Source organism: Nitrosomonas sp. (assembly GCF_019752095.1).
Classification (GTDB): Bacteria; Pseudomonadota; Gammaproteobacteria; order Burkholderiales; family Nitrosomonadaceae; genus Nitrosomonas.
This window is the reverse complement of sequence record NZ_JAIEMO010000034.1, coordinates 57,672-103,374: the sequence shown is the minus strand read 5'-3', so window position 1 is coordinate 103,374 and position 45,703 is coordinate 57,672. Positions and strand designations below refer to the sequence as shown.

The 45,703-nt window shown below is 42.1% G+C and carries 56 protein-coding genes and 2 pseudogenes (1 of these 58 running past the window's edge); 32 read left to right on the top strand and 26 right to left on the bottom strand.

The features are described from left to right. Positions 1 to 148 precede the first annotated feature (148 nt). From K2Q13_RS10580 to K2Q13_RS10565, 4 genes are all read right to left on the bottom strand, one after another. Positions 149 to 796 (bottom strand): HAD-IA family hydrolase, encoded by a 648-nt coding sequence (locus K2Q13_RS10580; RefSeq protein ID WP_292921049.1) that lies wholly within the window; start codon positions 794 to 796, stop codon positions 149 to 151. Positions 797 to 823: 27 nt separating this feature from the next. Further along, positions 824 to 1,531, bottom strand: a complete 708-nt coding sequence (ubiG, locus tag K2Q13_RS10575; RefSeq protein ID WP_292921048.1) for a bifunctional 2-polyprenyl-6-hydroxyphenol methylase/3-demethylubiquinol 3-O-methyltransferase UbiG — start codon at positions 1,529 to 1,531, stop codon at positions 824 to 826. 10 nt (positions 1,532 to 1,541) lie between these two features. Further along, the gene (locus K2Q13_RS10570) at positions 1,542 to 2,882 is read right to left on the bottom strand and encodes a TRZ/ATZ family hydrolase (RefSeq protein WP_292921047.1); all 1,341 of its coding nucleotides are present in this window, start codon (positions 2,880 to 2,882) and stop codon (positions 1,542 to 1,544) included. Positions 2,883 to 2,963: 81 nt separating this feature from the next. Further along, positions 2,964 to 3,623, bottom strand: a complete 660-nt coding sequence (locus K2Q13_RS10565; protein ID WP_292921046.1) for an OmpA family protein — start codon at positions 3,621 to 3,623, stop codon at positions 2,964 to 2,966. 457 nt (positions 3,624 to 4,080) lie between these two features. Between K2Q13_RS10565 and K2Q13_RS10560 the strand changes: the two genes are divergently transcribed. The 11 genes from K2Q13_RS10560 to K2Q13_RS10510 all read left to right on the top strand — a co-directional run bounded on the left by K2Q13_RS10560 (position 4,081) and on the right by K2Q13_RS10510 (position 13,094). Then, a complete protein-coding gene (locus K2Q13_RS10560) occupies positions 4,081 to 4,812 on the top strand; it encodes an ABC transporter ATP-binding protein (RefSeq protein WP_292921045.1) in 732 nt (243 codons plus the stop codon). 19 nt (positions 4,813 to 4,831) lie between these two features. Further along, a complete protein-coding gene (locus tag K2Q13_RS10555) occupies positions 4,832 to 5,575 on the top strand; it encodes an ABC transporter permease subunit (RefSeq protein WP_292921044.1) in 744 nt (247 codons plus the stop codon). Between the two features lie 19 nt (positions 5,576 to 5,594). Next, positions 5,595 to 6,956, top strand: a complete 1,362-nt coding sequence (locus K2Q13_RS10550; RefSeq protein WP_292921043.1) for a DUF4350 domain-containing protein — start codon at positions 5,595 to 5,597, stop codon at positions 6,954 to 6,956. Next, a complete protein-coding gene (locus K2Q13_RS10545) occupies positions 6,953 to 7,807 on the top strand; it encodes a DUF4340 domain-containing protein (RefSeq protein WP_292921042.1) in 855 nt (284 codons plus the stop codon). Before K2Q13_RS10550 ends, K2Q13_RS10545 begins: the two co-directional genes overlap by 4 nt. Before the next feature lie 17 nt (positions 7,808 to 7,824). Continuing rightward, complete coding sequence (gene mutM / locus K2Q13_RS10540; RefSeq protein WP_292921041.1) at positions 7,825 to 8,655, top strand: bifunctional DNA-formamidopyrimidine glycosylase/DNA-(apurinic or apyrimidinic site) lyase; 831 nt, start codon at positions 7,825 to 7,827, stop codon at positions 8,653 to 8,655. A 106-nt stretch (positions 8,656 to 8,761) separates the two neighbouring features. Next, on the top strand, positions 8,762 to 9,574 hold the full coding sequence (gene proC, locus K2Q13_RS10535) for a pyrroline-5-carboxylate reductase (RefSeq protein ID WP_292921040.1): 813 nt from the start codon (positions 8,762 to 8,764) through the stop codon (positions 9,572 to 9,574). A 44-nt stretch (positions 9,575 to 9,618) separates the two neighbouring features. Then, complete coding sequence (locus K2Q13_RS10530; protein WP_292921039.1) at positions 9,619 to 10,194, top strand: YggT family protein; 576 nt, start codon at positions 9,619 to 9,621, stop codon at positions 10,192 to 10,194. An 11-nt stretch (positions 10,195 to 10,205) separates the two neighbouring features. Beyond that, entirely contained in the window at positions 10,206 to 10,496 is a 291-nt protein-coding gene (locus K2Q13_RS10525; RefSeq protein WP_292921038.1) for a DUF167 family protein, read from the top strand. A 37-nt stretch (positions 10,497 to 10,533) separates the two neighbouring features. Beyond that, entirely contained in the window at positions 10,534 to 10,986 is a 453-nt protein-coding gene (locus K2Q13_RS10520) for a histidine phosphatase family protein (RefSeq protein ID WP_292921051.1), read from the top strand. A 41-nt stretch (positions 10,987 to 11,027) separates the two neighbouring features. Continuing rightward, a complete protein-coding gene (locus tag K2Q13_RS10515; protein ID WP_292921037.1) occupies positions 11,028 to 11,582 on the top strand; it encodes a pseudouridine synthase in 555 nt (184 codons plus the stop codon). A 321-nt stretch (positions 11,583 to 11,903) separates the two neighbouring features. Continuing rightward, positions 11,904 to 13,094 carry a fatty acid desaturase gene (locus K2Q13_RS10510; protein WP_292921036.1) on the top strand — a complete coding sequence of 397 codons (1,191 nt, stop codon included), beginning with the start codon at positions 11,904 to 11,906 and terminating at the stop codon, positions 13,092 to 13,094. Positions 13,095 to 13,173: 79 nt separating this feature from the next. On the opposite strand, the gene rpmG is transcribed toward K2Q13_RS10510, so the two are convergent. The 3 genes from rpmG to radC are packed head-to-tail and all read right to left on the bottom strand — an operon-like array spanning position 13,174 to position 14,332. Then, positions 13,174 to 13,329 carry a 50S ribosomal protein L33 gene (gene rpmG, locus K2Q13_RS10505; protein WP_106707874.1) on the bottom strand — a complete coding sequence of 52 codons (156 nt, stop codon included), beginning with the start codon at positions 13,327 to 13,329 and terminating at the stop codon, positions 13,174 to 13,176. Between the two features lie 33 nt (positions 13,330 to 13,362). Next, positions 13,363 to 13,599: a 50S ribosomal protein L28 gene (gene rpmB / locus K2Q13_RS10500; protein ID WP_292921034.1), complete on the bottom strand. Its 237-nt coding sequence runs from the start codon at positions 13,597 to 13,599 to the stop codon at positions 13,363 to 13,365. Positions 13,600 to 13,657: 58 nt separating this feature from the next. Then, a complete protein-coding gene (radC, locus tag K2Q13_RS10495) occupies positions 13,658 to 14,332 on the bottom strand; it encodes a DNA repair protein RadC (RefSeq protein WP_292921033.1) in 675 nt (224 codons plus the stop codon). Positions 14,333 to 14,554: 222 nt separating this feature from the next. Between radC and coaBC the strand changes: the two genes are divergently transcribed. Together coaBC and dut are read left to right on the top strand one after the other, a co-directional pair. After that, the gene (coaBC, locus tag K2Q13_RS10490; RefSeq protein ID WP_292921032.1) at positions 14,555 to 15,772 is read left to right on the top strand and encodes a bifunctional phosphopantothenoylcysteine decarboxylase/phosphopantothenate--cysteine ligase CoaBC; all 1,218 of its coding nucleotides are present in this window, start codon (positions 14,555 to 14,557) and stop codon (positions 15,770 to 15,772) included. Further along, positions 15,769 to 16,218 carry a dUTP diphosphatase gene (dut, locus tag K2Q13_RS10485; protein WP_292921030.1) on the top strand — a complete coding sequence of 150 codons (450 nt, stop codon included), beginning with the start codon at positions 15,769 to 15,771 and terminating at the stop codon, positions 16,216 to 16,218. Before coaBC ends, dut begins: the two co-directional genes overlap by 4 nt. A gap of 101 nt (positions 16,219 to 16,319) precedes the next feature. On the opposite strand, the gene ffh is transcribed toward dut, so the two are convergent. Next, positions 16,320 to 17,669, bottom strand: a complete 1,350-nt coding sequence (gene ffh / locus K2Q13_RS10480; RefSeq protein WP_292921029.1) for a signal recognition particle protein — start codon at positions 17,667 to 17,669, stop codon at positions 16,320 to 16,322. Positions 17,670 to 17,805: 136 nt separating this feature from the next. Here ffh and ccsA point away from each other — a divergent pair, with 136 nt between their 5' ends. After that, positions 17,806 to 18,648 (top strand): cytochrome c biogenesis protein CcsA, encoded by an 843-nt coding sequence (gene ccsA / locus K2Q13_RS10475; protein ID WP_292921028.1) that lies wholly within the window; start codon positions 17,806 to 17,808, stop codon positions 18,646 to 18,648. Positions 18,649 to 18,908: 260 nt separating this feature from the next. Here the strand turns inward: ccsA and K2Q13_RS10470 are convergent, their stop codons facing one another. The 11 genes from K2Q13_RS10470 to K2Q13_RS10420 all read right to left on the bottom strand — a co-directional run bounded on the left by K2Q13_RS10470 (position 18,909) and on the right by K2Q13_RS10420 (position 25,929). Further along, positions 18,909 to 19,931, bottom strand: coding sequence for a tyrosine-type recombinase/integrase (locus K2Q13_RS10470; protein WP_292921027.1), 1,023 nt, complete (start codon positions 19,929 to 19,931; stop codon positions 18,909 to 18,911). Next, on the bottom strand, positions 19,924 to 20,136 hold the full coding sequence (locus K2Q13_RS10465) for a DUF4224 domain-containing protein (RefSeq protein ID WP_292921026.1): 213 nt from the start codon (positions 20,134 to 20,136) through the stop codon (positions 19,924 to 19,926). Before K2Q13_RS10465 ends, K2Q13_RS10470 begins: the two co-directional genes overlap by 8 nt. 1 nt (position 20,137) lies before the next feature. Beyond that, positions 20,138 to 20,314, bottom strand: a complete 177-nt coding sequence (locus K2Q13_RS10460; RefSeq protein WP_292921025.1) for a hypothetical protein — start codon at positions 20,312 to 20,314, stop codon at positions 20,138 to 20,140. Between the two features lie 57 nt (positions 20,315 to 20,371). After that, the gene (locus K2Q13_RS10455) at positions 20,372 to 20,566 is read right to left on the bottom strand and encodes a hypothetical protein (RefSeq protein ID WP_292921024.1); all 195 of its coding nucleotides are present in this window, start codon (positions 20,564 to 20,566) and stop codon (positions 20,372 to 20,374) included. A gap of 277 nt (positions 20,567 to 20,843) precedes the next feature. Beyond that, the gene (locus K2Q13_RS10450) at positions 20,844 to 22,568 is read right to left on the bottom strand and encodes an AAA family ATPase (protein ID WP_292921022.1); all 1,725 of its coding nucleotides are present in this window, start codon (positions 22,566 to 22,568) and stop codon (positions 20,844 to 20,846) included. 2 nt (positions 22,569 to 22,570) lie between these two features. Further along, positions 22,571 to 23,263 carry a hypothetical protein gene (locus tag K2Q13_RS10445; protein WP_292921020.1) on the bottom strand — a complete coding sequence of 231 codons (693 nt, stop codon included), beginning with the start codon at positions 23,261 to 23,263 and terminating at the stop codon, positions 22,571 to 22,573. Between the two features lie 62 nt (positions 23,264 to 23,325). Next, on the bottom strand, positions 23,326 to 24,393 hold the full coding sequence (locus tag K2Q13_RS10440; protein ID WP_292921019.1) for a hypothetical protein: 1,068 nt from the start codon (positions 24,391 to 24,393) through the stop codon (positions 23,326 to 23,328). Between the two features lie 5 nt (positions 24,394 to 24,398). Next, positions 24,399 to 25,214 (bottom strand): PD-(D/E)XK nuclease family protein, encoded by an 816-nt coding sequence (locus tag K2Q13_RS10435; protein ID WP_292921018.1) that lies wholly within the window; start codon positions 25,212 to 25,214, stop codon positions 24,399 to 24,401. Further along, positions 25,207 to 25,497 carry a hypothetical protein gene (locus tag K2Q13_RS10430; RefSeq protein ID WP_292921017.1) on the bottom strand — a complete coding sequence of 97 codons (291 nt, stop codon included), beginning with the start codon at positions 25,495 to 25,497 and terminating at the stop codon, positions 25,207 to 25,209. Before K2Q13_RS10430 ends, K2Q13_RS10435 begins: the two co-directional genes overlap by 8 nt. Continuing rightward, a complete protein-coding gene (locus K2Q13_RS10425) occupies positions 25,494 to 25,631 on the bottom strand; it encodes a hypothetical protein (RefSeq protein ID WP_292921016.1) in 138 nt (45 codons plus the stop codon). Before K2Q13_RS10425 ends, K2Q13_RS10430 begins: the two co-directional genes overlap by 4 nt. Before the next feature lie 109 nt (positions 25,632 to 25,740). Further along, entirely contained in the window at positions 25,741 to 25,929 is a 189-nt protein-coding gene (locus K2Q13_RS10420) for a hypothetical protein (RefSeq protein WP_292921015.1), read from the bottom strand. A 540-nt stretch (positions 25,930 to 26,469) separates the two neighbouring features. Here K2Q13_RS10420 and K2Q13_RS10415 point away from each other — a divergent pair. After that, positions 26,470 to 27,072 carry an FxDxF family PEP-CTERM protein gene (locus tag K2Q13_RS10415; RefSeq protein WP_292921014.1) on the top strand — a complete coding sequence of 201 codons (603 nt, stop codon included), beginning with the start codon at positions 26,470 to 26,472 and terminating at the stop codon, positions 27,070 to 27,072. 225 nt (positions 27,073 to 27,297) lie between these two features. Here K2Q13_RS10415 and K2Q13_RS10410 read toward each other — a convergent pair whose 3' ends face one another. From K2Q13_RS10410 to K2Q13_RS10385, 7 genes and pseudogenes are all read right to left on the bottom strand, one after another. Beyond that, positions 27,298 to 27,978, bottom strand: coding sequence for an SOS response-associated peptidase (locus tag K2Q13_RS10410; RefSeq protein ID WP_292921013.1), 681 nt, complete (start codon positions 27,976 to 27,978; stop codon positions 27,298 to 27,300). 2 nt (positions 27,979 to 27,980) lie between these two features. Beyond that, positions 27,981 to 28,184 (bottom strand): hypothetical protein, encoded by a 204-nt coding sequence (locus K2Q13_RS10405; RefSeq protein WP_292921011.1) that lies wholly within the window; start codon positions 28,182 to 28,184, stop codon positions 27,981 to 27,983. 517 nt (positions 28,185 to 28,701) lie between these two features. Beyond that, the gene (locus tag K2Q13_RS10400; protein WP_292921010.1) at positions 28,702 to 29,223 is read right to left on the bottom strand and encodes a hypothetical protein; all 522 of its coding nucleotides are present in this window, start codon (positions 29,221 to 29,223) and stop codon (positions 28,702 to 28,704) included. Between the two features lie 1,007 nt (positions 29,224 to 30,230). Continuing rightward, positions 30,231 to 30,317 (bottom strand): annotated as a pseudogene (locus K2Q13_RS13335) (DUF4113 domain-containing protein); the annotation flags it as partial. A gap of 41 nt (positions 30,318 to 30,358) precedes the next feature. Continuing rightward, positions 30,359 to 30,631 carry a TMEM165/GDT1 family protein gene (locus K2Q13_RS10395; protein ID WP_292921009.1) on the bottom strand — a complete coding sequence of 91 codons (273 nt, stop codon included), beginning with the start codon at positions 30,629 to 30,631 and terminating at the stop codon, positions 30,359 to 30,361. Positions 30,632 to 30,924: 293 nt separating this feature from the next. Then, the gene (locus tag K2Q13_RS10390; RefSeq protein WP_292921008.1) at positions 30,925 to 32,055 is read right to left on the bottom strand and encodes a PEP-CTERM sorting domain-containing protein; all 1,131 of its coding nucleotides are present in this window, start codon (positions 32,053 to 32,055) and stop codon (positions 30,925 to 30,927) included. Between the two features lie 261 nt (positions 32,056 to 32,316). Continuing rightward, positions 32,317 to 32,880 (bottom strand): helix-turn-helix transcriptional regulator, encoded by a 564-nt coding sequence (locus K2Q13_RS10385; protein WP_292921007.1) that lies wholly within the window; start codon positions 32,878 to 32,880, stop codon positions 32,317 to 32,319. Here K2Q13_RS10385 and K2Q13_RS13330 point away from each other — a divergent pair. The 17 genes and pseudogenes from K2Q13_RS13330 to K2Q13_RS10310 form a co-directional block, all read left to right on the top strand. Beyond that, entirely contained in the window at positions 32,841 to 33,041 is a 201-nt protein-coding gene (locus K2Q13_RS13330) for a YdaS family helix-turn-helix protein (RefSeq protein ID WP_365725770.1), read from the top strand. The genes K2Q13_RS10385 and K2Q13_RS13330 overlap by 40 nt on opposite strands. Positions 33,042 to 33,172: 131 nt before the next feature. After that, the gene (locus K2Q13_RS10380; RefSeq protein ID WP_292921006.1) at positions 33,173 to 33,379 is read left to right on the top strand and encodes a hypothetical protein; all 207 of its coding nucleotides are present in this window, start codon (positions 33,173 to 33,175) and stop codon (positions 33,377 to 33,379) included. Positions 33,380 to 33,533: 154 nt separating this feature from the next. After that, positions 33,534 to 34,397 carry a helix-turn-helix domain-containing protein gene (locus K2Q13_RS10375; RefSeq protein ID WP_292921005.1) on the top strand — a complete coding sequence of 288 codons (864 nt, stop codon included), beginning with the start codon at positions 33,534 to 33,536 and terminating at the stop codon, positions 34,395 to 34,397. After that, positions 34,369 to 34,971, top strand: a complete 603-nt coding sequence (locus K2Q13_RS10370) for a hypothetical protein (RefSeq protein WP_292921004.1) — start codon at positions 34,369 to 34,371, stop codon at positions 34,969 to 34,971. The genes K2Q13_RS10375 and K2Q13_RS10370 overlap by 29 nt, the downstream gene beginning before the upstream one ends. Continuing rightward, complete coding sequence (locus K2Q13_RS10365; RefSeq protein ID WP_292921003.1) at positions 34,964 to 35,320, top strand: hypothetical protein; 357 nt, start codon at positions 34,964 to 34,966, stop codon at positions 35,318 to 35,320. The genes K2Q13_RS10370 and K2Q13_RS10365 overlap by 8 nt, the downstream gene beginning before the upstream one ends. A gap of 467 nt (positions 35,321 to 35,787) precedes the next feature. Continuing rightward, complete coding sequence (locus tag K2Q13_RS10360; protein ID WP_292921002.1) at positions 35,788 to 36,549, top strand: antA/AntB antirepressor family protein; 762 nt, start codon at positions 35,788 to 35,790, stop codon at positions 36,547 to 36,549. Between the two features lie 8 nt (positions 36,550 to 36,557). Further along, complete coding sequence (locus K2Q13_RS10355; RefSeq protein WP_292921001.1) at positions 36,558 to 37,268, top strand: hypothetical protein; 711 nt, start codon at positions 36,558 to 36,560, stop codon at positions 37,266 to 37,268. Further along, a complete protein-coding gene (locus K2Q13_RS13325) occupies positions 37,265 to 37,453 on the top strand; it encodes a DUF551 domain-containing protein (protein ID WP_365725767.1) in 189 nt (62 codons plus the stop codon). Before K2Q13_RS10355 ends, K2Q13_RS13325 begins: the two co-directional genes overlap by 4 nt. Beyond that, complete coding sequence (locus K2Q13_RS10350) at positions 37,450 to 37,884, top strand: RusA family crossover junction endodeoxyribonuclease (protein WP_292921000.1); 435 nt, start codon at positions 37,450 to 37,452, stop codon at positions 37,882 to 37,884. The genes K2Q13_RS13325 and K2Q13_RS10350 overlap by 4 nt, the downstream gene beginning before the upstream one ends. A gap of 211 nt (positions 37,885 to 38,095) precedes the next feature. Then, positions 38,096 to 38,731 carry a helix-turn-helix transcriptional regulator gene (locus tag K2Q13_RS10345; RefSeq protein WP_292920998.1) on the top strand — a complete coding sequence of 212 codons (636 nt, stop codon included), beginning with the start codon at positions 38,096 to 38,098 and terminating at the stop codon, positions 38,729 to 38,731. Between the two features lie 3 nt (positions 38,732 to 38,734). After that, on the top strand, positions 38,735 to 39,628 hold the full coding sequence (locus K2Q13_RS10340) for a hypothetical protein (RefSeq protein WP_292920997.1): 894 nt from the start codon (positions 38,735 to 38,737) through the stop codon (positions 39,626 to 39,628). Between the two features lies 1 nt (position 39,629). Further along, positions 39,630 to 41,153, top strand: a complete 1,524-nt coding sequence (locus K2Q13_RS10335) for a hypothetical protein (RefSeq protein ID WP_292920996.1) — start codon at positions 39,630 to 39,632, stop codon at positions 41,151 to 41,153. Between the two features lie 259 nt (positions 41,154 to 41,412). Further along, positions 41,413 to 41,805: a small metal-binding protein SmbP gene (smbP, locus tag K2Q13_RS10330; RefSeq protein WP_292920995.1), complete on the top strand. Its 393-nt coding sequence runs from the start codon at positions 41,413 to 41,415 to the stop codon at positions 41,803 to 41,805. A gap of 515 nt (positions 41,806 to 42,320) precedes the next feature. Further along, the gene (locus tag K2Q13_RS10325) at positions 42,321 to 42,695 is read left to right on the top strand and encodes a DUF6394 family protein (RefSeq protein WP_292920994.1); all 375 of its coding nucleotides are present in this window, start codon (positions 42,321 to 42,323) and stop codon (positions 42,693 to 42,695) included. A 54-nt stretch (positions 42,696 to 42,749) separates the two neighbouring features. Next, entirely contained in the window at positions 42,750 to 44,462 is a 1,713-nt protein-coding gene (locus K2Q13_RS10320; RefSeq protein ID WP_292920993.1) for an NAD(P)-binding protein, read from the top strand. Between the two features lie 376 nt (positions 44,463 to 44,838). Continuing rightward, positions 44,839 to 44,996: pseudogene (locus K2Q13_RS10315) on the top strand (DUF3309 domain-containing protein). A gap of 609 nt (positions 44,997 to 45,605) precedes the next feature. Beyond that, positions 45,606 to 45,703, top strand: partial view of a high-potential iron-sulfur protein gene (locus K2Q13_RS10310; RefSeq protein WP_292920992.1) — the 5' portion only. Its footprint extends 184 nt past the window's final position; 98 of the gene's 282 nt are visible here — the first part of the coding sequence; the start codon lies at positions 45,606 to 45,608; its stop codon lies beyond the right edge, outside the window.

The window sequence follows — 45,703 nt, the reverse complement described above, 5'->3', positions numbered from 1 at the left end:
TGATCCTCGGTATGCCCTGCGCTGCTTTGCAACCCACGTCGAAACCAGATCGTCCCCGGTATTCGTTTTGGTAGTGCTTAGGATGGTGATGAAATCTAAAAGTTCAAGTCCTGTGCCGGGTATTCTAACAGAATTAATGAATATTTCTTTACAGGTGAGTCAGCAATTCTTCAGGATGATCGATCAGATGGTGTGCGCCCCAGGTCTCAGGCGGTTGATCATTGCCCAGATAGCCATAGCGTGCAACGATGGGTTGCATGCCAGCTGCCAAGCTGGCTTGGACATCGCGTATGTCGTCACCTAGATAAATGCAGTGAATAGGGGGGACGGTCATTTTGTTGCTGGCTGCTAGGAGCGGTTCAGGGTGTGGTTTGATGTGGGCGGTTTCGTCGCCACATATGACGCAGGCGACTCGTTGCGCTAAACCGAGCATTTGGATAATTGGATGCGCAAAACGCGAAGGCTTATTGGTGACAATGCCCCAGGGTAAATTCATTGTTTCCATTTGATTCAACAGGGCTTCAACGCCTGGAAACAAGCAAGTGTCGTGACACAGTCGCTGGGTGTAAAAATCCAGAAATTCATCGCGCATGGATTCGTAGCCATCGTCGCCGGGCTTGATATTGAAGCCAAGTCCCAGCAAGCCACGCGCACCTGCAGATGCCACTGGGCGGATCTGGGTAATAGGTAATTCGGTTAACCCGCGTGCGATGCGTTGCCGGTTTAAGGCATTACCGAGGTCAGGCGCGGTGTCGGCGAGTGTTCCATCAAAATCAAAGAGAACAGCTTTAATCATTCAGTGCGATTAGCGAGAAAATGTGAGTTAGCTGCGATATGCCATGATGTAGTTGACGTCGGTATCATTTTCCAATGCATATATTTTGGTGAACGGATTATACGTCATGCCGATCAATTTTTCGTCGGTTAGGCCAGCATTACGCGCCATACGCGCAAGTTCGGAAGGCTTGATGAATTTGGCATATTCATGTGTGCCGCGCGGCAATAGATTTAAAATATATTCTGCGCCAATAATGGCGAACAGATAGGATTTCGGATTGCGATTGATGGTTGAGAAAAATACCCAGCCATCTGGTTTGACCAATTGAGTGCACGCGTGAATAACGCTCATTGGGTCGGGCACATGCTCGAGCATTTCCATGCAGGTGACAACATCATAGTGATGCGGTTTTTCTTGCGCCAGAGATTCTACGGTAATTTTGCGATAATCAACGTCATAGCCGCTTTCCAGCAGGTGTAGCTTGGCAACCTTGAGTGCTTTATCGCTCAGGTCAATGCCGGTGACATGCGCGTTCAATGATGCCATGCTTTCGGATAGAATGCCGCCACCGCAACCGACATCCAGCACGGTTTTTCCAGCTAGTCCTTCGGTTAGATCATTGATGTAGTTAAGGCGTAATGGGTTGATATCATGTAATGGTTTAAATTCACTGTTTGGGTCCCACCAGCGGTGAGCAAGCTGGCTGAATTTCTCGAGTTCCATCGGATCAGCGTTAATACCGTCATTTTCCATGTGCATTCCTTTAGTTCGATTGTTTTGACGTTGCCGCAATACATTCTTGCCAGATGGTTGTGCGATATTGCAGTTCGGCTTGGTTAATCGTCGTCAATTGTTTGTCTTCCAGCAGCATTCTACCATTTACCCACACATGGCTCACGTTTTCACGGCCTGCGGCATAGACTAAATGTGAGACGGGGTCATAGCAAGGGGTAAGATTAAGGTGAGAGAAATTGATGGCTGTGATATCGGCTGCTTTCCCAATGGTCAATGAACCCGTCAAATGATCCAATCCTAAAGCAATGGCACCGTTCAAGGTGGCCATTTTTAGTACTTGATGGGCGGGTAGGGTATCAGCTCGGCCACTGGTTGTTTTGGCTAGCAGCGCTGCAAGGCGCATTTCTTCAAACATATCCAAGCGATTATTGCTGGCTGCGCCGTCGGTGCCGAGGCCGACATTAATGCCTTGATTTACTAATGATGAGATTGGTGCAATTCCACTGGCTAATTTCATATTAGATGAAGGACAGTGTGCAATGCTGCAATTATATTGATGTGCCAGTTTAATTTCATGATCGGTCAGATGCACCATATGCACGGCGATCAAATTGGGGCTAAGTAGTCCTAATTGTTGCATGCGCTCTAAGGGTCTTACCCCACTTGATTCCAGGTTGATGCGAATTTCATCCCGGGTTTCATGCAAATGGGTATGAACCGGTGCGTCGAGTTGTTCTGCGTAAGTCAGAATGCTGCTAAAGGTTTTGTCGCTGACGGTATAGGGTGCGTGAGGTGCAAAACAGAAAGATAGCAGTGAATTGTGTTGATACTTGTCGCGTAATTCCAATCCTTTGGCTAAATAATCGTCGGCATCGCTGGCATAAGGTGTCTGGAAATCAATTACAATCATGCCGATAGCAGCGCGTATTCCTGAACTTGTCGCGGCTTGCGCGCAGGATTCCGGAAAAAAATACATGTCATTGAAGCAGGTAATGCCACCTTTGATCATCTCGGCACAAGCGAGCTGAGTACCATCCAGTACGAATCGCGCATTGACATGCTGATTTTCTGTCGGCCAAATGTGTTTGTTGAGCCATTCCATTAGAGGTAGATCGTCAGCAAGTCCTCTCATGAGCGTCATGGCTGCATGAGTGTGCAAATTGATCAATCCCGGAATCAATGCGTGATCACTCAGAGTGAATGTTTGTTGTGGTTTGTAACGTTGATTGGCTTCGGTTATCGGAAGAATATCTTTGATGAACCCTTGATCAATTGCAATGGCATGTTGATTTAGTACAATTCCAGCAGGTTCAACAGGAATAATCCATTTCGCTTCAATTAATGTATTAATTTCTTCTCGATTACTCATTTGCTAAGCAATACGCATAAAAGAAAAAGCCCTGCTGGAATGTGCAGGGCTTTTTTAGCAACAATAACAAACTAATTTGGTTTATCGAGTACCTGCCACTTCAATTTCAACTCGGCGATCAGGCGCTAAACACTCGATCAATGCTTTGGATCTTCTTTCACCAGCACAGTTGCTGCCAGTTACTGGATTGGATTCACCTTTGCCATCAACAAAGATGAGGCTTGGGTCAATGCCTCTAGATACCAGATGTGCTTTTACCGACTCAGCACGACGCAGCGAAAGTGCTTTGTTATATTCATCTGATCCAATGCGGTCAGCATAACCTACAGCAATAATAAGATCATATTTTACGCCCTCTATGCCCGTAACAAATTCATTAAGAGATTGGATGCCATTGGGTTTTAATTTTGAACTATCAAAATCAAATAATGCATCGGCAGAGAATGTGATTTTTTCAGGTGCTGTTTTAACAGGTGCTGGTGCAGGCGCTTCCGCTACTACTTCTGGTTTCTTGACCAGATCCGGGTCACATTCATGAATTGCCATGGCGGGTGTCCAATAGCTGGTACGCCAGCATAACCCAGTTGAGTTTCTTGCAACCTCACCGCGGCCATCAATGCCATAAGCTTGCGGCTTGGTTGATTGATCAGTGTTTGTTTCTTGTGCTAAGACAGCACCAGAAAACATTGCTGGTATAAGAATCATTCCAATAAGAGTATTTTTGGCTGATGTTTTTTTCATGATGTTGTCCTTTTAATGAAAACTATGTTTCTGAGAGTTCTATCGGCAATGCAAATAAATGCCTCACCATTACAATTGAAAGTCTTTGCTATTCTACTACTTCGAGCTAGTTAGTGTTCTATTATCAGTTTGTTTGCATATTATCGCAAATTAAGATGTTGTTTAATTGCAACAGAAACGTGTTGTAAATTGAATTGAACTAAGGGAATTAGTATGTTTAATCGATAAAAATCATGTGGTTCTCATATTAATAATAGAATTCGTGATCTAATGAAAATAGTATACTGCTTTGTTTTATTTGATATTGTAGCAATTGAATCAAAGCAAGCGAATTCCAGAGTAGTTCGAAATATGTACTATTAATTAAATCAGGCAATTTAGATTGCACGATCGCTTGAGATTACGTCACCGATTAAAAATTCTTTATGCGATTATTAAATAATAGGAAGTTTCTTGTATGATCAATGCGTCGGAGTCGGTAACTTTGTCAACACAGAATCTGTGTCGTAATTTTGGACATCATGCTGCGGTACATAATGTTAACCTGCGATTAAGGCGAGGAGAGGTATTGGGACTGCTCGGACCTAATGGTGCAGGTAAAAGCACAACCATGCGCATGCTGACGGGAAATCTTGCGCCAAGTAGTGGCAGCATAGAAATCTGCGGCGTTGATTTGTTGGATAAGTCGCTAGAAGCCAAGGCGCATTTGGGTTTTCTGCCTGATGTTCCACCGCTTTATTTCGATATGACGGTTGATGAATACTTATTATTGGTTGCCAGATTACATCGTGTTGACAAACAAGCCATGCAAACTGTGTTAAAAGATGTGAAGCAACGCTGTGGCTTAGGTCATCAGAGCAAGCATTTGATCGGAGTATTATCTAAGGGTTTTCAGCAACGCGTGGGCATTGCGCAAGCAATTATTCATAACCCAGATGTGATTATTCTTGATGAGCCAACTGTTGGCCTTGATCCCAACCAAATTCGAGAAATAAGACAGTTAATCAGAGAGTTGGGAGCAACGAGTAGTGTTATTTTATCAACCCATATCTTGCCTGAAGTTGAAAATGTTTGTGACAGAGTGCAGATTATGCACAAGGGGACGGTAGTTTTTGACCAAACTATGATCGAGTTGCGACAGCAAGACAGAAATCTGGGAAATATATTTACGCAACTGACACAGTCATGAATAAACAGGAAGATATGCCATGGTTGTGACCATTATCCGTAAGGAATTAAGCATGCTGTTTATTTCTCCTTTGGCTTGGATAATGCTGGCGCTGATTCAGCTCGTGTTCGCAGGTTTTTTTCTAGTGCGATTGGATGCTTTTCTTGAGATACAATCGCAATTACTGCAAGTGATCAATTCCCCGGGAATTACGGAAGTTATTATCTCTCCTGTCTTTGCTTTGGCAGCAATTGTTTTGTTGATGCTAACACCGATATTATCTATGCGCTTATTGGCCGAAGAGCGTCGAAACCGCACTTTGACTTTACTAATTTCCTCGCCAGTTTCTATCATCGATATTGTACTGGGTAAATTTTTAGGCTTAATGATTTTTCTAGCAGTCGTGATTATGTTGATTGTCACATTATCTATTTCATTGCGAATAGGCGGTGTATTGGATTTAGGCTTGTTACTCAGCAACACGCTAGGATTATTTTTAGTGACTGCGTGCTTCTCTGCTCTCGGCCTTTATGTTTCAAGCCTAACGGCACAACCGGTGATCGCTGCGATTGGTTCTTTGGGGATTTTATTAGGACTGTGGATGATTGATCTGGTTGCGAGTGAAACAGATGGTTGGATTCACTATGTTTCTCTGTTGAAGCATTTCAGATATTTTAATCAGGGCTTGATTGATACCTTGAGTATTGCCTATTGTGTATTGTTTATCGTGACTTTCTTAGTGCTGACAATTCGTCGCCTGGATGGTGAGCGCTTATATGGGTAGGCAATTTTGATGAAACGGCATGATACTACTGAATAAAAATTTCCGACGGCATTACCATATACATAATGGCATATTTGTTATTTTGTTATTGTTATTGGTCATAGTGCTTGGTTTTTTTGCAGGGCAATATCGATTTCAATGGGATGTCAGCCAGAATGGACGAAATAGCTTGAGTGAATCCAGTATTGAAATTCTCCAAAAATTGCATGATCCGATTCTAGTGACAGCCTATGCAACTGAGCAGCACGCACAATTAGGTGATGTTCGAAAAATTATTGCCGATTTTGTTGCGCTTTATCAGCGAATAAAACCGGACCTTTCTCTGACATTTATTGATCCGGTTGAACAACCCATACTGACTCAGCAAGCTGATGTGAAGGTCAATGGTGAGTTGGTAATCCAATACAATCAGAGGACTGAGCGTTTAACTACCATCAACGAACAGGCATTTTCTAATGCTTTGATGCGTCTGGCGCGAGCAGAAGATAAATTGATTGTAGCGTTAAGTGGCCATGGAGAACGCAGACTCGAAGGGGATGCCAACTACGATTTAGGCGAATTTGGCAAATATCTTCGCACCAATGGTTTTAATAGCCAGACATTGAATTTTGCGATTGAACAAGATGTTCCCGCAAATGCAAGTGTATTGCTGATTGCTTCACCCCAGGCTGATTTGTTACCAGGAGAAGTGGACAGACTGCTGAATTATATTGATCGAGGGGGTAATTTATTATGGCTGGTCGACCAGGAATCACTACGTGGATTGTTGCCATTGACGGAAAAATTGCGTCTAACGCTTACGCCGGGCGTCGTCATTGACCCTCAAGCCGAACAGCTTAAGGCACCGATTACATTTGCTTTAGGCGCAATTTATGGGCGGCATGTGATAACCAATAATTTTGACTATATTACGGTATTTCCCTTTGCGCGCCAGATTACGATAAATGAAAATGAAGACTGGAGTAGTGTCGCATTGGTTGAAGTGGCTCAGCAGGGTTGGATCGAAACCGGTGATCTGAATGGAAATATTACTTTTGATCAAGCGACGGATGTGCCCGGTCCGGTCAGCATAGCGGTTGCATTGGCGCGTAATATCCGGGATCGCGAACAACGCATTGTCGTTGTCGGTAGTGGACACTTTCTAGCTAATATGTATTTGGGGAATGGTAGCAACCTGGATTTTGGCATTAATCTAATTAATTGGTTGACGGGTGATGAAGAATTAATTGTGATACAGCCACGTGCAACAATAGATAGTAGTCTGATTTTAAGTGAATCTGAGCTTACTTTGATTGCCGTGGGTTTTCTTGTATTACTACCCGCATTCTTCCTGATATGTGGATTTTTTATTTGGTGGCGTCGCAGAAGAATAGCAAAATGACTCATCACTCTCGTTTAAATTTGATTATGTTTGCTACCATCGCAGGTTTGATGGCGTTTCTCTACTTTAGGCCACAATCTGATGCGATTCAGGAATATCCGATTTCTACCACCACGATTGAGTCTGTGCAGAGTGTGCGCATCCTGAATAAGCAGCAAGAAATTGTTTTAGTGCAATCGAATGATCAGTGGCGGATGATAGAACCGATACAAGCAAGAGCAGATGAGAAAAAAATCGGAGAAATTCTGGAAATTTTGAAGGCAAGTAGCTATCAGCGTTTTGCACTGGAAAATCTGGATCGATTTAATCTAGATCGGCCTTATCTCCAGTTTCATGTTGACAATGAGTATTTCGGTTTTGGCGTGTTCTCCCCGACAACTAATCAACAATATGTTGTGACCAATGACTTTGTTTATTTGATTTCACCGCGTTATGCGCTTGCCATGTCGTTAACTGTCAGCGATCTAATTAACTCGGAATTACTGGCACCCGATGAGATTCCTGTCAGATTCGAAATGGATCGGTGGGTAGTGGAATTTCAAAATGACAGCTGGCGCACCATCCAACATTATTCTAGTGATGGATTTGATGATGAAGTGCTCACATGGTGGATTCAATTGTGGCAAACTGCTCGAGCTGGAGCGGTGAAATTGGAGGGAGAGCTTGATTCTGGTTTTGTTGAAAGAGGCGTTATACAAATCAGTATGCGGAATGGAAACATAGTAAAATTCAATATGCTGCAAAATGAATATTCGATAGTGCTACGACGCATGCCGGAAAAAATTGGGTATTACTTTCCGATTGAAGTGGGACAGCAATTAATTGACCCAAGCACAATGTTGCTGAATTAATAAATTTCTGAACACTGATGCCGGAATTACCAGAAGTCGAAACAACGTGTCGTGGTATTGCTCCGCATTTAACCGGCAAGTTGATTGTAAACGTTATTATTCGTAATGCAATGCTGCGTTGGCCAATACCGCAGGATTTGCCTGAGTTATTGTCGGGATCGACGATTCAAGCGGTGGTGCGACGGGCCAAATATCTGTTGTTGGATTGCGGTAGAGGAATACTGATTCTTCATTTGGGAATGTCGGGCAGTTTACGTATTTTACTGCCAAGATTGGCGCAATCGCCAGAATTGCCGCGAAAGCATGATCATTTTGATTTAATTCTTAATGATCAGACCATTCTTAGGTTGCACGACCCGCGCCGCTTCGGTGCGGTACTATGGCATACGGGAAATATTGCGCAGCATCCACTGCTGATGAATTTAGGTCCGGAACCGTTGACAGTAGATTTTAATGCGCAACGTTTATTTGTAAGAACCAGAGGATTGCGTGCGAGTATCAAACAAACTCTGATGAATAATCAGGTAGTAGTGGGTGTTGGTAACATTTACGCGAATGAGGCTTTGTTTCTGGCCGGAATCAATCCCAAAGTAACGGCTGGCAGAATTGGCAAAGAGCGCTATGAAAGATTGGTTCAAGCGATTAAGCATACTTTGCAGTTGGCGATAGAAGCTGGGGGCAGTAGTTTGCGTGATTTTGTGCATAGCGATGGAACCCCGGGTTATTTTCAGCAGCAATATTGGGTTTATGGGCGCAGTGGTAAACAGTGCAAGCAATGTACAACTGTAATTAAGCAGATTAAGCAAGGCCAGCGTTCCAGTTTTTATTGTCCGGGTTGTCAGCATTGACGGAAATTTACAACTTGAGTCGAATTATGAATAATTTTCGCAAATTATTTTAAATGTAGGTTCTTCCGTTTTACTGATGGATCAATCAACTCATTACAAGGTTAATATGAATATTACATTCATTGGTGGCGGCAATATGGCTGCTGCATTAATCAGCGGATTGTTGCAGCAAGGCTTTGCAGCTGAACAGTTGCATGTGGTAGAAATTAATGCAGAAAACCGTGAAAAATTAAAACTTGATTTTGGTATTCTGGCTACGGGTGATCTCGCCGACGGCATAGCAAAGAGTCATGTTGTTTTATTATCCGTGAAACCCCAACAGTTGTATGAATTGACTCAGGATCTTGCGCTTTTATTGAAGGATCAATTAATAATATCGATTGCAGCGGGCATTCGCACATCAGATATTATGCGCTGGTTGGGCGGTTATGAAAGAGTGGTGCGTGCTATGCCAAATACGCCCTCACTTGTGCGTTCAGGTGTTACGGGTCTTTATGCAGCTTCACGCGTGAATGAGCAAGATAAAAGTAATGCCGAGTTGATTCTGGCTGCAGTAGGCACGACACTGTGGGTGGCAGAAGAAGAAATGTTACATGCAGTAACCGCAATTTCCGGTAGTGGACCTGCGTATGTTTTTTATTTTATTGAGTCCATGCAGCGGGCAGGGATAGAATTGGGGTTGACACCTGCTCAAGCCAGGCAGCTCAGTTTGCAGACTTTTGTGGGGGCTAGCAAGCTGGCCAGTTTGAGTGATGAAGATGTGGTTACACTGCGCACTCGGGTAAGTTCTAAAGGTGGCACTACCGAACGGGCAATTCAAGCTATGGAAAAAAGTGATATTAAGTGTAAGATCATAACTGCCATCCATGCTGCAAGTGATCGCTCACATGAGATGAGTGATGAATTCGGTAGAAGATAAAGTTAAAAAAACAACTATCCATTATCGTTTTTTGGGAAATATCTATGTCCAATCAGATCCTTGTTTTTCTTCTTGATACTACTTTGGGACTGTTCTCTTTGGCGTTATTGTTGCGCTTTTACTTTCAGTTGCTGCGAGTCCCTTACCACAATCCGGTATCTCAGTTTTTGATTGCGGTGACTGATTTTATTGTGAGACCTGCACGTCGTATTATCCCCGGTTGGGCAGGTATTGATTTATCTACCCTGATGCTTGCTTGGTTGCTGGAATGTATCGTTGTGAGCATCGTCTATGTGATGCAAGGCTATGACTTTGGATCGAATATTATAGCTGCATCAGGGGCGATCGGGCTGCTGGGTATTGTTGAGATTATTAAAACAACGCTTTATATTGTATTACTGATGATCATTGTACAAGCCGTTTTGTCTTGGGTTAACCCAAACAGTCCATTGGCGCCATTGCTGGATAGTTTTACTCGCCCATTTCTCGCTGTTTTTCGTAAAAATATCCCGCCTATTGCTAATGTAGATTTGTCACCTTTGTTCGTGCTGATTTTAATCCAAGTGTTGTTGATGGTAGTTGCGGGAATACATACGGAAATTGCTGCAATGCTGAGATAGGTGCACTGCAAGTGAGTTGGTATCGATATGATGAAACAAACAATCTCGTTCTTACATTGCATATCCAGACCGGTGCAAAAACTACTGAAGCAGCAGGTTTACATGGTGACGCGCTTAAAATTAAACTCGCAGCTGCACCTGTGGAAGGCAAAGCTAACTTGGTATTGATTAGATTTCTTGCAGCACAATTTGATGTGCCCATTGGGCAAGTGATATTGAAGCAGGGTGACAAGTCACGACATAAAGTAATCATGATTCATCGGCCTATGCATGGTCCGAGTGTGTTATTTAATATATTGTAGGGCTAGTGCCAATGAATGATTCACCTGATAAAACATGATGGATTTGATCTTATGGCGTCACGCAGAAGCTGAGGATGGCTTTCCCGATGCGGCTCGTAAGTTGACCGAAAATGGATTAAATCAGGCAAACCGTATGTCTGGCTGGCTTCGATCTAAATTACCGGAAAATACTAAGGTGATAGTTAGCCCAACGCATCGTACACAGCAGACAGCAATGGCGCTACAATCCGATTTTATAACGGAGTCTGCAATTGGTCCTGGTGCGAATGCTCACGACATTCTTGCTGTAGCTGATTGGCCTAATTATCAAGGTGCAATCGTAATCGTCGGTCATCAACCAACATTGGGAAATGTGGCCAGTCATTTGATTCCAATTATTCCTGCTGGGTTGAGTGTGAAGAAAGGCTCTATCTGGTGGATTCGGTCTCAAAAAAATGAGAATGGATTTGAACCAGTGTTGCATGCGGTGATCTATCCTGAAATGCTATGAATAAATTGAAGTTAAATATCGTGCTTATATGATGTTGTATCATGCCTAGGATAATTTTGTTCAATAAACCCTATGGGGTGATCTGCCAATTTACACCAGTAGATGGACATCAATCATTGCACGATTTTATTCCTTTCCCGGATTTTTATCCGGCAGGAAGATTAGATGCCGATAGCGAAGGATTGGTGTTATTGACCGACAATGGTAAGCTGCAAAATAGAATTTGCAGTCCAAAGTTTAAGCTACCGAAAACTTATTGGGTTCAAGTGGAAGGCAAGCCGGATGATGTTGCACTTAATGCGTTGCGCCGTGGTGTGGTTCTTAATGATTTTAAGACACAACCTGCGCAGGTAAGCTTGATGGATGAGCCCAGCTTTCTCTGGCAAAGAAAACCACCGATTCGATTTCGCAAGAATATTCCGACTGCTTGGTTGTCATTGGTTCTCAAGGAAGGCAAGAATCGCCAAGTAAGGCGGATGACAGCGGCGGTATTTTTTCCAACGTTGCGATTAATCCGTTATGCAATTGGTTTGTATACATTGCAAGATATCGTGCCAGGAGAATGGCGCATGCTTGCAGATTCTGATATAAACTAGGATAAATAAAAATTGCTGGATCTTTCTCTGAGGTTTTTATGAAAAATGGTTTCCTAGTTAATAGTTAAGAATCATAGTGTTTTGTTAGGTGAGATTTACTTTGTAAATAGTAATCTGAAAAGATTAATATTTCCTTTCAGATAAGTGATAGTGTAATATTTTAAATTAAAGAGTAATTAACGCAGAATAAAATAGCTAGGTATTTATATAGTGGTTTCTGATCTGAATAGACCAATTGATTCAATTGGATAGGTTTTTTTGGGTTTTTTATTGAATAGGTCTGTGTTATGAAGTATGGGCCTTTAACGGGATGGTAATTATATGATTTATGAATTTCTGAATTTAATTTCAGGTGTGATTGATATGCCATGGTGGGGGTATATTGTTATTACCCTGATTTTTACACATATTACAATTGCTGCTATTACAATCTATTTGCATCGTCATTCGGCACACAGAGCTTTGGAGTTGCATGCAATACCGAGTCATTTTTTTCGCTTCTGGCTATGGTTAACAACCGGAATGGTTACGAAAGAATGGACGGCAATTCATCGTAAGCATCATGCGAAATGTGAATCCAAAGATGACCCGCATAGCCCCGTTATTTTTGGTATCAAGAAAGTACTGGCGGAAGGTTCCGAACTTTACCGAGCAGAAGCTAAAAACGAAGATACTCTGAAAAGATATGGTTATGGTACTCCTGATGACTGGATGGAACGCAATGTTTATAGCAAACATAGTGCCAAAGGGGTTGCGCTTATGTTGATTATTAACGTGATTTTATTCGGTCCGATTGGAATTACTATTTGGGCGATTCAAATGTTGTGGGCTCCTATTTTTGCTGCAGGTATTGTTAATGGCGTTGGTCATTACTGGGGGTATCGCAATTTTCAAGCAGAGGATGCCAGCAGAAATATTGTTCCGTGGGGTATTTTGATTGGTGGGGAAGAGTTGCATAATAATCATCATGCATATGCGACATCTGCGCGCTTGTCTAATAAGTGGTATGAGTTCGATATTGGTTGGATGTATATTCGAATTTTGGAAACGTTGGGACTTGCAAAAGTCAAAAAAATTGCGCCCAAGCTGCGCATTGATCAGGCTAAAACTCAATGTGATTCAGATACGCTGCAAGCTGTTATTTCTCACCGCTATGAAGTTCTTGCGAAGTATACAAAATCATTAAAAGCAACTTTTGCAAAAGAAATGATTCACTTAAAAGAAGCAACCGCACAGTATGGAGTGGATAGCTCTACCTTGAAGCGCTGGATCCTGGCCGATTCTAAAACTTTGCAAGATCATGAACGTGAAAAATTAATTCAGGTGCTCAGTAATGCTAAAACTCTTGATAAAGTCTATACCATGCGAGAAGAGTTAGCTCAAATCTGGCAACGATCCACCGCAACAACCGAAGAATTAGTAAAACAATTGGAAGACTGGTGTCGGCGTGCGGAGGAGAGTGGGATCGAAGTATTGAGAGCATTTTCTCAAAGACTACGGTGCTACGCCTAATGTCTTGAGCAGACTTAAATTATGATCAATAAAAAACCCGCATATGCGGGTTTTTTATTGAATGAATAAGTGTGGATTCTTATTTGAGTTTTGTCTCTTTATATAAAACGTGCTTACGTGCAACAGGATCAAATTTCATAAATTCCATTTTTTCAGGTTTAGCCCGTTTATTCTTGGTGGTTGTATAAAAATGCCCTGTTCCAGCTGAGGACTCAAGTTTTACTTTTTCACGCATAACAATAACTCCATAGTTAATCTTGAAAAGTTTTTAAACGTTTTTGCCTTCTAATCGCATTTTTACCAATACTGCATCTATACCATTCTTATCAATAGTACGTAATGCCGCATTAGTTAATCGCAGCTTAATCCAGCGGTTTTCACTCTCAACCCAGAATTTTCGGTTTTGCAGATTGGGTAAGAAACGTCTTTTGGTTTTATTGTTTGCGTGAGAAACATTATGACCAGACATCGGTTTCTTTCCAGTTACTTCACATACTCGTGCCATATAGCGCACCCCAGAATTCTTTAAAGGAATGGATTATATCCTGATTTGGAGTGTTTGCTCAAATTAAATCTTGCTCAGCAAATGAAAGAGCAATACCGTTACCCACAATGAAGTGATCCAACACCTTAACATCAATGAGAGCCAATGCCTGTTTCAAGGATTGGGTTAATACTTTATCAGCGTGGCTGGGTTCTGCAATACCGGAAGGGTGATTGTGCGCAAATATAATTGCAGCTGCATTATGATATAAAGCGCGCTTGATAACTTCTCTGGGATAAACGCTGGCTTGAGTGAGTGTTCCATTAAATAGTTCTTCTGTGGCAATGGTATGATTTTTTGCATCAAGGAAAATGCCGATAAACACTTCATGCGGTTTGTTTGCTAAACTCAGTCGTAGAAAATCCCGGACCAGGTTGGGCGAATTCATCACATTGCCGCATTTCAGTTCTTCACCCAAGGTACGGCGAGCCATTTCTAATACCGCTTGCAGTTGCGCGTATTTTGCGATGCCCATTCCAGGTAATTGACAGAAGCTTACCTGATTGGCTGCAAAAACATTAGTTAAATTACCGAAATGGGAAAGTAATTCTCTTGCGAGATCTACAGCACTTTTTCCGCTAATTCCGGTACGTAAAAATATAGCTAGTAATTCTGTGTCAGAAAGTGTTGAAGCGCCTTTCTGCAGTAATTTTTCACGTGGTCGTTCAGATATTGGCCAATTTGTAATTGCCATAAACTATGATGTGGCTCACAGTGATGTAAAATGAATTTAGTATAACTTTGTTACTAAATTGTTTTAATTGATCATTAACGAGGCGACACATGGCTAACCATCGATAATTAACTAATAGCGGCATCAGTGCGGTCAAATTGAGCGGGATAATTAGTTATTGTGTCAGTGATTTGATAGTTTATTGTTTTAGCAAGATTAAATTTTTTAGAGATATTATTTGTAATGAGAACAGGATCGTCGGTTGTGTCGAAGAAACGCGTGCTGTTGGGAGTAACTGGCGGCGTGGCTGCATACAAAGTGGCGGAATTGGCGCGGCTATTAACTCAGGATGGAATTGATGTGCAAACGGTGATGACTAACGCAGCTTGCCGTTTCATAGGTCCGGCGACTTTTCAGTCATTAACGGGCAATCCTGTTCACACTGATTTGTGGGAAGCCAATTCCGTGTGTGACATGGCGCATATCCACCTATCCCGAGGTGTCAGCATGATTTTAGTGGCACCAGCCAGCGCAAATTTTATTGCCAAGCTTGCCAATGGATTGGCTGATGATCTGCTATCGACACTATGCATAGCACGCAATTGTTCGCTTGTGATAGCACCGGCAATGAATCGGCAAATGTGGCAGAATCCTGCAACGCAACGTAATTTATCATTGTTACGACAAGATGGAGTGAAAATAATCGGTCCGGCCAGTGGCGAACAAGCTTGCGGAGAAATAGGTATGGGACGCATGCTGGAAGTGAATCAGCTGGTGGAAGCAGTGCAAATTGTTATCCAAACTGATACATTGTTTAGGGGTAAAAATATTTTGGTGACAGCCGGGCCTACGTATGAAGCGATTGATGCGGTGCGAGGAATTACCAACAATAGTTCTGGAAAAATGGGATATGCTGTTGCTAAAGCAGCATTGGAGATGGATGCAAGAGTTACTTTGATTTCTGGACCGACATGTTTATCATCACCTGCAGTTGACAAGTTTATTTCGGTAGTAAGTGCTGAGGAAATGTTGTGTGCAGTGCAGGCAGAAGTGTCACTAGCTGATATTTTTATCAGTGTCGCTGCTGTTGCTGATTACCGCGCAGCAAGCATCAGTCAACAAAAACTAAAAAAATCCACTAACAAACTATCAGTAGAGTTGATCCCTAATCCAGATATTCTGATGGCGGTATCTACATTACCTAATGCGCCTTTCTGCGTTGGTTTTGCAGCGGAAACAGAAGATCTCGAGAAGAATGCAGCAGCGAAAAGAAATAGAAAGAAGTTACCTTTATTAGTTGCCAATCTGGCTCAGGATGCGATTGGTTCTGATGAGAATGAGTTAATTTTACTAGATGACGATGGTAAACATGTTCTTCCCAAGACAGCAAAAATAGAGCAAGCGCGGCGTTTGATGAAGCATATTCACTTACTGTACAACAAAAAATTTAAAAAAAAATGAAAAGTATTGATATTAAAATTCTTGATGCTCGTTTAAATGAGCAATTTCCAGCGTATGCTACACTAGGCTCAGCCGGCTTGGATTTGCGTGCATGTATTGAGCAACCGATGGTGATCATTCCGGGGGAAACTAATCTTATTCCAACGGGTATCGCAATACATTTAGCGGATGCAGGATTGGCGGCGTTGATATTGCCACGCTCAGGATTAGGTCATAAGCACGGGATTGTATTAGGAAATCTAGTCGGTTTAATTGATTCGGACTACCAAGGACAAATTTTGGTTTCCTGCTGGAATCGTAGCCAAACAGCTTTTCATCTTAATCCATTAGAGCGAATTGCTCAGCTCGTTGTGGTTCCCGTGATTCAGGTAACGTTTAATCGAGTAGACGATTTTGACCAGAGCCACCGTGGCACAGATGGATTTGGTAGTACAGGAAAGCACTGATAAGCTATTTTTTATCGATTACGTAGTGTCACTCTAAATATTTCTTATGTGTGTTCAAAGAATATGCGCGCGATATTGGATTGCGAAGAAAGCCTATATTTCTAATGAAGACGTGGAAGCATTCCCTTGATTCCACGCATCATTTTAGCCATTCCCCCTTTGTTCATCATTTTCATCATCTTTCTGGCTTGCTCAAATTGTGCCAGCAAGCGATTAACTTCTTGCACGGACACGCCTGCACCTGCAGCGATTCGGCGTTTCCGTGAGGCTTTGAGAATTTCTGGTTTAGCGCGTTCTTGCTTGGTCATGGAATTGATTATGCCTTCTGTCCGATTGATTATTTTGTCGTCCACTTTAACGTTTTGTGCTGCTTGGCTGAATTGAGCGGGTAATTTGTCCATCAGGGCGTTCATTCCACCCATATTACGCATTTGCTGAAACTGTGCCTTGAAATCATCCAGGTCAAATGCTTTACCCGATTTCATTTTCTTCATCAATTTCTCAGCTTCTTGCTGATCAGCGCTGCGCTGTGCTTCCTCAATCAAACCAAGCACGTCACCCATACCCAAAATGCGAGAAGCCATTCGATCGGGATGAAATGCTTCCAAGCCTGTTAATTTTTCTGCGACACCGGCAAATTTGATCGGTTTCCCAGTGATTTGCTTAACTGACAATGCCGCGCCGCCGCGCGCATCACCATCGAGTTTGGTGAGAATGATACCTGTTAGGGGTAACGCATCGGAAAATGCTTTGGCAGTATTCACCGCATCTTGTCCTTGCATTGCATCGACAACAAATAAAGTTTCAATAGGTTGCAGAAGTGTTTCAAGCTCGCTGATTTCTTGCATCATGGCCTCATCAATACCTAATCGGCCGGCGGTGTCAACAATCATCACTTCATGATGATGCCTGCGCGCATAATCCAATGCAGCTGCGCCGATTTCACTGGGTTTTTGCCCCTCTTGAACAGGAAAAAAGTCGGCGCCCACTTGACTGGCCAGAAGCTCAAGTTGATGAATCGCAGCGGGGCGATAAATATCACAGGAAACCAGCAATACTTTCTTTTTTTTGTTTTCCATTAACCATTTGGCCAGTTTCCCGCTGCTTGTGGTTTTTCCGGCACCTTGTAATCCCGCCATGAGAATAACTGCAGGAGGAACTGTAGCAAGGTTAAGATCAACTTTTTCTCCACCTATGATGGTAATGAGTTCTTGATGAACCACTCCAACCAGCGCTTGCCCTGGAGTTAGGCTACTCATCACTTCATGACCGACAGCTTTTTCTTTGACACGTGCGATGAAATCTTTGACCACTGGTAAAGCAACATCCGCTTCCAATAACGCCAGACGAACTTCCCGCAAAGCATCCTGGATATTACTTTCAGAAAGCCTTGCCTCGCCACGTAATGTCTTGATGACTCCGCTGAGTCGACCGGTCAGATTGTCAAACATACTTAAACCTCATAAATCAATAATTAGAGAACAAAATGATGATCCATTCTAATAAATATCTGGATCAGCTCTTTGAATTTGCTAACGTGCCATGTAGACTAAACAATTATTTCGGCAAATCAAATTAGAACTATCAATGACCAGCATTTTAACTTATCTCACAGCTTTTTTGCTTTATATACTGATTGGTTGGTTTTTCTGGCGGAATACATGGAGCCAAACGGCATCTGAAGTGGGCGATCATGTGTTAGTGAAAGTTACGTGGGTGCATTATGCCATGCTTGTTCCCTTGCTGCTGCATGCCCTAACACTTTATCAATCCATGTTTATTGGTTCAGGGCTTAGCTTTGGTTTGAACAATGCAATCTCAACCATTGTTTGGTTGACCGCTTTCATTTATTGGTTCTCAGGATTTTTTAAACGCTTACAAGGGTTGCAAACTTTAGTCGCACCCATTGCATGGGCTGCAGCAATCGCAGTATTGTTACCATTGATTTTTCCGTCCCTGCGTCCGCTTGAGAATACGGAATTACCTGCATTCAAAGCGCACTTGTTGGTTGCAATGATGGCCTATAGCTTGCTGACAATAGCGGCGCTACATGCACTGTTAATGACAGTCGTCGAACGCCAATTGCATCATCCCGCGTCACGTTCAGTATTTACCAATTTGCCACCGCTGTTGGCAATGGAAAAATTACTGTTTCATATCATCTGGGTCGGGTTTATTTTACTCACATTGACGCTCATGAGCGGTATTGTGTTTTCGCAGGAAGTATTTGGCCAATCGCTGACATTTTCTCATAAAACTCTATTTGGCTTTATCTCGTGGGGGGTCTTTGCGGCGTTATTGGCCGGTCGTCAATTCTATGGGTGGCGAGGGCGCATAGCGATTCGCTGGACCTTAGCCGGATTTGTTATATTGTTACTGGCTTATATTGGTAGCAAATTTGTGTTAGAAATCGTATTAAATCGCTACTAGTGTTAAATCACCTTTATCTTTAGTACAACCTCGAGGCATTTAACTTTACGGTTCTGGATTCGGTGTGAAATTTTGAATTGGTGCCCGGGGCCGGAATCGAACCGGCACGGGCGTTTCGGCCCGAGGGATTTTAAGTCCCTAAACAAGCGACTGATTTAAAATAACATTCCAGATAATGTCGTTCCGCAAATAGCGGATTTTATAGTCCTTTAGATCGTTTATCCATGCGGGTCATTTTTGTTTTGCGGAACAGAATCACTTCACTTTGTTGGCGTCACCTTACTTCCTTTTCTCTCACGAATATAAGTTTCAGTCATAGTCACTGATGAGTGTCCTAGTTGTCTTTGCGCTTGCCTAATATCGCCACTTGAATCCGCTTTATCAGTTCCGGCTTTCGCCCGTATATCTCTGAACTGAAATTTATCTTTATCAACACCAGCAAGCTCGCGGGCTTTATCGAAGTGTCCACGGAATGAGTTATAAGAAAATTTCTGACCGGCATCATCAACGATTAAATAAAAGCTACGAACTTTGTAAGTGGATTTTCTTAATAATATACGTTCAATTAGTATAGATAACTCACCTTGGATATTTATTCTAATCTTTGCGCCAGTCTTATTTTGTGTAACTGAGATATGCCCTTCCTGAATATCATGCTCAGTCATTTTAAGAACATCTGACGGCCTTTGTCCGCTGAGGTAAGCTAAATCCATAGCATCACGTAATGGTTGACTCGCCACGTTATGCACGGCTTTATAGGTGGCATCATCAACATAAACATTCTTGCGTCCTGATTCTTTAAAACCTTTTACACCTGAGCATGGATTGGGCAGGTCGGTATATCCCCATTCCCGGGCCTTATTCCAAATATGGCTGATAAGTGCTTTCTCACGATTCGCGCGTATCGTCTTACGCCAGTCCATATATTGTCGGATATGGATCGGTTTTATTGCATGCAGCGGGGAAGGGGGGCTATCAAAGAATTTGTAAATCTGCTGAAGTTCTCGAAAATTATCGTGCTGCGTGGCAGGTGCCTTGCTGGGAATTACTTCACGTATATATCGCTCTGCGACATAACGAAACGTAATAACTTCAAGGTGTCTTGGCTTTGCGTTAATTTGCAATTCAGCCCATTTCTTAACTGCAATCGCGTAATCACTTCCTAGCGGTATTTCGATGCGCGGTTTCCCGCCTGTGTCGTAGTAATACCAAATCTTAACGCCACGCTTGCGTGCGCGTAGTCCTTTTGGTAATTGTAAATTTATGGATGGCTTTCTACCCATGTTTTAGAACGTTCGGCATCCAGGTTTGCTCTGGTTGGTTAATTTGCTTACTGTTACCTTCTACTGCTGATTTAGGTACAACAGGGCGGCCTGACGCATTGATGTAGAATAATATGCCCATAACGCGCAATTGCGCAACCTGCCGAGACTTAATCTTAGTTCCGGCAAGCCTTGCAACATCATCATCGTCTAGGAATATGCTCATTTCAGTTTATCGTAATCTTTTTTCTTCCAGGCTGTTTGCGTGATTCAATCACAATATCTCCATCTGGGAAAACTGCTGTATGAATAACAACATTTGCATTTTGCTTTTCATCAAGGAGTGCAGCGACATACGATGCATAGCAGAGTCTTATTTCTGTGAAAAATTCTTCTTCGGTCATGCCGGCGTCTGTGCATAATTTCATGATATCGTGCTTCATTGAGCTACTCGTTTATTATCAGGTTGTTCTAGCAATTTTTCCTATATCTGTTAAATGAATTCTATTGTTATTATCAACAGTTATTAGATTATTTGATTTCAGTTCTTTTAACACTTTAATTCCTACCGGCTTCCAATTATCAATAAAATTCTCAACTGTTACCCCTTCTTCGGTGTTTGATATGTATTCAAGATATTGTTGATAAATGTCCATATAAGCTCCTGTTTATTAATGCAAGTAAACTTTTCGTTAAAGTTATTTCATTTCTGACCGCTAAATCAAATGCATAATGTCTCTGTGGCCGCCAAGACGTAGAAACCCTTGGTGGCCACATCTGTTTATTTCAATTTCACGTTGAATTCGGTAACCCAGACGTGCTGCTCTTCGGATGTCTTTTTCATTACTAAGCGATGTACTTAATCCACTCAATCAGCAAAATCGCAGAGATTCCAAACGCAATAATTTTCAATGTTTCAATGATGAAATTCATTTAAGCAGCTTCAGCCTTTCTTTCCTGAATCACGCCGTTCTCAATCCAGTTCGCTTGCACCGATGTTGGTAGTCCAGTAGGAAGTGCTTTCATGGTTCCAAAAACCATCACGGTATCGATTTCATTGAACTTCGCTAGACTTACTAGCCACCCAAGACATTTGTTTCGACCTGGCAAATCAAGCAAATCGAACTCATCACACATGAAAAACTTGATTCCTGATATGTGACTGATAGCCTCTGCGATCATCAAATTGGCACGCCACTTGGCCGATGCTGACGACAGGCTATAAGGTCGTTCGTCGTAGCTGATTGACATATCTGGACTGATAGTGACCCGCTTCCATCCGGTTGTCTTTGAGGACAAATTTAATCGGTTATTGAGCGGTTCGAGTGAGGCTAATAACATTTCGCCTGGTATGCCGTCTGTTGCCAGTGATCGTGCGATCAAATCCCAGGCCATAACATCAGCGTGGTGCCCGGCTGCTTTTTTGGTCTTAGACTCAGCTTCTGTTGCTGCCTTGATGTTCTTGTTGATCAGATCAAGTGCGTTCTGTGCCTTGGTTCGACCCTCTTTGAGTGTAGTAATTTCCGTACGCAGGATCGTTACACGCTCTTCACTGATAACTTCTGCGGCCTCTTTTTTAAGTTCATCCAGTCGTAGTTTCGCGTTCTCAGCGTTCGCAAGATCACGCTCTCCATTTTTTACGGAATTACGAAACATGGTTAGTGTTTGCTCGTACTCCGGCAACTTAACCGCAGACTCTTCATCGCCATGCAAATCGCCCTTGCGTTCAATCAATTCCTTGCCATTGTAAGTCAATTCAGCTTTGCAGCTAGGACATTGAACCGCTACTGCACCAGGCACAGAACCCTCGGCCATTCTGCGAGTATCCTCAACCTTGGTTAACCACGCCATCGTTTCCGTGCGATCTTTGCTGAGTTTGGCCTTTATCCGATCAATCTTTACCGATTCATTTTCAAGGCGTTGAATTTCTCCAGCTCGTTGCGATGAACCGTTGATTTGCGCTTGTAACGCGCCCAATTTTTGATTGGCGGCTTCGATTTTCTCATCAATTGCTACCAATTCCATTTTTGCGTCCGTTAGAATGTTCGGGTCAATCACCGGTGGTTCGATTTTCCACAATCCCGCTTTAATTTCGCCGTACACCTCACCAGTTTCTGCTTTCCAATTAGCGCGTGATTGCTTTACATTTTCCGTGGCGTGCTTTTCAGCGTTCTCGAAACTGGATTTCAAGAAAGGCATAATCATTCCAACCTTATCCGCATCGCACTTACGATCCAGCAATTTCTGCTTTACTTCTGCGCCATCGCTGCGCAGGTTTCCCAGGTCAAATAACAGCTTTCCTCGGACATCAGCCGATGAGTTGGCAAACAGGGCAGGGGTCAACACGTAGTTAATTGCATAATGCAATGACTCTTTAAGTTCATGCGTCCCGTTCGGCAATGTGATTGTTGCCGTTCTGTCGTCGTCGAACTCAACCTGCGTGTATCCAACAGTGTCGTTATCATTGACCAGGTGCTTATAATTCTTTTTGAGTGAAACGCGCGTGCTCTCGCCGGTCAGAGCATGGATAATGCCCTCGTACATACTGCTTTTGCCAGCCTCGTTTGAGCCGCAGATCAGTTGTATTGATGCATCCGTCTTAATTTCAGCAGAACGTACCGCGATCATGTTTTGAACGTTGATTCGGTTGATTCTCATGATTAGGCCGCATCCTTGTCGTCGTTTTCTTCGATTTCATCATTGCTTGGGTTTTCTTCATGCCAAGCTTTAAACCCGCGAACCCATTCTTTAACAAGTTCGGCGGCTATGATCGGGCAATCGGATTGCGGCTTACCTTCATTCGCTGCCTGGTAGCCATCATCCCAAGCCTGGGCTTTATCTTCTTCGGTGATTACCTTCTCTGGTAATCCTATAACTTCACCCTCAATCGCATCATCCATACCACCTCCATCGTTATCATGGTACTCATGCCCCAAGTCCATCGCCCGTTGATCATCCTCACCCACTACTTTATTGATGCTTTGCATGTAATCCTGCGCATCAGCCACAACGATCAATACGCCCTTGCTTTCACCAGCCGCTTCGTAAAGCCCCTCCATGCCGGGCGTTTTGGTGCTGAACTTGACTACAGCCTTAACCCCATCCTTGATCGTTATTTGATCCAACTGCCCGGCAACGACTACATTATCTGTTGCGGCCAATGTGTAAACTGCCATGCGCACGTTATCTTCGACGCGACTGCGCAGCCGGTCGATAACATCATTCTGTTTGTTCTTGTTTAGTTTTGGCCACACGTCAGGTAGCAATTTAATTTCCTGCACGAGCGCTTCCAATAGATCACGGCCTACTGTTTGCGCTGTCATATGTCTAAAATCCTGTTCTTTTTTGCTCATGCTAACTCTCCACGTTGATTTTTTTGAGTTGATTTGAGTTGCGATTTCTGTCTCACAGACAATTACTCCAAGTTATAACTGCTGTTGTGATCAGCTTCACTCTCTCTTTCTGCCGCAGCTTCTCTGATGAGTTGTTGCCGGATTTTTTCTTGCTCTTCTGGCGTGGGCTCATCGGATTTTGTTACGGTTTTTGTATCGACCGGCTTTGTTTCAGCCTTTTTTGTTTCAACTGGCTTCGTTTCAGTAGATTTCTCTTGTTGGGTTTTAGTCTCGATTGATCCGTTATCATCCGAAACGCCGCCGTCGATATCGCTAACATCAGGTGATGAGCGGATGTCTTGCAGAGTGGCGGGGCCAGTTGAGTAAGAGCCGTCTGTTTGCGCAAATACATCAATAATGTCGTGATGCTCTTCTGTGCTTTTGCCCATGCCCATGATTACATCTGGTGCGTAGATCGATGCAAAGAAGGTGCCGGCGCGGTACTGCAGCATTTGGAATCTCATCGATCCCTGCCACTTCGATCCATCTTTCGCATACCATCCTTCCTCGACGGCCATTTGCATCGTTACTGGTATCGACTGAACTATCTCATCAGTAGGTTTGCCATTTTCGATCACGTATGCCCAGGCAATACATTCCCAGTTATCAATCTCTACTGTGTGTTCCTTGAAGTTGTAGCGATTCTTTTGCTTATCCCAATCCTGTTTTTCTTTGTAAGTGGCATTAATGCGACCAAGGTCGTTCAGCTTGAAGCGTAGCGGCGAAAATCTTCCTGACGCATTCACGGCGGCAATCTGAAATTTGGAGGACCAACGCAATTTGCCCTGAATAACATCTGCGTTTTGCATAACAGAGATCATCGATAAATCAACAGATTTAGCAACCTCGATAGCTACAAGACAATTACCAATTGCCGCACTATTTTCAATTGTGAGAGTTTTCCCAAATTCTTTCTTTTCGGTGAACTGTCTAAATGCGGCCGGAACCGCATCAGAAGTTGAAAACGCTTTCGCAATCCTTATTGCTAATTCAAATCCATTTTTGGAAAAAAAGTCTACAGCCAAATCTTGTCCGACCACCGAATCAGGATTCTTTAATTCAGTTAATTTTGTTGCTGGTTTTGTGTTCATGTGTACTAATCTCCTTTAAATACGCATTTATCCCAACGTGGGCAGTATTTTTCACTGCATAATAACGACTTGGGATTCGGGTAAAACCTTCCTGACCTGAACATATCAGCCGCAAACTCAATCAATCCAGGGCTGTCCTCGGTGCCAACCATGATTCGCTTTGCATTGCTGAGGGTTCCAGTTGCTATTTCAGCTTTGCCTTTGGTTTTTAGGCCAATGATTTCGGCTTCTGAAGTAATTGACATCCCGGTTGTATGCTCATATAGCAACTCATAAGTGCCTATTTGCGCACCATGCCCCTTGGTCACAGCAACGCCCTTTTGCACAGAAGCGCTACCACTCTTCAAATCTGCAATCCCTACACCTCCGTTGCCATCCTTCTTGATTCTCGCCCGATCCATCGTTCCAGTTAACCTGATCACGGTGCCACCGCCACAATCAATATCCAGCGGTTTGGTTTCCATTTCCACTGCGACAAAATTGTAATTAGGGGATACTTCTTTGCAATATTTGGTAAGCAATGAGATACCGATGCTTTCAGCCTCACCAAAAGTCAAGTCATCCTTGTTGCGGTCATACTCATTCTCCGGATCACGCAATTTATCTACAAAAACCCCGGCAGCATCTGATGCTGTGATTTCATCACCATCCAGTACGGCCTGATCAAAAACCGCAGAACCGGCATGTATTGCGGTGCCTAACGCGGCGCGTAGACCGACTACGTTTTTCATCCCTAACAAGTGAATTCCTTCCCATCTGTACGCACAGTCGAAGAGTCCGGCCCAGGATGAGGCGCGTACTTTTAGTGTTGGGTCAACCATGATTTACATCCTTACCACTGGCATCTATCCCGGCATTTGTATATGCCACGTCAATGTTTGCGTATTGAAAATCCACTGCTGGCCGTGAAATGCTATCGATGTATCGTCTTGGCCAAGGTATGTCGGTATCTCTGCATTTATTTTGTTTAAATGCCTGATCTCTGGTAAATACATGTGCTTTGTTAAAATCGGAGGTATAGCCCTTGCCGTCTTTCGCCCAAAACAACATGTCGTTGCCAACATTTCCTCTTGAGTCTTGTAAGTAGAATTGATCTTCACTCATATCCAATCCCTGCCGCGATCTGAATCATTCGTACTGACTGACAGCATGAAATCTTCGTAATCGGTATCGCGTTGATTCTGGTTATTCGGAGCAGAAAAGAGCTCAATCAATACAAATAGAATTTGCTTAATCATTACAATCTCCTTAACTTGAACGCTCTTTTGATTGAATAACCGCGTGACAACCAGTAGCAGAAATTAGCAAAATGAGAATCTTTGCAGCAGGGCATGTTGATAGTCATATTCATGATTTATCACCCGATTCATTGCACTGAGCGGCCTCACGCACCTGGTCTAGCTTGGCTTGATGGTCTCTTTCACCCATCCATGCCAACACAGCAAGAAGCACAGCGATCATAAGAAACGATCCAATTCTCGTAACGTGCGCCCCTTCTGTTGTGCGGAAGCTTTTCATATCTGTATTTTTGTACATAGCATCTCCTCCTTATTGATCTGATCAACTCATCTGCGCTTACGACTTATGATGTGTTGATGTGAAATATACTACAAGTACAGCTTGTAGCAAGTCAAGCAAAACTTGTAATTTTGCTGAAATATCTTCGTCAATTTGGATATGGAAAATAAATGCGGATAAAAAATGATTATTTGCTTGTGCTAGAAATTACAAGAAAAAATGATTCTGTAATTACTAATCAATAAACCTTATAGGGTTACTTAAAATGCTAGATAAATTGAAGGAGAAATCTAAAATCAGGATGTGTTATGAATAGAGAATCAGGTAGGCTAAAACAGGAAGAAATTGAACGGTCATGTGTCCTAGAGAACAACTAGTATTAACCAGTACAGGTGCACTAATAAACAAGTACTTATTTCCTATTGTGGTTCTACTCAACGCTAGATAACATTGCTATTATTAAAAATTAAAGAAAATAAATCTGTACTTTTAAATTTCCGAAGCAACCAGCACTAAAGAAATGATCAAGCTAGATAAATATTTTAGGGACTAATTAAAATGACTTTACGCAAATTAACATTATCAATTATTGCAGCAGGTTTTCTTACTTGTGGGGGTGCTGTTCAAGCAGCATCTTATCAATTTGGGCAGTTATTAGCTGGAAATGGTCCAACCAATCCATATTTTGCAGATCTAGAAATTACCGATAATGGCAGTGGAAATTGGACATTTACTCTTTCAGCTTTAGATTTAAATAGTATCTTTGGTTCCAGTTCATTTATTGGATCTATGGCTGTTGACGGAGTAAAACCAGCTACTATATCAACCAATGTGGGTGGAGGCGTAACCGCAGTTAACCTGCAAAATGGCGGGGGTCCAACAGGCATATTTGATTTCAGGTACGATATGATCAATCCTAAGAATGATAAGCTGACTGGGCTTGAATCCGTTACTTGGAATGTGGGGGGGTTAGGATCCACCGCGCTTCCTGGCTTCAATGGTGAGATGGCATTGCACGTGCAAGGTATAGGCAGTAATGGCGATTCAGCGTGGTATGTTGCAACATCGCCAGTTCCAGAACCAGAAACTTACGCTATGTTGCTTGCTGGTTTGAGCTTGATTGGATTCATGGCACGTCGCAGAAAAGAAACTGCAATTTAATTCTTAACTTGATTTAATCCAGAACGGGGGTTCAGGCCCCTGTTTTTGCTTGTTGATTAACAATGCCTATTATCAGGAAAAAATGAATACATAATTACTTGAAAAAAGTTGTTTAATCCCTCGTAATTGAGAGGGCTAGAGCATGGCCATTGTAAAGAGGTCAACAAAAAACCACCGGAGCGGGTTGTTATTTCATTGAATGATCTGCAAGTTTAAAGTGCGGGACTATGATTCAGTATTAACAGGTTGAATCAATTGTTCACCCTCATTAGATGCTTTGTTAACATCAGTTGATACTGGCCAGGTTTGCATTTTTTCAGAATCATAAGGCTTAAGAAAAAAATCCAGCATTTCTTCAGGTAATGTATCCGGCTTAAGCCAAATATCAATTGATTCATAGGGAAGTAGTGCTGGCATACGATCATGAATGGGGCGCACTAGATCATTGCTTTCTGTCGTGATGATTGAACAGCTTTCGATAGTGGTGTCGTTAATTGAGACGGTATCCCAGATTCCTGCAAATGACGTAGGGCATCCATCCTCATTGGTTGAAATATAGTAAGGCTGTCTATGTTTTCCATCTTTCGGCGACTTCCATTCATAGAATCCCGTGGCAGGAATTATGCATCTTTGTGAACGGAAGGCATGCTTGAAAATTGGTTTTATTGCTACCGTTTCTGCACGCGCATTGTTGAGAAGTGGTATTTTCTTTAAATCTTTTGCCCAGCGTGGAACTAAACCCCAGCGCATGAATGTACCTTCGCGGCCTTCGAATCTTTCACGGATTACTAAGATAGGGGACATGGGTGCTATGTTGAATGCTGGCTGTATTTCGGGCATGGAAGCCGCTTTGTACCATTCTAATAGGCGGGAAGATGGATAAGATAATACAAAACGTCCGCACATAATTATTCTGAAATTAATTTATCAATTATTTCAATTTTGTAATTATTCCGAATATCTTTATTTACGAGACTCTCATTAACTGCTATATCCCAAGCGTCATTAAGATAATCTTGGTCGGAAGGATCATCAATTAGTTCAAGATATACAGGATATTCAGCCACTCTGTTACCAGAGTATTTTTCGATAATTTGTACAATTCTTACCATTATTATGCCCCCTCGAAATTTAAAAGTATTTCTTAATACAAACCAAAAGAATTTGGTTATGGCAGAGAAAGTTAATACTTATTCAGGAATGACTCAATTAGGCCGAAAATAGGTCAGGAAGAAGCAAGCCGCCACTTAGGCGGTTTATAGGGCATAATTTCTTATTTGATTTCTACATTGTAAACCCCCATACCCCTATAGCAATTAAAGCAAATGCTAGTAATACTGCACATATCATAGTAACAGCAATGTTTTTTAGTAGGCCGTGAGTTATCGACGTTTTATTTATCAGTATTATTTATATCGATAGACATAATAAGCTCCAATTTATTGGGAAAGATGATATTTTAAAATGATTAAAAATTACTTCTGTACGGTTGTTAACAAAGTCTCTTCGCCGTTTTAATGTGAAATTAGGCAGGAATGAATATTTATACCATCAATCATCTTTTTAGGTATTGGTTCAGTTTGAAATTTTCTGAACCACCATCCAACCCTTCATTTCTTAACAATAACTCTAATTTCTCTTGTTTGCTTTAGATCCTGCAAAAGTATCATTTAAAATGGGTGAAGAAGTTAATTCCCAGTTCATTGAATTGCCGCGTTGTTCAAGCACGACAGTAAGTACCTGGTTGTTATATTGAACGCAAGGGATAGTTAGCAGACTACCGTTGACTGTAGCCATACATATCGAATTAGCAGCTATACAACTTGACACATCCCTAAAAATAACACCGCCAGGAACATCTGTGCTCGTTGTAGTAATAATCGCGGTACCGTTATTGACAATTATATCGGTGGCTGAAATACCTTCTCCGAGCCCCAGATTAAGAGAAGACTGACCGCTGAAACAGAGATTAGGATTTGTGGTGCTGTCAGCATTAAGAATGCTAGCGATTAATTGAGGAGAACCTGATGCTGGATTATCAAGAATAAAGACAGTGTCGCCTACTGTAGCAACATTTTCAGCGAATGCAGACTGAATTCCTGAAACAACTAGAGATATTGCGCATACTATTGATAATGCAAAATTATTCATGATATTCTCCAGAAATAAAAGAAGATTTATTTTACACAAATAAAGATATGCTTCCTTAAAATCTTTAAAAAACAAGTTGTAGTTCAGAAAATTTTAAGCTGAACCACTACCTCTTTTTATTGAGGTATCCTGCATTGGAGGCATTTCTTCAGGAGGATCGACTTCTGGAGGCACGTTGATAGGGGGGCTCTTGTTCTGGTGGTATTGGTTCTGGCCCTGGATCATTAGGAGGAACGTATTCCGGTGCTGGCCTAGGGGGATTGAAAGTGATAGTTCTAAATTAGAATATTTCATAACATATCCTTTTACTTTTAAAAAGATAAGTGTCTTATTCTGGTTTTATATTGTCTGTTCGCTTTGCCACAATCAAAAATAAATTAAAAAACCCGCCGGAGCGGGCTATAACGCAGGGAGCGAAACGAGATTTTAGTAGATCAAGATAAGTACGATTACTAACAGAAATAAAGACAGATCAATTGGTTTTATCATGATGATTTGATTATTAGATTGCGAATGAGGTTTATTGTAAAGAATGATTGTTACTACAGTATGACGGAATCATTAATAAAATCTACCGATCTAATAACATTTATGAATCAATATAAAATATCAGAAACGCTGAAATTTAGATTATATGTGGCAATAAAAATACCCGCACTGCGCTGGATTCTAATTGCCAAGGAGTTTTGTTATCACAAAATATTCACGGTGATATTGGTATAGTTTTAACTGGTGTCTCTAACTCCAGTTAAGGCTCCAACCCAGTAATTGTTGCCTCGCAATTTCACGAAGTGGGATACTCAAGAGGTGGCTCCTATAAGCGCGTTCCTTTCCACCAAGGAACGCGCTTTCTCATTTTGTGGTTACTATGTTATGCCCAAACTCTAGGCAATAAAAGCCTCGTCTGGAGCGAAGTGGTTAAGTACTAATCTCCTTGATCTTGAGTAATTAAAAATTGGGTTGTTTTAAACTAGCATAAACTAGGAGGGACTTACACAACTTTGACATTAATTGTCTTTATAATTTACAGTAACAAACTCATCCCACATAGTGGTATATCCCTGACTCATGCTGCCTTGCTTCATTTTCCATTGTTGCTGAGTACCTTAAAATCACAATTTAAGTGTTTATTGAGTTACGCTTTGATTAATGTCCAAAAACCAATAATAATAAAACCAGCTCCTGCAATGAATTTTAGGTGCTTTATACTAATGTAATCGGAAATTAGACTGCCTGCTAAAACGCCGATTGCTGAAGTGGTAATCAAGGCGAGAGAAGCCCCGATGAATACAGTCCACTTGCTGACTTCTTTGTCGGCAGCATATAACATAGTAGCAAGCTGAGTTTTGTCACCAAGTTCCGCGATAAAAACTGTTATGAAGACCATCAGTAATATTTTGTAATCCATTTGCGTTTCTGTTTACAGCAATGTTATTCAAAAAAATAACGCAATTTCTTCCTTATAGCAATTATGTTTTTCATTGGTGGCTTATGATTTAAAGTGCATGTGCAAAGTGAACTATCGCACACAACTATTTATTGATTTAGTGCATAATCTACTAAGATTTGGCTATTTCCATATAACTTAGCTAGATCTCCCAGTTATCTATGTGTTTCTAACCACTAGATAATTGGGTCAATCCCTAATTCTTTCTCGTGGTATGCAGCGCTTAATGCCGCCCTTTTTAATGCGTTGTTTTTTTATGCTGCTTTATATTTTCTTAATCCCAGCAACCCCAGCCCAGCCAGCAGCATAAGGTAGGTTGATGGCTCGGGGATTTGAGGTATAAAAATAGGCTGCGGATCAAATATGGTATCGGGCGTGTAGGACAGCAGAAATGCCTGAGTATAATAACCATCAGTTCCATATCCAACTATTTGACCATTATTATTGATGTCAGTAACTTGAATGTCAGTCCAGCCGGTTGCAATAACAACATCCAGCACACTGAGATCCGTCATGCCACCGTGACTATAAAGAAAAGCATGGTAATCACCATTAGCAGTCGAAGCTAAACCTATAACTTCCCCCAAATTGTTGATGCTAGTAGCAGAACTGCTTCCGCCACCACTCAAAGTACCTAAATCGGTCATACCAGCACCATTAGGGCCTGTAATAAAAGCGTGGGAGCCATTGCCGGTAGAGGACGATCCAACTATCTGTCCTGAATCGTTAATACTATAAGCAAAGTTAGTTTTCCCTCCCAAGGTATCCAACTCAGTTATGTCAATGCCATTTGGGCCTGTCATGAACGCGTGGGTACCACTATTGCCGTAATAGTTTCCAATTACTTGCCCAGCCTCGTTGATGCTAGTGGGATAGCTATCACCATCCGATGATTTACCCAAATCAATCATGTTGACACCATTAGGTCCGGTAACGAAAGCGTGAGTTCCTGGGGTGCCTATATAAGTATACCCAGCTGTTTGCGCGGAATCGTTCACTGCAGTGGCACCATTGACGTACCCACCTAAGCTACCCAGATCGGTCATACCTACACCGTCAGGACCTGTAATGTAAGCACGTAATTGGCTGCCGGTATAAGATGATCCAACCACCTGCCCGGAATTGTTGATGTCATTCGCGGTGGTTTCGCCCCAAAAAGTACCTAATTCAGTCATGCCAACACCATTAGGGCCGGTAATAAAGCCATTATCAAAAAAGCCACTATTACCAACTACTTGACCCAAATCATTGATGGCATTGGCAATGTTACCTCCAGTGTTATCTCCTTTATCTAATCTTTCCAACGCCACAATCGACCAATCTGCATAAGCTGCTGGAGTTGAGAGTAGTGCTCCCGCAAGTATTATTACGTGCAAATTTTTCATACTGCCCCCTTGATTATTTATATTAATATTGCTTGAAGACGTTACTTTCTACTGATCCGGCCATTAAAAAGATTTACTAGAATCCCCGTATTTCGGCTTTCTCTGCTATGAAAAATAGAACTGTTTAATGGCCGACTCTATAATTACCGGGAGTGGTATATGACATTCATACTATGACATCTCATTGATTAAGAAATGGTTATCAGTTACTTCTTGCACGCACATCTGTCGTAGTAGCACCAGTTGGTAAGGCTTGCCACCTTATTCCCCCTCTCCTGTTTTCTTGCTTCTTCCATCTCCAGGTTTTTTTATCGTTTGTATTGCTTTTTCTCGCGTCTTTTTTGGCGCATGAAAAAATATCTTCAACTGTTCCATGCGCTCTAAATCAATTCCGTCTTTTCCGACACCAAGAAATTCGATTAACGCGGAATCATCCTTGATTGTATTTTTATGATCGCTTAATTCACTCGATCCAGCAAACAGAAACTCTTGTTCAGACATTTTGAAAAATTCTGCAATTTTCCTGTATCTGCTTGGTCTTGGCTCTGTCTCTCCAGACAGCCATTGTTGAACGGCTTGCGGTTTTACACCCAAAAAGATTGCTAGACGTGTCTGCCCACCTTTCAAGTCAGAACTGCCTAAACATTCTCTCAGCCTGTTAGCAAATTTATCTCCCATGCGCAAAATCATACAAGCAAACCTTGTAATAAAGTTGAAAGAATAACTTGTAATAGCATATCTATTATTGTAAGATAAACTTGTAATAAACCATTCTATCTTAAAAAATGAATCATATTGAAGAAAAGGAATTAATGAGGAAGTCACTCGAAAAGGCAATTGAAATTGCTGGTGGGCAGACTGCCTTGGCTAATTTAATAGACATAACTCCTCAAGCTGTACAGCAGTGGGTGAAGCGAGGTCATGTTTCAAGGAAAAGCGCGAAACCAGTCTCAAGAGCGACCGGAATCCCTCTAGAGAATTTGTAGTGGCATTATAAGTTTTCATAATTCTATAAAAAGTATTCAAAAAATTAACCAACAAAAAATAATAAGAACCAAATAACTAACAATTATTAGCCACTGTTTTTATTATACAAATGCGAAATAAAGATCGACGTATGAGCAATTTTGGAAAATGTACCGAAGAATTCAAATTAAGACTGGCTTTCAGCACTGCTGAAATCCTGGTCAGAAGAGCGCATGAGAACGGCATGACCCCAGCTGAATATTTCAGAACAATTCTCGAGATTCACGCTCACGGTCGAGAAGAGGTATCAAGAATACATGAAGAAAAATTAAACAGGCTGCTAGGTGAGGGTAAGTAATGGGTACTCAGGATACCCCGTCACAGTCACAACTGTACCTATGAGCAATGTTGTTGGCGGTATTTGCTCATTGGGTGGCAGGGCATGCACGATGCTTATAAATGCGTTTTGCTTCAACTAATGCAACACGACCATCCAAGTAAAGGCGATCCTCATGAGCATTAAGATCATGACAGAGGTGTTTGAAAGGTATCCGAATGGAGGTGGTGAAATGCTTTTAGCATTAGCTATTTCTGATCACGCTAGTGATGACGGAACCAATGTTTACCCATCCGTAAAACATCTTGCAGAAAAAACCCGCCAATCAGAAAGAACAATCCAATACCAGCTTAGAAAAATGGAAGAAAGTGGATGGTTGATTGTTGTGGCTGATGAGAAAGGTGGTCGAAGCAAAGCACGCGAATACAAAATAAATATTGACTGGATAAAGGGTGCAAATATTGCGCCCTTTAAATCTGAGACAAAGGGTGCAGAAATTGCACCCATTAATCTTCCAATAAAGGGTGCAACTGACGACATAAAGGGTGCAAGTGACGACATAAAGGGTGCAAGTGACGACACAAAGGGTGCAATAGCTGTTGCACCCGAATCATTAGAATCATCATTAACCATCATAGAACCATCAATTAAAGAAAAAATAATCAAAAAAGAAAATGGGATTGATCCGGAAATAAAGAATTTACTTCCTGATGTTGATGAACAAGTCATCAAAGACTTTTTGATTCTTAGAAAACAAAAAAAGGCACCCATTACCGCAACCGCTATGCAGGGATTCAGAAGAGAAGCTGCACAAGCCGGAATATCACTGCAAGACGCATTGATTCTGTGCTGCACAAACGGCTGGCAAGGATTCAAAGCTGAGTGGTACCACAAGGCACAAGCACCGCCACCCTACCAATCAAGGCAGCAAATAGCGTCAATCGCGGCAAGGTCAATCTTTGGAAACGAAAGTAGCAACGAAAAATGTATTGAAGGTGAGGTTATAGAGCATGAATCCACTGCCAAAAAACTGGGTTGAAGAAATATTCAAACGATTTCATGGACGATTTGGAAACCGTTTTCTTGCCGAATATTCAACCGGGAAGATTGGAAAAAATACACTTGATGAAGGTATTGAAAACGCAAAGAAAGTTTGGGGTGAGGAACTTGCTGGATTCACACCGGAAGAAATCAAGCGTGGACTGTCGGCTCAGTACGACTACCTGCCAGACTGCGACAAATTCAAGGTCGCATGTAGACCCACAATAGACCTCGAACGCGCGTTTTACGAAGCGGTAGATCAGATGCATCGGCGCAAGGAGGCCAAGGATAAATGGTCGTCTGCAATCATTTATTGGGCTGCTGCAACCCTTGGGAATGATCTGAAAAACTTCCCTTACGCATCAATCAAAGTGCGCTGGAAAGCAGCTATTGATAAAGCAAGACAGAAAATTATCGAAGGAAGCTTGCCCAACGAAGTGCCACCAAAACTGGTTGCAATTCCCGCGCCTGGCAAGACCACGATATCGAGAGAAGAGGCTGCAATAAGGATGGAAGAAGTTTATGCGGTTTTAAATAAGAAAATCATCAATGGAGTAACAAAAAGTGAATGAAAAATGTTTAGAAAACAGTAGATTAATACGCCCTGTTGGTGATATGTCGGGATTTCATGAAGAAAATCAAAGCGCAAGGGTCGCAATAGCCAGGATGACTTCGGCTGTGTACGGCGAATTAACTGAAAAGCATGAGGAAGTTAGAGCTTTAAATTTAAAAGTCGTCGCGCTTGAATATGCTAAAGACGATGCAAAGAAACAGGCGCTTCGCTGGCAAGGAATAGCAGAGATAGAAACGGCCAGCAAGTTACGTGAAATGGATAAATCCAGAGACTCAACGTTGATTATGATTATATCCATGATCGTGACTTTTGTAAGTTTGGGAGTTCTTGTTTTTAATTGGTTTTAGCGTGCATGGGATATCCAAATGTTAAGCCATATCACAAAGCTGTAAAGGTTAATAAAAGCGGCGGGGTGTCTGCTTTGTGCTTCAAAAAACCGCGTGCGATCAATCTTGCAAAAGCAATGTGGACAAATCGGGATGAGGCTGTGACATGTAAGAAGTGCTTAGAAATTATGCGGAATCGGTATGAACCGTAAAGTAATACCGAAAAATTGATGCCATGTTACTGCCCGGATTGCACTGAGAATCCACGAGAAACGTATACCGAAAAATTCAAAATGCAGTGCCTTGAGCGATACAAAACTGCGAAAAGTATATGCAAAATGAAGGGTAAATCTGGTCGAGTCAGGGAAATTGATAATTACGGCAAATTGCACGGACAACACCGACTGGATTTGCTGAAAGTGGAGATACAAAGGCAATGGAGTCTCAGAGAAAAGGTAGCCCAACCAGCATGAATCGGAGAACAGGCAATGAATGAATTAATTAAATTAACAAATACTACAATCGGTGATGAAACGGTATCGGCTATCAATGCGCGTGAGCTACATGGATTCTTAAAAATTGGAAAAGATTTTTCAAACTGGATAAAAGACAGGATTGATCAGTATGGATTTGTTGAAAATCAAGACTTTTCAGTATTCGCCAAATCTGGCGAAAACTCTTCGGGTGGCCGGCCACAAAAAGAATATGCAATAAGCCTCGATATGGCAAAAGAAATATCAATGGTCGAGCGCAACGCAAAAGGTAAGGAAGCAAGACAATATTTTATCGAGTGCGAACGGCGATCAAAATCAAGTGTGATTGATCCTATTAAAGCGCTTTCTAATCCGGAAATTATGAGGGGGCTGTTATTGAGTTATTCAGAGAAGGTTATAACGCTAGAAAGTAAAGTAGAAGAGCTCTCACCTAAAGCTAATGCGCTTGATCGAATCGCAACGCATGGCGAAGGTTCTTTTTGTGTGCGTGACGCTGCTAAAACTCTGCAAATCCAGGAAAAGAAACTCAGACAGCTATTGATTGCTGAAAAATGGCTTTACAGGCGACCTATGGGTTCTGAGTTACTTGCGTATTCCGATAAATTGAGATTCGGATTAATGGAGCACAAGATCACTAAAGTTGAGAGGGATGACGGATCGGAGCGTATTTTTACTCAAGCGAGAATCACTGCCAAGGGCTTGGCCAGGCTATCCATGATACTTGCTTCTAGTAATCCCGGCCAGTTGTTTGCTTAGGAGGACACATGACTCAGCAACCCCAGGATGCAAGTGCGGTATCTGGAACGCGCAGAAGCATGAAAGAACTCGTTGATGGAACGATTCGTGTCCAGATTGATATTGACCCAATGTACCGGGAAGAATTTTTCAGGCTTTTTGGCCAGATTGATATGCCGGTAGCTATTGCGCCGATACGGGTTAACAGATACCCGGAGGTGAGAGAAGCAGAAAGTGGGTCTACCAAGACACCAAATCGACTCGCTCAAGCAATGCACCTTGATGGTTACTTCCGCAACTCCAAGCTATGGACCGGCATGGAGATAGCGGAATTCTACACGCAGAACGATCATAAGCGATACGTTGAAACATTGCCTTGTTGCGGTACCAAGTTTGCAAAACACATCGAATGCAATGGCGATGTTGTGGGGCATCACGTCAAAACATCGGCCAACTCCGGGGTGGGTATCAAGCCACTTCATTGGTACTTGGTCCCGTTGTGCCATAACCATCACATGACATGGGCGCATGGCTCACACGCTGGATCGGCAACCCATGAGGATAGGCATGACGTGTTGTTGCCGCACGCGGTATCGCTAACGGCCAATCAAATGAAGATTAAATCCAAGGGAATAATTGGAATCAACAGCCTTTCAGGGGTGACAATAGAGTTGCTGAATGCTTTTGAGGAAGAAATCTTTGGGGAAATTATCAATAAATATAATTTGAGGGAATTATGAACATTAACTGGATTAAGTGTTCGGAGAGGATGCCAAAAAGGAACGAAGATTTGATAATCATTAAAGATCATAGGAAGCCAAGAAAAATCAGCGGAGTATTGTTTCATAGTCATTATGGGCAAATGAACGACAAATTTTCATGGATACCTTACACCGATGAAGCCTGGCAGGAATTGAATAAGTGAACGAGATTCTATTCATTGTTCCGGGACATCCCGTCGCAAAAGGCAGGCCAAAAGCGGCTCGGCGCGGGAAATCTTTAACCATGTACACGCCAAGTAAGACAGTTAACTATGAAGGCTTGATTGCACATTCTGCACAGATCGCAATGGCAGGAAGGGAATTGATACAAGGCGCGGTATCGGTCGAATTGGATATCAGATTGCAGATACCTGATTCATGGTCAGGGAAAAAAAAGAAACTTGCGCAGGATGGCTTGTTATTCCCAACTAAGAAACCGGATATCGATAATATTTTTAAAGCGTGCGCTGACGGCATGAACGGCGTGGTTTATATGGATGATGTCCAGATAGTCCAGACATCGCAGAAAAAGCGTTATGCGCTAACCCCAGGTGTAGTAGTTATTGTGCGTGAACTGGATTTGGAGAATGCCTGAGTATGGATGATGTAGATAACGCAAACGACTTCATTCAAGAAGCTCATGACAAGAACATAGCAAAAATAAGATCAAACGCGGCGAATATTCCCGCTGGCATTGGTGGCGAATGCTTTCAGTGTGGCGAAGAATCAAAGAGATTAGTAAAAGGTACGTGTGCGCCATGCAGGGATAGGTACAAACTCGATTAATCACCTGGAGTGATCGTTTGATGGCCAGAGTTGTAAAGTATATTCCTAAAACAGAGGATAGAACCCGGCTAGTAAAGATGCTTGGTAAACGTTTGAGGGAGGCGCGTGAGATCCACGGTCTCAGTCAAAGTCAAGCCGCTAAACGTCTTGGATACTCTAACTCATCGAAACTGGCAAAGATTGAAGCCGGTTCGGATACTAACTCAATACCGCTTTGGTTAATCGTTCGCGCAGCAAAGCTCTATCACGTTTCAATCGATTTCCTGTTTGGCGAATCAAGCGATTGGGAAATGAGTGCGGAAGCAATCACTGAAAGGGAAACCCAAAAATGGCTATTCGAGGCATGGGAGCAAGGACGAAAGGACGACATGGATAAGGTCAGGCGGCTGCAGGATAGAATCAATGCGGTAACTAAATTCATGAAGCACTTCTTTGGGTCATCAGTTGACCTGGAAATAGCGCTAGAGAAATTCATTGAGCTTAATCCGGAGTTCAATGAAATGAAGGGTAGTAATACGCTACTGTCAAGGGTGGAAAAAATCTCAGAGCTGACCAGAACGTCAAGAACCAAGCTGGAAATATACGCGGAACTGGCCAATGGCATCAATCGCTTCAAGATCGACTCAAATCCGCAACCAAGGCTATTCCAGGACTAAATCATGGCAGCAAAACCAAAACTAACCCAGGAAGAGTGGGCGAGAGTACGCCGCACCTGGGAATCAGACGCTAGAGAAGGGTATGCGTGGCTTATTGACGAAATGAACATCCCAATATCGAGGGTTGCTCTGCGCAAGACTGCTATCCGTGAAAAATGGACGAAGGTTTCCGAAATCAGCAAACCGGAAACCATCAAACCAGTTCGCGCAAGAAATGCAAAAGCAATAAATAATTCTGTAAAACAAGCAAATACAAGCAAGGTTTCCAAGGTTAACAAGAAGGCGAAGGTTTCCAAGGTTAACCATGTTTCGGAAACCATGAGTGATGAGCCGGAAACCATCAGCGAAACCTTGGAGGAACCATCAGAAAAAGAGATTGGAAGGCCAACTCTGTTTAGAGAAGAGTATATAAAACAGGTATATAGATTATCGCTATTAGGTACCACAGACGAAGAGGTGGCAATTTATTTCAACGTGTCAGAGCAGACTGTTAAAAACTGGATGAAAGAGCATCCTGCGTTCCTTGCCTCCATTCAGAAAGGGAAGCTGGAATCTGACTCAAAGATTGCACGAGCTACCTACAAATCAGCGCTTGGAAGGCACTACGTTGAAGAAGAAAAAGTAGTAGGTAATGAGCTTGTTATGGCCAGGCGACAAATACCGCCGGACGTATCTGCGCAGCGCATGTGGTTGTTTAACAGAAGACCGAAACAGTGGAGAAACAAGATAGAGCTTAAAGAGGACATCAATCTAAACGTATTCCCGCCAAAAGAAGAGCTGGATGACATTCATCGACGAGCGATGCTGGAAGCGGCAAAACGGCGCGATGATCTTATTGCAAGGCGCGAAAGGCTTGGACATATCATAGACAACGATACTGGCGAAGTGATCGATTAATATGGCTGATCGCTTACTGCTTCCCGAAGATCCCAGGTGGAAACCATTTTGTGACCGCTATGCCGGTAGCATTGAGAATTTTGCCACTGAGGTCGTGGGAGTTATTCCTTCTTACCAGCAATTAGAATTATTTACTTTTGTTTCGCCGTCGAGATCGCGTACTTCCGTGGCGTCTGGTCATGGCACTGGAAAAACGGCCGGAATAGCTATCATCGTTCTCTGGCATCAATTATGTTTCCCGATGTCAGTAACCTTTCTGACAGCGAACGATATGGACCAGTTGCAAGCTACGTTATGGAAAGAGATATCAATATCCCATGAAAGAATCCGGCGCGGCAGACATAGTTGGATTGCAGAACATCTTGAAATATTGGCCAATGCAACCTGCCGAATTATAGGCTATGAGCAGGTATGGTTCACTGAAAGCAAGACAGCCAATGAAAAAACCGCTAACAAGATGGCTGGGCGGCACGCTGAATGGCTTCTGATCATTGGTGACGAGGCATCAACCCTTCCTGACCTGGTAATAACCACCCTGACCGGCGCATTAACCGAAGAGCATAACCGTATGCTGCTAACCAGTCAGCCTACCCGCAATGCCGGTTTCTTTTATCGCACGCATAACGATCTGTCAGTAAGAAATGGTGGCGAGTGGAATGATTTGTTGTTTGATTCGTTTGATTCTCCGTTTGTAAGTGAAGCATCACTTATGGAGCTATGGGAACAGTGCGACGATGACGAGCGCAACGTTCGTATACGAGGCAGATTCCCGCAGGATTCATCCAAGCACATGATGGGCCTAAGAGTGGCCGAATTGATGTATAAGCGCGGCAGAATTATCCAGGATAATGAGAATTACGGCTGGCTGGTTGTCGCTGATATCGCGTCAGGTGAGGGGTTACGCGATAAATCTGCGTGCGTATTGGTGCGCGTAATCGGTTACGGTGACATGGGACCGGATGCACGCCGTGTTGAGGTGGTCCGGGTGCCACTGCTGACCAATAAAATCCGTTCGAATACGTTTGCCGGGTATGTGTCAGACAATGGCGCTGACTTGACCAACGTTACCTATGTAATTGACTCCGGTGGCCTGGGTATCAACGTATGCCAGGACCTTGAGGACATGAATAAGGTGGTTCACCGCGTTAACTGGGGCAATCCCTGCTTCAAGAATATCAATAAGGATCGATACCTGAATCTAAGAGCACAAGCTATGCATCAGGCGGCGAGGGCAGCGAAAGACGGACGGTTGTCGATTCTAACCAGCGATTATCGGAATGCGATGCTGGATCAATCATCACGCATACCTAAAACCTTCACTGATAAGGGGCGTATTAGGGTGCCGCCCAAGGGTGCTACTGAGTGGGATGGCATGAGTTCGCCTGATCTTTGGGATGCTGTCTGCTTCGCATTTCTTGAGGATGTGAGTTATATCGTCTCGGGGGATGCTGGAATGGGTGGAATGACGAGTTCTGCCGCCGATAACGCACTTAGAAAAACCGAAGAAATGTTTAGTGATGTTTAGCGGTTTAGATTGCCCGGCAAGGGGCTATAGTCCTTGTCGGGCAGGGGAGATACAATACAAATGCAATTGCTATAACGGACAATAAATTGAAAACTTTAACAGGAACGACTAATTACGGATGGGTTGCTTCTAAAAATCTTTAAAGAAGTAGGTATAACACAAATAGACGCTAAAACCAGTTTATTTAAAACATTGGGATAATTTCAGAGTTCTATACTTATGTACAAATAGTCAGAAAATTACATTGGGGCTTATAATAATGTTTGAAAATAATGTAATGAGTAGCAAATCCAAAATTTATTTTAAGAATCAACAAGATTTACTGTATTCCAGTATCATAATTATTATAACCTTAGCTCTATCTGCATGTATGGCAGAGAATCATTTACATCAGGCTATTAGATATTCTGAGGCTTCAATAATTGCTGATGATGGAGCAACAATTGCAAGACACTCAACAACCGCAATAAGTCATGCGCTTTCAGTGCAAGATCAAGAGTATATTTCGTCTGCCAACCGTATTCATTTAGCAATGGCCATTGTTAGTTTGGAGAAGGCTATTGAAAATGGATATTATGACAATGATGATTCAGCAAGGAATGCCGCACGTATCGCTATAGCGCACTTCAAAGAAATTAAGAGAAATAACTAAATAATTTAACCTACAACTTCCCCAGGGCTCGCGCCGCCGACCGGCGCGAAGGGTATGACCCCGTAAGTGAGCATGCTGCCCGATCCCTAACGCGTATTTTCTTTATTTGTATTCCTTCTTATGGCTAAATAGAATTTGATTTCAATTCGGTGAGGTATAATCAAATAATCAATTGCGAGAGGGGAAAATGGAACTATCCGCACTATTGACACCCGTTCACGTCGGAACTCTAAGGGGCGTATAAAGCAAGCTGGATAATCGATTGATTAGATTATTAAGGTAAGGCATGTTTAATTTATTGTTTTTCCATTGCTATATTTTTTGAAATTTTGTATGTATATATTGGAATAAATAACTATTAAGGATTCTGTGGTTTATGCACGATTAATTTCAAGTTGCGTCTAGTATATTAACTTGTTGGCATCAAAGGTGGCGCTGGAAGTGCGACTCCTATCAATTTGATTTTCCCTTCATTATTTAATACCGTACCAATTGAATGTTAAAAGAGATTTTATATGAATCTTGAAAAAGTGGTTTTTGGTTTCTTTATTGTACTGGCCTTGACGCTTAATTTCGGATTTGTCATTGGCGACATTGACAATCCCGCACATCATCATCCGTATGAATTGTATGCCGCCATTATCGTCAATCTCATTGCAACGGTATTAAAGTTTGGAGATCGCACACAGATAGGAGCTGTTCACCTATCTACAAGCTTGGTTGCTGATTTGCAACTTATTGTGGCAGCAATTCTTTATGCCGCAGTAGGCGATACTCCTGCTGAACACACAATGATTAATCATGTTGTTTCATTAGCAGGTGGAGCTTTGCTGGCAAATATTGTCTCTGTCATTCTTTTAATAGCTGAGACGCTTAGTCTTCGACGTTAAATAGTTAATCCTACAATTAATCAAAATTAGCTATGAATCCACTGAGATTCAAATTTGAATAATATCGTTTTCCTCATTCTGCGGCGCATTCGCGCTCCTCTTATCGCAGTAATTGTCAGCTTCGGTATAGCTGTTTTTGGAATGACGCTGATGCCAGGTATTGAGATCGAGGGAGAAATTTTCTATCTATCGCTGTTCCAGGCGTTCTATATCATAAGTTACACCGCTACTACTATTGGTTTTGGGGAAGTGCCGCATGAATTCAGTACAGCCCAACGTCTTTGGATGACATTCTCCATCTATCTGACAGTTATTTCGTGGTTCTACGCTATTGGTAATATCATCGCGCTGTTTCAGGATGTTAGCTTAAATATTGCTATTACCACATCAAGATTTACTAAAGCTGTGACACGCCTGCGTGACCCTTTCTATATTATTTGCGGATATGGTGAGACTGGCAGTTTGTTAGTTAATTCACTTGATCGCAAGCATATACGAGTTGTCGTTATCGAAATCCTGCAAGATCGAATCAACGATCTTGAGCTAGAAGATTATCAGTATGATATTCCCGCATTATGTGCTGATGTTGAGCTGCCCGACGTTTTGATTAAGGCTGGGATAAGGCATTCGATGTGTGCAGGGATCGCAGCACTGACTAATAATGATCATGCAAATCTTGCGGTGGCTATTGCAGCCAAAATAATAAACCCCTCCTTGATGGTTCTAGGTCGGGCTGAAAATGCTGATACAGCAGCCAATATGGAGTCTTTTAAGACAGATCATATTATTAACCCATACACATTGTTCGGGGATCATTTGGCAATGCAAGTACATGCGCTCGGCATTTATCTGCTTCATGAATGGCTTACTGGTATCCCAGGACAGAGTCTCCAATCCCCAGATTGTCCGCCTATTGGCAAATGGGTAGTATGTGGTTATGGACGCTTTGGAAAGTCAGTCGTAAAAAGTCTTCAACGCGAAGAAATCACTATCACTATTATTGAGGCCAATCCGGAATTAACAGGATGTGAAGCGTGTATTATTGGGAGCGGCACCGAGTCTAAAACTTTAGAAGAAGCTGACATCAAAAATGCTCTTGGCATTGTCGCTGGAACAGATAATGATGTAAACAACCTTTCTATCGTTATAACTGCGCGAGAAATGAATCCAGAATTATTTGTAGTCATTCGTAAGAACAAGCGTTTTAACGATATTTTATTCGACCACTATAAAGCCAACATTACGATGCAACCCAGTAACATTATTGCGCATGAATGTTTGGCGCATATGATATCTCCGTTGCTTGCTGGTTTTCTATCTCTGGTACGTATCCAGACTAATAGCTGGGCAAATCAATTAATAAGCCGATTAGTGAACACTATTGGAGAACAAGTGCCCGAGACATGGACGATCATGATTGATGACTCTCATGCTCCGGCGGTAATTACTTTATTGTCTCAGAGAGTAACTGTGACACTTGATAATCTGGCGCGTGACCCTGGCAACCGAGACTTAAAACTGGAACTCATGCCTTTAATGTTGCTACGTGATGACAACCCATTATTGCTCCCTGATTGGGGCATTCATATTAAAAATCGTGATCAGATATTGTTCTGTGGACGGTTGAATGCAAGAAATACATTATCTGTTGTGTTGAGCAATTATAAGGCATTGAGTTATATAATTAGCGGAGAGGTTATAGCGGATGGCCTGGTATGGCGCTGGTTTAGTAAGAAGTTTAGGAGAAAGGCAAACACTCTTCCGTAAATATTTGAGTAATCTGTAAATCCAGTTCTGTTGAAAGTATACTCACTCAGAAAATAGTTTTAATACTAAATTTTTTATATTGCTGCCACCTAAGCACTTTTAAAATCTGTTGCCACTACCGAACTTTTCCTATGATGTCTTTTGCTTCACCCTTTACTTGAGCCTTGTTCACTATGAATTCCTCATTTTAAATTGAAACATCTATAAAAAGAATCGACATCCATTTGTGTGCTATTTCAAGGCCATATGGTTATTGATCGAAGGCACTGTTGCATGCGTGGTTGGGTTATTTGGTGTTTTGCGCGGAGGAAAGGTAGATTGAAAATGATAATAATTTATAGCCAAATCTTTTAAAGAATAGTTTAGGAGAAATAAAATGACACCAGGAGCGATACTAATGATAACTCTGGTACTGATATTGATCGGCGCTATTCCAACTTGGCCACACAGTAGAGAGTGGGGTTATTTCCCCAGTGGCATCCTTGGAAAATAGTGTTGATCTTGCTCATTCTGATGCTGATGGGCCGATTATAGCTTCCACGTTTGATTGCGCAGAGAAAGCAAAGAATTAAAGTAATGATAATGATCGTGTCCAGGCTGGTTCTGTGCATTAAAACACGGAACAGAGTGGGGTTGCATTGCGTAATATTTAGTGAATGTTAATGAGCTAGTACGGAGGTGTAAATATAAAAATGTTTAGTGTTTTTTCTCTTGGATTACAAGTTGATCCATATCGAAAGAAATTACATCTATGTCACCTCTAAAAATTACCTCTTTTGCAAGAAAACACTTGTAACTATCTGATTAATTAAGGTAGTAATTATCAAAAACTGTATTTTTAGAGGGTACCTATAGTATTTTATAATACATTCACTATAAAATTAAAATGCGTTCTCTTATGCAGGAAGATGATGGCTAGAAGAGCATGCACCCGAAAGGTTGCATGCTGCTTGAACCCTGCCGACTGAAGAGACTTACCGCTATGTTGTTAATCATGACTGCCCGGGTACAAGCAGTTAACACCAGCACTGTAGAAATGTTTGCTATCGTACAGAACAATCTTGTTTCTACATTTATTATTATAAAAATATGTTTTGATCATATTTTAAAGCAAGTTTCATAATAATCTAATGAGGTGAGACCATGAGTTACTTTGAAAAGAAATTCTCGCGGCGTAAGATGATAAAATTCATGGCGATAGGAGCCACTTTTCCTATTGTGAATAGCATAGTTGGCCAAGC

Bases quoted from the DNA above. Each gene is read 5' to 3' on its own strand.
- K2Q13_RS13330 (WP_365725770.1), top strand. From the start codon at position 32,841: ATGAATCATATTGAAGAAAAGGAATTAATGAGGAAGTCACTCGAAAAG.
- K2Q13_RS10465 (WP_292921026.1), bottom strand. From the start codon at position 20,136: ATGAGCATATTCCTAGACGATGATGATGTTGCAAGGCTTGCCGGAACT.
- K2Q13_RS10410 (WP_292921013.1), bottom strand. From the start codon at position 27,978: ATGTGCGGACGTTTTGTATTATCTTATCCATCTTCCCGCCTATTAGAA.
- K2Q13_RS10430 (WP_292921017.1), bottom strand. From the start codon at position 25,497: ATGAGTGAAGATCAATTCTACTTACAAGACTCAAGAGGAAATGTTGGC.
- K2Q13_RS10545 (WP_292921042.1), top strand. From the start codon at position 6,953: ATGACTCATCACTCTCGTTTAAATTTGATTATGTTTGCTACCATCGCA.
- K2Q13_RS10415 (WP_292921014.1), top strand. From the start codon at position 26,470: ATGACTTTACGCAAATTAACATTATCAATTATTGCAGCAGGTTTTCTT.
- dut (WP_292921030.1), top strand. From the start codon at position 15,769: ATGAAAAGTATTGATATTAAAATTCTTGATGCTCGTTTAAATGAGCAA.
- K2Q13_RS10455 (WP_292921024.1), bottom strand. From the start codon at position 20,566: ATGGACATTTATCAACAATATCTTGAATACATATCAAACACCGAAGAA.
- K2Q13_RS10335 (WP_292920996.1), top strand. From the start codon at position 39,630: ATGGCTGATCGCTTACTGCTTCCCGAAGATCCCAGGTGGAAACCATTT.
- K2Q13_RS10555 (WP_292921044.1), top strand. From the start codon at position 4,832: ATGGTTGTGACCATTATCCGTAAGGAATTAAGCATGCTGTTTATTTCT.
- K2Q13_RS10375 (WP_292921005.1), top strand. From the start codon at position 33,534: ATGAGCATTAAGATCATGACAGAGGTGTTTGAAAGGTATCCGAATGGA.
- K2Q13_RS10370 (WP_292921004.1), top strand. From the start codon at position 34,369: ATGAATCCACTGCCAAAAAACTGGGTTGAAGAAATATTCAAACGATTT.
- K2Q13_RS10580 (WP_292921049.1), bottom strand. From the start codon at position 796: ATGATTAAAGCTGTTCTCTTTGATTTTGATGGAACACTCGCCGACACC.
- K2Q13_RS10435 (WP_292921018.1), bottom strand. From the start codon at position 25,214: ATGGTTGACCCAACACTAAAAGTACGCGCCTCATCCTGGGCCGGACTC.
- ubiG (WP_292921048.1), bottom strand. From the start codon at position 1,531: ATGGAAAATGACGGTATTAACGCTGATCCGATGGAACTCGAGAAATTC.
- K2Q13_RS10325 (WP_292920994.1), top strand. From the start codon at position 42,321: ATGAATCTTGAAAAAGTGGTTTTTGGTTTCTTTATTGTACTGGCCTTG.
- K2Q13_RS10510 (WP_292921036.1), top strand. From the start codon at position 11,904: ATGATTTATGAATTTCTGAATTTAATTTCAGGTGTGATTGATATGCCA.
- K2Q13_RS10450 (WP_292921022.1), bottom strand. From the start codon at position 22,568: ATGAGAATCAACCGAATCAACGTTCAAAACATGATCGCGGTACGTTCT.
- K2Q13_RS10390 (WP_292921008.1), bottom strand. From the start codon at position 32,055: ATGAAAAATTTGCACGTAATAATACTTGCGGGAGCACTACTCTCAACT.
- K2Q13_RS10460 (WP_292921025.1), bottom strand. From the start codon at position 20,314: ATGACCGAAGAAGAATTTTTCACAGAAATAAGACTCTGCTATGCATCG.
- K2Q13_RS10400 (WP_292921010.1), bottom strand. From the start codon at position 29,223: ATGAATAATTTTGCATTATCAATAGTATGCGCAATATCTCTAGTTGTT.
- K2Q13_RS10380 (WP_292921006.1), top strand. From the start codon at position 33,173: ATGAGCAATTTTGGAAAATGTACCGAAGAATTCAAATTAAGACTGGCT.
- K2Q13_RS10470 (WP_292921027.1), bottom strand. From the start codon at position 19,931: ATGGGTAGAAAGCCATCCATAAATTTACAATTACCAAAAGGACTACGC.
- ffh (WP_292921029.1), bottom strand. From the start codon at position 17,669: ATGTTTGACAATCTGACCGGTCGACTCAGCGGAGTCATCAAGACATTA.
- K2Q13_RS13325 (WP_365725767.1), top strand. From the start codon at position 37,265: ATGAACATTAACTGGATTAAGTGTTCGGAGAGGATGCCAAAAAGGAAC.
- rpmB (WP_292921034.1), bottom strand. From the start codon at position 13,599: ATGGCACGAGTATGTGAAGTAACTGGAAAGAAACCGATGTCTGGTCAT.
- K2Q13_RS10440 (WP_292921019.1), bottom strand. From the start codon at position 24,393: ATGAACACAAAACCAGCAACAAAATTAACTGAATTAAAGAATCCTGAT.
- K2Q13_RS10520 (WP_292921051.1), top strand. From the start codon at position 10,534: ATGGATTTGATCTTATGGCGTCACGCAGAAGCTGAGGATGGCTTTCCC.
- smbP (WP_292920995.1), top strand. From the start codon at position 41,413: ATGTTTGAAAATAATGTAATGAGTAGCAAATCCAAAATTTATTTTAAG.
- radC (WP_292921033.1), bottom strand. From the start codon at position 14,332: ATGGCAATTACAAATTGGCCAATATCTGAACGACCACGTGAAAAATTA.
- K2Q13_RS10355 (WP_292921001.1), top strand. From the start codon at position 36,558: ATGACTCAGCAACCCCAGGATGCAAGTGCGGTATCTGGAACGCGCAGA.
- K2Q13_RS10560 (WP_292921045.1), top strand. From the start codon at position 4,081: ATGATCAATGCGTCGGAGTCGGTAACTTTGTCAACACAGAATCTGTGT.
- K2Q13_RS10340 (WP_292920997.1), top strand. From the start codon at position 38,735: ATGGCAGCAAAACCAAAACTAACCCAGGAAGAGTGGGCGAGAGTACGC.
- K2Q13_RS10425 (WP_292921016.1), bottom strand. From the start codon at position 25,631: ATGATTAAGCAAATTCTATTTGTATTGATTGAGCTCTTTTCTGCTCCG.
- proC (WP_292921040.1), top strand. From the start codon at position 8,762: ATGAATATTACATTCATTGGTGGCGGCAATATGGCTGCTGCATTAATC.
- K2Q13_RS10360 (WP_292921002.1), top strand. From the start codon at position 35,788: ATGAATGAATTAATTAAATTAACAAATACTACAATCGGTGATGAAACG.
- K2Q13_RS10345 (WP_292920998.1), top strand. From the start codon at position 38,096: ATGGCCAGAGTTGTAAAGTATATTCCTAAAACAGAGGATAGAACCCGG.
- K2Q13_RS10445 (WP_292921020.1), bottom strand. From the start codon at position 23,263: ATGAGCAAAAAAGAACAGGATTTTAGACATATGACAGCGCAAACAGTA.
- K2Q13_RS10550 (WP_292921043.1), top strand. From the start codon at position 5,595: ATGATACTACTGAATAAAAATTTCCGACGGCATTACCATATACATAAT.
- mutM (WP_292921041.1), top strand. From the start codon at position 7,825: ATGCCGGAATTACCAGAAGTCGAAACAACGTGTCGTGGTATTGCTCCG.
- K2Q13_RS10570 (WP_292921047.1), bottom strand. From the start codon at position 2,882: ATGAGTAATCGAGAAGAAATTAATACATTAATTGAAGCGAAATGGATT.
- coaBC (WP_292921032.1), top strand. From the start codon at position 14,555: ATGAGAACAGGATCGTCGGTTGTGTCGAAGAAACGCGTGCTGTTGGGA.
- K2Q13_RS10530 (WP_292921039.1), top strand. From the start codon at position 9,619: ATGTCCAATCAGATCCTTGTTTTTCTTCTTGATACTACTTTGGGACTG.
- K2Q13_RS10565 (WP_292921046.1), bottom strand. From the start codon at position 3,623: ATGAAAAAAACATCAGCCAAAAATACTCTTATTGGAATGATTCTTATA.
- K2Q13_RS10515 (WP_292921037.1), top strand. From the start codon at position 11,028: ATGCCTAGGATAATTTTGTTCAATAAACCCTATGGGGTGATCTGCCAA.
- K2Q13_RS10395 (WP_292921009.1), bottom strand. From the start codon at position 30,631: ATGGATTACAAAATATTACTGATGGTCTTCATAACAGTTTTTATCGCG.
- ccsA (WP_292921028.1), top strand. From the start codon at position 17,806: ATGACCAGCATTTTAACTTATCTCACAGCTTTTTTGCTTTATATACTG.
- rpmG (WP_106707874.1), bottom strand. From the start codon at position 13,329: ATGCGTGAAAAAGTAAAACTTGAGTCCTCAGCTGGAACAGGGCATTTT.
- K2Q13_RS10420 (WP_292921015.1), bottom strand. From the start codon at position 25,929: ATGTACAAAAATACAGATATGAAAAGCTTCCGCACAACAGAAGGGGCG.
- K2Q13_RS10405 (WP_292921011.1), bottom strand. From the start codon at position 28,184: ATGGTAAGAATTGTACAAATTATCGAAAAATACTCTGGTAACAGAGTG.